Below are 44,393 nucleotides of genomic sequence, written 5' to 3'. Positions count from 1 at the left end.
CCCCGCCGCCCCCCCCCCCCCCCCCCCCACTGGCGGTGCGGTGACGTTTGGCGGCGGCGGCGGCGGTGGCTATGGGGCCATCGTGACGGGCGGCGGCTTGCAAAACACCAACAGCGGGACGATCAGCGGCGGCGGCGGCGGTGGCGGCCCTGGCAGCAAGGCCGGCGCAGGAAATGGTGGTGATGGAGGCGTTGGCATCATCTTCGCCAATGGCGGAGAAACCTTCACCAACAGCGGCACCGTTGCGGCCGGCGGCGGCGGTGGCGGCGGCGCCAGCTACAGCTTCAGCGACAGTATTCGAACCGCGGGGCCCGGAGGCAATGGCGGCGTTGGCGTGATCTTTACCGGCGACGGCGCCACCTTGATCAACAACGGCCTGATTCAAGGTGGCAATGGCGGCGGCGGTGGCGCTTCCTCGGCAGGAAATGGCAGCGGCGGCGCCGGTGGCGCTGGAATCGTCGGCTCCGGCCTCGCCATCACCAATACCGGCACGATCAGTGGCGGGGTCGCCGATGGCGGAGCCGGCGCCAGGGCAAACGCGGTCACCTTCACCGGCGGCGTGAACAGCTTCACCATCACCCAGTCCTCTGTCGTCAACGGTGTCGTGAAGGCGTTCAGCACGGCCGACACGTTCGGTCTTGGCGGTTCGGCCGGCGGTTCCTTCGACCTTTCACAATTGGGCGCGGCGGGCTCTTCCGCCCAGTACCAGGGCTTCGGCATCCTGGAAAAGTCCGGCACCGGCACCTGGACGGTTTCCGGCGCACCGGGTACGGTCATGGCCTGGTCCGTCACGCAAGGCATCCTCGATCTCGGCGCCACGACGCAGACCGCCAGCGGCTTCACGCTGACGGGCGGGGAATTGCGCAACGGCACTCTGAGCACCGCCGGCAGCTTCACCTTGAGCAACGGCATCGTGTCGGCGGTCGTCGGCGGGACCGGCTCCCTGGTCAAATCCGGCACCGGCACGGTCATCCTCACCGGCCTCAACACCTATTCGGGCGGCACCGTCGTCAACGGCGGCACGCTGAGGATCGGCGGCGACTGGGCGCTGGGCGATGTCTCGGGCGCCTGACCTTGAACGGCGGCGCGCTGCAGGTGACGGGCAGTCCCCTCAATTTCACGCTGGAGCGCCAGGTAATCCTCGGCGCCAATGGCGGTACCTTCGATGTCGGCGCCGGCAAGAACCTGATCCTCGACGGCGTGGTTTCGGGCGACGGGCAACTCGCCAAGACCAGTTCCGGCACGCTGACGCTGAACAGCGCCAACAGCTATTCGGGCGGCACGGCGGTGCGCGGCGGCGGCCTTGTCGTGGCGGCGACAGGTGCGCTCGGCGACGGGCCGGTCACGATAAACTCGAACGGAAGCGGGGGATGGGCCAAGCTCTATTTCTCGGGCAACGACGCCGCCAATCCGGTCAGCGCCCAGGATCTCTCGATCACCGTCGGGTCAGGCGACCTCAACTTCCAGCGCAATGCGACGGCGGGCGCGGCCACCATCGTCCTGGCGAAGGACGGCTACGGCGGGCTCAATTTCAGCACCGGAACCGATGCCGGCACGGCCAGCATCACCAATCAGGGCGGCGGCTTCGTCGCCTTCACGGGGGCAAGCGCCGCCAACGCGACCATCGTCAATGACGGCCTGGGCATACCGTATTATTTCAGCCGGACAACCTTCGACGGCGATTATTCGAGCAATGTGTCTTCCTCCGCCGGAGAGGCCACGATAACCAACCGGAATGGCGGCTCGACCGTTTTTTACGGACATTCGGACGGCGGAACCGCGACGCTGGTCAACGAGGCCGGCGGCACGCTCGATTTCCAGGGATCGTCGCAGGCGCAGGACGCTACCGTCGTCAACGGCGCCGGCGGCAGCGTGCTGGTGCGCTTCCCGGACCAGGACTCGGTGCTCGATGTCGGCTCGCTGTCGGGCGACGGAGCCATACAAATCGACGATTCACAGCTTTCGCTCGGCGCGCTCGGTCATGACGACGTCATCGGCGGCGTGATTTCCGGAAACGGCTCCCTGACCAAGACCGGCACGGGCAAGCTGACGCTCAACGGACAGAACAGCTATGCGGGCCCGACCACCGTCGGCACGGGAACGCTGGTGGTGGGCGACGCCAGCCATGGCGACGCGAGCCTCGCCGGCGATGTCACGGTGGATTCCGGCGCGCGCCTTGGCGGCATCGGCACCATAGGCGGCAATGTCACCATCCTTGGCACGCATGGCGTCGGCAATTCCATCGGCGTCCAGACGGTCGGCGGCAACTATGTCAATCACGGCATATTCGAAGTCGAGACGACCCCATCCGGCGCCGACAAGCTGATCGTCGGCGGCACGGTCGACATATCAGGCGCGACGCTCAACCTGGTCCTGACGCCGGCGACAGCCGAGAGCTGGAACCTGCGCAACGGGCCGTACACGATCATCCAGAACAATGGCGCGGCCGATGTCGCCGGCACCTTCGCCTCCGTCGGCAACCTCAACGACCTTCTCTTCCTCGACCATCTCATCAACTACAAGGGCGGCGACGGCAACGACATCACCCTTACCTTGGCGCGCAACGACGTTGCGGTCGCCAACGTCGCCACCACCGGCAACCAAATCGCGACCGCCGGAGCCCTCGACCGGCTGGGCGAAGGCAATGCGCTTGCATCGGCCATGCTGCTCATGACCGACGAGGATGCCGCGCGCCTGGCGCTCGATGCCGCGTCGGGCGAGGTTCATGCCTCGGCCAAGGGGATGCTTATCGAGGACAGCCGCTTCGTCGCCGATGCCGCAACCGCCCGCGTCCGGGCGGCCATGGGCGACGTCGCCGCTCCCGCCATGCCAGTGATGGCTTATGGCGAGGGCGGCCCGGAGCTGGTCGAGGCCGACACCAGTCGTTTCGTCGTGTGGGGGCAGGCTTTCGGCTCCTGGGGCACGGCGAGCGGCGACGGCAATGCCGCCGGCCTCGACCGCTCCACCGGCGGCTTCCTCGCCGGTGGCGACACCGCGATCGGCGAAGCCTGGCGGGTCGGCCTGCTGACCGGCTACAGCCACGCCAGTTTCGACGTCGACGATCGTGCCTCTTCCGGCTCCAGCGACACCTATCACATCGGCCTTTATGGCGGTGGACAGTGGGATGGCCTGGGCCTGCGCGGCGGCGTCGCCTACAGCTGGAATCGGATCGACACCAGCCGCAACGTCGTCGTTCCAGGCTTCGCCGATGCGCTGACGGCGAAGTACGATGCCGGCACCGCGCAGGTCTTCGGCGAGGCCGGCTATCGCGTCGAGACGCGCATGGCTGCCTTCGAGCCCTTCGCCAGTCTCGCCTATATCAACCTGCACACCGACGGCTTCACGGAAAAGGGTGGCGCCGCGGCGCTCACATCCGCGGCCTCGACCACCGAGACCACCTTCACCACGCTCAGCTTGCGTGCCTCGGCGGGCTTCGACCTCGGCGGGGTGCAGGCAACCGCGCAGGGTACGCTAGGCTGACGTCATGCCTTCGGCGACACCACGCCGACTACGGACATGGCCTTCGCCGGTGGCGACCTCTTCACCATTGCCGGCGTGCCGATCGCCAAGGATACAGCCATTGTCGGGGCCGGGCTCGATTTCCGGATCGCCGACAGAACCACGCTGGGGATCAGCTACTCCGGCCAGTTCGGGACGAAAGCGGCCGATCAGGGCGTTCGCGCCACGATGGAAGTGCGGTTCTGATTTTACGGCTTGCGCGTCAGCCTTCGGCAGGAACCGCTTTCGGCTTGCCCTCGCCATCCAGCGCCACCATGACGAAATCGGCATGGGTGACCTTTTCCATCAGGTCGGAGAGGTAGCGCTGCGCCCAGGCCTCGACCTTGAGCGTCATCGACGTGCGGCCGACACGCTCGACATGGGTGTAGATGCACAGCGTGTCGCCGATCTTCATCGCCTTGGCGAAGGACATCTCTTTCACCGCAGCCGTCACCACGCGGCCCTTGGCGCGCTCGGCGGCACGGATGCCGCAGGCCAGGTCCATCTGCGCCATCACCCAGCCGCCGAAAATGTCGCCGGCCGCATTGGCATCCGAAGGCATGGCCAGGGTGCGCAGCGTCAGATCGCCAAGCGGCCGTCCTTCAGCGTAGTGCACCATGGGAGAATTCCTTCGAGACCGGCCGCCCTCGATCCCGTATCGTCACGGCGCCCGAAGGTCAACGCGCCACGACATGGCCACAGGCTCCGAACTGACAAAAGACCTGCGACTGCCGGGTCGCGGTGTCGGCAGCTTTTTTGCCGGCAGCTTTTCACGATAGGAATTTTTTCTTGACTCAGTGACCGCAGCTATGGTACATTTTTGCCTATGGTGCTGATTTGCGCCAGTGACCCGCCGTACAGGCGGGTTTTTCGTTTGATGCACCGTCAGCCAACACCCGGCAAGGCTCCGTTAACCCGAGTTGGTGGGCTCTGGCATGGCGATGGGTGGAAGACGGCAGTTCGCATCACCCGGCGAAGGTCGATCAGAAATAGCGCCTGAGGTTGGTGCGAATACGATCGAGCACGCTGTCCCCGGAAAGGTCTGGAGAAAATTCCTTGCCGGTGATCGCCTCATAGGCCTGCGCATAGACCCGCGAAGCCTGTTCGACGATCTCGTCGGGTATCTCAGGGATAGGGTCGCTGTAAGGATCGCACCGCGCCGAGACCCACGAGCGGATGAAATCCTTGTCGAAGCTCTCCGGCCGGCTGCCGCTGGCGAGCGCCTGTTCGTAGCTCGCCGCAATCCAGTACCGGCTGCTGTCCGGCGTGTGGATTTCGTCGGCGAGAATGATGGTCCCGTTCTTGTCGGTGCCGAATTCGTATTTGGTATCGGCGAGGATGAGGCCGCGCTCGGCGGCGCGCTGCTGGCCGCGGGCGAACAGCCGCAAGGCGTAGTCCGATACGGTATCCCACTGCGCCTGCGTGAGAAGACCCTGCTCGAGGATCTCCGCTTTGGACAGCGGTTCGTCATGGCCGCCATGCGCGGCCTTGCTGGTCGGCGTGATGATCGGCTCCGCCAGCTTTTCATTGTCGCGCAGGCCGTCCGGCAGGTGGATGCCATACATGTCGCGGTCACCGCGCTTGTAGCGCGTCAGGATCGAGGTGCTGGTGGTGCCCGCCAGATAGCCGCGCACGACGATCTCGACCGGCAGGATGTCGAGCCTCGTGCCGACGACGACGTTCGGGTCGGGGTATTCGAGAACATGGTTCGGGCAGATGTCGGCGGTTTCCTCGAACCAGTAGCGCGCCGTCTGCGTCAGGATCTCTCCTTTGTACGGGATCGAAGTCAGGATGGTGTCGAAGGCACTGAGGCGGTCGGTGGCGATGATGATGCGCCGGCCATCCGCAAGGTCGTAGTTCTCGCGGACCTTGCCGCTGTAGTGGCCCGGCAGTTCGGGGATGAACGCGTCAGGGAGGGTTCGCATATGATTTCCTGCCTTCCGCAGAGTGGCCAGAGCATGATTCCGAAAAGTTGCAGACTTTCGGAGAAAATCATGCGCCAAAATAATGCCATCGCATAGGCTGTCGAGAAGGTAGATATCAAGCGCGATTGTCGGGCATCCCCGCAAACCCGGCCAGTTCGACGGTCGCTTTTTTCACAACTGATGCCGGATGGCGCGGCGACTTCGGAATGCCGTCGCGTCTAGGCTGCAGCCAATCTTTCGGAGCCTCCCATTTCCATCATGCAGACCTATGATTTCATCATCGTCGGCTCCGGCTCGGCCGGCTCGGTCCTGGCCGAAAAACTCTCGGCCTCGGGGCGCTTCTCGGTGTTAATGCTGGAAGCCGGCGGCAGCGACCGCCGCTTCTACGTGCAGATGCCGCTCGGCTACGGCAAGACCTTCTTCGATCCTGCCGTCAACTGGAACTACAAGGCCGAGCCGGATCCGGGCCTCGCCGGCAATACCGACCACTGGCCGCGCGGCATGCTGCTCGGCGGTTCAAGCTCGATCAACGCCATGGTCTGGATCAGGGGCGCCCGCGAGGATTTCGATGCCTGGGCCGCCGCCGGCAATCCCGGCTGGGGCTATGACGATCTGCTTCCCGCCTTCAAGGCGCTCGAGGACAACCAGGCCGGTGCCGACCGATGGCGCGGCACGGGCGGCCCGCTGCATGTCACCGACTGTTCGGACGCAGTCCATCCGCTGACCAAACGCTATCTCGCCGCCGGCCAGCAGGCCGGCCTGCCGCTCAACCCGGATTTCAACGGCGCCGCCCAGGAAGGCGTCGGCATCTACCAGATCTCGACCCGCAACGGCCGCCGCATGTCGGCGGCGCGCGCTTTCCTGCGCCCGGCGATGAAGCGCGGGAATGTCCGCGTCGAGATGAAGGCGCTGGCGACAAAAATCCTGTTCGAGGGCAAGCGTGCCGTCGGCGTCGAATACCAGCAGAACGGCGGGATGAAGACGGCGCGTGCCGGCCGCGAAATCATCCTGTCGGGCGGTTCGATCAACTCGCCGCAATTGCTGCAACTGTCCGGCGTCGGCCCTTCCGCCCTGCTTGGGAGCCTGGGCATTCCCGTCGTCCATGCCAACGAAAATGTCGGTGCGCATCTGCAGGACCATGTCGGCATCAACTACACCTTCAAGGGCCGGCTGCCGACGCTCAACCAGACGCTGCGTCCCTGGTGGGGCAAGCTGCTGGTCGGTATGCAATACATCCTGACCCGCTCCGGCCCACTGTCGCTGTCGATGAACAATGCCGGTGGCTTCTTCCGCACCGACCCGGCGGCGACGCGGCCAAACATGCAGCTCTATTTCCAGGCCTTCTCGACCGTCATTCCCAAGAGCGGCGAGCGCCCCATCCTGACGCCCGACCCATGGCCGGGCTTTTCCATCGGCCTATCCAACTGCCGCCCGTCGAGCCGTGGAGAGATCATGATCCGCTCGGCCAACCCACGCGACTACCCCAGGATAACGGCCAATGCCTACTCCACCAATGCCGATGTCGAGGAGATGCTGTCAGCGGTGAAATTCGTGCGCAAGATCGCCTCGATGCCCGCCATGGCCGAGATCATCGAGGAAGAGGTGTTGCCCGGCCCGTCGATCACCTCGGACGCCGATCTGGTCCAGGATTTCAGGAAGCGCTCGGGCACCGTCTATCACCCGGTCTCGACCTGCCGCATGGGGCCGGATCCCGCGCGCGCCGTCGTCGACCCCCGCCTCAAGGTGCATGGTCTGGAAGGTTTGCGCGTCATCGATGCCTCGATCTTTCCCGACAACATCACTGGCAACACCAACGCCGCCTCGATCATGACCGGTTGGAAAGGCGCCGAATTGGTTCTGGAGGACCAAGAATGAGGATCACCGACGTCAAGACCTGGGTTGTCGGCAATCCGCCGCCCGGCATCGGCGGCAAGTATTTCATCTTCGTCAAGCTGACCACCGATGGTGGCGTGGTCGGCTATGGCGAGGCCTACAACGCCACCTTCTCGGCCCATGTTACCGCCCGGATGGTCGAGGACATGGCCGAGCGCTATCTCGTCGGCCGCGATCCGCACGACATCGAGAACTTCTTCCGCCGCGCCTATTCCTCCGGCTTCACCCAGCGCCCCGATGTGTCCGGCATGGGCTGCTTCTCGGCGCTGGAAATAGCCTGCTGGGACATTATCGGCAAGGAAGCCGACAAGCCGGTCTACAAACTGCTCGGCGGACAGGTGCACGAGACGCTGCGCTCCTACACCTATCTCTATCCGCACAGCGGCAGCGTCCACTCCGAGGACGCGCACGGCAAGAACGTCTACAACGATCCAGATCTCGCCGCTGCCTGTGCGCTCGAATATGTCGAGCAGGGTTTCAATGCCGTCAAGCTCGACCCGGCCGGCCCCTACACCGCCTTCGACGGCCACCAGCCGCGCCTCGTCGATATCGACCTGTCCACCCGCATGATCAAGGCGATCCGCGAGGCGGTAGGCACCCGCGCCGACATCCTGTTCGGCACGCACGGCCAGTTCACGGCGTCCGGCGCGCTGCGCATGGCGCGCGCCATCGAGCCCTACGATCCCTTGTGGTTCGAGGAGCCGGTGCCGCCTGATATGCCTGAGGTCATGGCCCAAGTGGCCCGCGCGACCTCGATCCCGATCGCCACCGGCGAGCGGCTGACGACCAAATTCGAGTTCGCCCGCGTCATCGAGAACCGCGCCGCGACCATCCTTCAGCCGGACCTCGGCCGCTCCGGCGGCATTCTCGAAACCAAGAAGATCGCCGCCATGGCCGAGGCCTACCACATCCAGATCGCGCCGCATTGCTATTGCGGACCGATCGTCGGTGCCGCCAACATCCAGCTGGCGGTAACGCTGCCCAACTTCCTCATCCTCGAATCGCTGAAGCAGTGGGACGGTTTCCACGCCACGCTGCTGAAGAAGAAGATCGAGTGGCAGGACGGCAAAATCATCCCGTCGAAGGAGCCCGGCCTCGGCGTCGAGCTCAACGAAGCGGTCTGCGACGCACATCCCTATACGGGCAAGGAATTGCATCTGCAGATGATGCAGACGCCGTTGATGCCGTGAGCGAAAGCTACGCCTTCATCGGTCTTGGCCATCTCGGCGGCAACCTTGCCGCCAGCCTGATCCGCAACGGCTTTGCCGTCACCGTCTTCGACCGTGATCCCACCGCCGTCGGGCGCCGGGGGGCGCGCGGGGCCACAGCGGCAAGCAGCCCCGCCGAGGCCGCCGCACGGGCCGGCAACGCCATCTCCTGCCTGCCCTCTCCGAAGGTCAGCGAAGCCGTGCTGGCGGGCGCCGATGGTCTGCTGGAGGGCCTGCCCACAGGCGGCACCTGGATCGAGATGTCGACCAACGGCCGCGACGAGATTCTCCGCCTCGCGGCCCTCGCCTCGGCCAAAGGCATCGAGACGCTGGAATGCCCGGTCACCGGCGGCGTGCATCTGGCGGCGGCCGGAAAGATCACCGCGCTGGTCGGCGGCGATCCAGCGCTCTATGCGCGCCATCGCCCGGCAATCGAAGCGATGTGCGCGAAATCGTTCTTGATGGGGCCGGTCGGCTCGGCGGCGGTGATCAAGGTGATCACCAACATGCTCGCCTTCGTTCACCTCGTCGCCGCCGGCGAGGCGCTGATGCTGGCCAAGCGAGGCGGGCTCGACCTCGCCCAAGCTTATCACGCCATCGTCGCCTCCTCCGGCAACAGCTTCGTCCACGATACCGAAAGCCAGCTCATTCTCAACGGCTCCTACGATATCGGCTTCACCATGGATCTGGCGCTGAAGGACCTCAGCTTCGCGCTCGCCATGGGCGAACAGTCAGGCGTGCCGCTTGAGCTGGCGTCGCGCGTCAACGCGATTTTTCAGCAAGGCAAGGCCGCCTATGGCGGCGGCGCCTGGTCGACCCAGATCGTCAAACTGTTGGAAGATGCCGTCGGCACCGACCTGCGCGCACCTGGTTTCCCGGCCAAGCTCGAACTCTAACGCCGGCTGGATATTAAGCGATTTCAGCGAGTTGGCTGGATCGGCGGATTCATCTGAATCAATCCGTCAACGGCTTGATTCAGTATCTGAGCGTCAACGCACCCGGCAGGATCTCGAAGGTCGCGGGTATGCGTCCCGGCGACTCGCCGTCTATGTCGACCAGCGCGCCGTTCTTCTCGACATCGCCGAGCGGTTCGACCACCACTTTCCTGCCGCGCAAGATGGTGATCGCTGGATGGTTGCGGTGCCGGCCGCCATAGAGCAGCCGGATGTCCCAGATCAGCTTCAGCTTGCCGGCGGCGCGCAGGATGACGATGTCGAACTGCCCGTCGGTCAGTTCCGCATCCGGCGCGATCATCATGCCGCCGCCGAAGAATTTTCCGTTGGCGACCGCCACCAGCGCCATGCGCGCTTCGACGGGCGCGCCGTCGTCGACCGTGATCCTGACGTCCTGGAAGCGGTAGCGGATGAACTCGACCACGGTGCGCCACAGGAAAAGCGCCTTGGCCGACATCCTGCCCTTGCGCTTGTCGGCATTGACGGCGCGGTCAGTGGCGCCGGAAAGCCCCAGGCTGGCGATGTTGATGAAATGCCGGCTGGCCAGCGCGCCATGATCATCGATGTAGCAGATGCGCCCGGCATCGACCTTGCGACCCTTGGCTTCGGCCAACCGCTTCAGCACGGCATCCACCTCTTTCGGCAGGCCGAGCCCGCGCGCGAAGTCAATGCCGGTGCCGCACGGCAAGAGGCCGAGCTCGGTGGTCCGGCCGCTTTCCTGGAACGCCTGCAGCAGTCCATCGGCCACTTCGCTGGCGGTGCCGTCGCCACCGGCCGCGATCACCAGGTCGAAGCCAATCATCGCGAGATCGATTGCCAGCCTTTCGGCGTCACCTTCCGCCTGCGTTTCGCGCAGCTCGAATTCGCCGAAGTGCTTTTTCAGCGACGCGGCGACCTCAGGCCAGTGCCGTTTCAGCCGGCCCCCACCGGCAATCGGGTTGAGAACCACTCCGACTTTCAAGCAACCCTCCCGCAAGGACATCGAGCCGCTCGGCACCTCGAATCCTTTGCCGGCATTGAAGCCCGCACCGGCCGGCAGGGCAAGGGCCGAATGTCCACCGCTGCCGCCCATCATGGCGGATCGGAAAATCGCATTCCCTGGTTGATCCCCGATAATCCCGCTATCCACAGGCCTCAGGCCATTCCCCAGGCCCCTTACCCGGCGTAGGTTAAACCCATCTCAGGCGGCTACCGATCATCCAGCCGAAAGGCGAAGTGAAAGGCGGATTTCCTGAGGCCCGGACGGCCCGAAGCGAGAGCAGGCTTGCCTGTTTCGAGGGACGGAGCCGAGACCTACGGGGCCGCGGAAAGCGTGCCAACGCCGACGGCGGACCGATGCTGCCATGAAGGACGGCAAAAACCTTCGATGGTGCGCAGGGCAAAGCCCGCAAGGGTGGAAACCAGCGTGGTCCCGAACGGACGCTGCTCTCGGGCGGCGGACTGGCAGGACCGTCAAAATCAAGGCCGGCAAGGCGCGACGACTTTACGGAAGTTGCTGCCGCGACCGTGTCCTGATCTGACAGGGAGGCGCTGGGAGAAATCCCGGCGCCGACTGTCTTTTTGCCCCTCGATATCCTTCGCCGGCGATCTCGCGGGCGCCGCTTCACCGCGCGCTAAAATCGGTTAGTATCGCTGCGTCGTCAGAGTCTGTTTGCAAAGCGGACTCGTAGAGGGGGGATACTTCATGACGCTGATCCAGAAGCTTGCCGTCGCCTATGCTTTCCTGTTTTTCGGCGTCGTCGCCATTGGCTACATACCCGCGTTCAATGACGCTGGCGGCAATCTGTTCGGTCTGTTTTCGCTGCAATGGTATGACGACCTGCTGCACGCCTTCTCCGGCGTCTGGGCGCTGGCCGCCGCCTTCATCTCGCACCGCCAGGCGGTGTTCTATTTCAAGTTGTTCGGTTCGGTCTACCTGTTCGACGGCGTGCTCGGTCTGGTCACCGGTTCCGGCTGCCTCGATGCCGGCATCTTCATCAACGGCTTCCGCTCCCTCAACGATATCGAATTCCCGGCCCGCTTCTTCGCCAACCTGCCGCACCTGGTCATCGGTGGCTTCGCCGTCTATGTCGGTTTCCGGCTGGCCAGGCGCATACACGAACACTTCGCCACGGCCTGATCTGGCATGTTCCTGTTCCGCTGGCTGAAGCGCATCATCAAGACGATCCTGTGGGTGATCGTCCTCGTCATCCTCATCCCGATCGCCGGGCTGAGCTACGGCTTTCTGACGACGTCGTCGCTCGACAAGACGCCGCTGCCCGGAATTGCCGATGGCGCGCCGCCCAAGGCGCTGGCCGACAAGGTCCGCGCCGAGATCCCCTTCTACCAGCGGCCGGAGGAATCGACCTTCCTCACCTATCCGGAATGGGCGATCGTCTACGCCGCGCGCGAATATGCCGGCTTCGTCGACAAGGACCAGCCGAGCGGCTTTCCCTACTGGTCCTATGTCGGCCGCTTCTGGCAGGACTACGCCATGGTCATCCGCGCCAGTTCTGCCTACAAGTTCAACTACGCCAACCACCAGATGCTGGTCATCATCGGCACCAGCCACTCGATCGAGCATATATTGCAGTGGGCCTATGAGAACACGGTCGGCCGCATCACCGAGGCGACGACGGCCAAGCGCACCGCCGCCGACATCTATCAGGCCAAGCTGGCGGCGGACTATGCAGGGTTTCTCGACCAGGTGCCCTGGTATCAGTTCCCCTATGCCGAGAAGCGCGCCGGCCTGTTTGCCGTGCAGCCGGCGCCGGGAGACAGCTCGATCCGGACCAGCGAACGCAAGCTGGCGTTCGGCCTCGCCGACACCATCAAGCAGGGCTATGCCGACCTGATCACCAAGGCGCTCGCCGCGACGATGGACCCTGCCTTGCTCGACGTCCATGTCTGGGCCAAGGGACCCGTCGGCGAAGCCACCCGCAACGAGCCCGACACCTTGCTCGAACGCGACATGGGCGCTGACGGCACCATCTTCGTCACCAGGCGCTATCAGGTCTTCACCGAAATGATCCCGCGCCTGATCGACAAGGGCGTCTCCTTCGTCGAGATCGGCGGCAATGACGAGATCATGGTCACGGTGCTCTCCACCGATACGATCGCCATCCCTGAAGGCATGCGCATCCTGTTCAGCTATCCGCTCCCGGCCGATCAATCCACGCGCCGCACCGGGCTGACCGTCGCCGTGCGCAAGCTGCATCTCGTGCTGCCGGCGCTGATCAAGGCTGGCGCCAGGCTTGAACACGTCTACGACTACTGAGGCCTTTCGGCCACGCCCGGCCAGGATTATGCATTTCCTGGGCTCCGCCACGCCCATTCCACAATCGCGGCCAAATCCCGCCTTGTTCGCGCGCGAAGGAATGGGAAGAAATGGATGGGTTGCCGGGGGCATCTCGAAGGGACAAGACCGTGATCAAGACCGCCCTTGTCGCTATGACCATTGTCGGCTGCGACTGCGACGCCAAGCTTTGCGAATATATCGGCGAGACGCCGGCCAAGTGGTCGACCGTCGCCGAGTGCGAAGCGGCGATGAAGAGCCAGATGCTGCACGAGCGCAATTTCAACTATCCGCTCGTCTCCGGCATTTGCCGCACGAAGGGTTCGTCGTCCTCCTCGCAGCTGGCCGCGACCGCATCGCGCCCGGAACTGAAGCCCGCCAGCCGCGTTGTCAGGACCGAAAGCCCGCTACCGCCTGAATTGAGCCACCGGCCGAGCGTTTCGGTCGGTTCACCGACGACCGCCATGGAAGCGGATGCCGCCCGGCCGGTCGCCTATGAACAGGTGGTCGATGGCGGAACCGGCGTGCTCTATCGCACCAAAAACGGCTACGCAGTGGTCAAGACCGATCTCGGCCGCGCCGCCTCGGCGACCGCCGATGCCGCGAAACGCTCCGTGAACTGGCTGGCCGGCTTGGTGCCGAAGGGGCTGTAGTCCTGCTGGCGTCTCGGTTTGACGACCGCTTAATCAGGCAGGAACATAGGTCAACCTGATTACGTCGTCACCGATCAAATCGCTGGCCACAAAGCGAAGCGGCGGCCGGGGGCCGGCGAAAAATGGCTTGCCCTGACCGAGCACGAACGGATGGAGGTAAAGTTGATATTCATCGATAAGACCAAGATCGGTCAGGCTTCGTGCCAGGTTTGGTCCGGAAACTGAAATCTCCCCGACGAGCTCAGCCTTAAGCCCACCTATCACCGCCTCGACGTCGTCCCCGACAAGTGTGGCGTTGGGGCCGACCGACTTCAGCGAGCGCTACACAACCCACTTCGGTTGGCTCCGCCACGCCGCCGCGAATTCGTGCGCCTCCGCGCTCCATTCAGGACTGTCTTCGTCCCAATAACGCATGACCTCGTACATGCCGCGACCGTAAACACTGCCGCTCAAATTGCGCACTTGCTCCATCCAGTGACGAAAGATTGTCGGGCCTGACGGCATTTTCTGGTGGTCGACATAGCCGTCGAGTGACTGGTTCATTCTGAAAATGAGCTTCGCCATGCTGCAGGACCTCCAATTCAGGGTCGTCAGAATAACTTGAGCCGCCGTTATGCAAAAGTATGGATTCCCCCCCGAAACCCAACTGAGACACGACCCTAGTCCGGCCTGAACTTGACCTTCAGGCTCTGCCAGAACTTGTCGATAAGCGGCTGTTCGGTCGCTGCATCCTCGCCGGCAACGCGGGTGATGAACAGCAGCCCCCGATCGGCCAGGCCGAAGCCGACGATCTCGAAATCGGCGGTGTCGGTGCGTGTCTTCACCTCGGCGCGGATACCGGTCAATTCCTTGCCGTCGGCGAGCTTGCGCGTCATCGGCTCCTGCGTCAGCTTGGCGCCGGCCTGCACCGATTCCTTGGTCATCTCCTGCAGCATCAACTGGTTGAGCGACACCGGGTTCATCTTGCCATATTCCTGCACGACGACGATCGTGCCCAGCGCCGACGCCATTAGATACTGCGTGATATCATCGCCGAGATCGGTCTTGGTCACCGAAATATTGCTCGGATGGACGAAGGAGAAATCGCTGCCGGAGAAGGTCGCGAAGTCGTTGCGCTCGAGCGTCACCTTGCTGTGCTTACCGCCGGGTAGCGTCACATCAGTGCTCTCGCCGGGATCGATATCGACCGTCACCGTCGATGGTCAGCTTGAAGGCCTTGAGATCCTCGGCTCCGGCGGGGCCAGCGCACAGCGCGATGAGGATGAGTGCCGCGGCTGATACCTTGCGCATGAAGTCTCCTAACGTCTACGCCACCCCGCTCAGCGCCTTGATGGCACGGTAGAAGGTCGAGGAAAACAGTTCCGTCGGGTCATACTGCCGCTTCGCCGCCAGGAAGGCCGGCAGTTCGGGATAGGAGGCGAGCAATTCCCTGGCCGTATAATGCAGCTGGTAAGGCAGGAAGAAGCGCCCGCCATGCTTGATCGTCACGTCGATCAGCGCCCGCGTCAGCGCGCGCATCCTGGCATTGCCGTCGGCATCGGTCGGCTGGTTGATGTAGAGCACCAGCGAATAGGCTGGCTCCGGCGCGTAGGTCAGCGCCACATCCTCCTTGTGGACGATGCGCACCGAAGCATTGAGCACCGGCAGCGTCTGGTTGCGCAGGATCTCGCGCGTTTCCGCGATGAATTCGACATAGGCGGCACGTGGAATAAAATATTCGTGCAGGATGTCGGTCTCTTCTATTTGATCGTTGAAGAGATAGGGCACCGAATCGTGCATCGGGTTGTTGCGGGTGACGAGACAGGCCTCGCCCTCGGCCATGGCCGAAGTACGCGCCACCGTGCAGCTTTCGAATTTCGGCTCCAGCGTCTTTTCGGTGAACCACTTCAACTCCTGGAACAGGCTGCCCCATTTCGCCAGGTTGATGATCACCCGTTTCAGCCCGACTGAACCCGGCTCGCCGATCTCAGGCTGATCCGCCGGCGGCTGCTCCGCCACCTTGTCGTAACGGTAGACGATCATATCCTCGAGGAAATTGCCGGGCGCCGTCGACAGATGGCCGTAGAACAGGCCGATATTCTTGTTCGGCTCCAGCACCTCGGCGAAGAATTTCGGAAAATCGTCCGATCTGATGATTTCGCGCGAGGTCCGGTAGACGGCGTTTTCGACGATATCGAGCGTCGCCTCCAGCACCACGCCGAACAGGCCATAGCCGCCGACGACGTGGCGGAACAGATCGGTGTTCTCGGTGGGCGAGCAGGTCGTCACCGAGCCGTCGGCCAGCATCACTCGCATCGAGCGGATCGAGCCCGCCACCGACCCTGCCTGGTGGTCCATACCGTGCGCATTGACCGACAGCGAGCCGCCGACCGAGAAGATGTCGGTCGACTGCATCGCCTTCACCGCAAAGCGCGGATGCAGAAGGTTCTGGATGTCGTGCCAGCGCGCGCCCGGCTGCAAGGTCATGGTCTTCGCCGCCGCATCCACGGTCACCTTGTTGAACTTTCTGAGGTCGAGTACCAGCGCGTTGTCGTCGAAGGCATGCCCGCCCATCGAATGGCGGATGGCGGCCAGTGAGACTTTCAGGCCATTGGCACGCGCGAAGGCCAGCGCATTGGCGATGTGCTCGTCCTCGCTGACCTCGACGACGCCGTAGACCGGCGTCATCGACAGGCCGCTGGCATCGTTGATGTCGCCGCCTTTTGCCGACCAGGGCAGCGACGCATCGAAGGCCGGCGCATTGTCCAGCGGCTTCAAAGGCAACGCGAAGCCGTCGATATCGGCTATCCGTCCGGCGTTCTTCGGCCCCGAAGGCGCGCGCGCCAGCCGCGCCACGGTGTTGCCGCCCCACAGCACCGCGCCACCTAGGACAGCCGCACCCAGCAGCAATCGCCGCGACAGGCGAAACCCTTTTTGTTCGTCGGCCATGAATATCCCCCGTTGGCCAAGGGATAGCGCGGCTTTTTGGCAAAAACCATAGCGATGCCGCCGGACAGCGTTCCGCCGGCCGGCCCTGGGGTCCAGCCGGAAGACCTCATCCAGGTCGCCCGGCATCGAGGGGCGAGGCATGAAAATGGCCGATCCCCGGAGGGACCGGCCATGAGTGGAACAGGGTTTGAAAAATCCGGTCAGCAGGTCTGCCGACGCACGATGCTCTCGCGTTACGAGGCCTTCTTGATCGACGTCACGATGCCGGTCTTGTCATCGACAGTCACCGCCACCTTGGCGCCGACCTTCAATTTCCCGATCGTCGCTTCCGGTGACAGCTGGTAGATCTTGCCGTCGTCGAGGGTGATCGACTTGGTCGTCGGGTCGACGGCCTGGATCGTGCCCTGAACGGTCGCGGCATAGGCCGTGCCGAGGAAGGCGAGCAGAGCGGCGGTGGTTGCGAGGGTCTTCTTCATGGGGTGCACTCCGTGCTGTTTCACTTTTCCGGGCCGCCTTGGGAAACGACAGCACCGGACGGCCTTAAACTGGAACGGAAGCGCTCGCTCCGCAAATCACGTTGGGTGAATTTTTGCAAACAATATCATAGGCTTAATTCCGACACATTGTCTGCGACCGAGATCATTTCAGGCCGCTTCGGCTCCCCCAATGAGCGGACTTCTGTCCGCGAAAAGAGTCGTTTAGCCGGATTGTGGCGGGCGGTTTCGATCACGGCGCGGCCGCCGCAATCCGTCTCAAGCTGCATCACGAAACAGACTGCCGACCGGTCATCGATACACATTTTGTTTCATGGATCAGCTCAACTCGCCGCTCCGAAGTGGATGAAACTCGCGCTCCGGTTGCAAATCGGGAACGGATGCAGGATGGTGCGCCGTTACGATGAAAGGGGGCCTTCCTGAAACTTGCAGTCCGGACCGCGATGTCCCTGATGCTGGCGCTTGCGCCGGGGTCCGCCTGTGCGCAAGGCGCGGATCCGGGCGATGACAAGACGATTATGTTTACCGAGGACGATCCCGAGATGGCGGCAGCGACAGCGCAGGCGCTCGCCAGCCTGGATGAATTCCTGGCACTGTCCGAGGCTCCTTCCTCCGACACCGACAGGTTCAAATTGAAGGTCAAGGTGCGCGACGGCAACGTCAGCGAGCACTTCTGGGTCATCCCGTTCCGCCGCACTGAAACAGGCTTTGTCGGCATATTGGCGAACCAGCCGGAGCAAGTGCGTAATGTGGTCCTCGGGCAGAATATAGAATTCACCCGAAACGATATTTCCGACTGGGGCTATATGCGCGCCGGCCATCAGGTCGGCAGCTTCACCGTCTGCGTTATGTTCAACAAAATGTCGAAAGAGGAGGCGGACACCATGCGCGACCAATACGGCTTTGACTGCTGACAGCGAGGCCCAACTAATCGATCTCGTCCTTCGCGCCGATCTTGCGCACAAGTGCCGCCGTCGCCAGCATCGCGCCCATGTCCGATATCATCGGCGCGACATGCGTGGTGTAATCGAGCGGCACCGAAATATCCGGCAGCTCGAAGAAGTTCTTCGTCTGCGGCAGCAGCAGGAACCCATCGCTGCCATTGAGCGCGACACGGGCCGGATCGTCCGGCCAGGTTTCGCCAAGCCATTTCAGCGCCTGCGCCAGCCGGCCGCTCACCAGTGGCTGTGCCGCCCCGAGATTGTCGGTGCGGAACTCGTACGCGGCGTCGAGCGCCACGTCGCCACTGGACAGCTCTTGCAGCTTGCTGGCGAAGATGCCGCGAAAGAAGCTGATGACCGCGTTGGTCCGGCGCGTCGCCACCAATATGCCGGGGAACGGCGCGATGGTCTCGAAGGCGACGATGACGCCCTGAAAGGCGGTCGACGAGCCCTTGCCCGACCCTTCCCGCAGATGCGCCTCGTAGAGCTCGAACGGAAACCCTTCGTAGCGGCCCGCGACGATATCATCGAACGCCTGCCGGTTGAACGGACCAACCGCCGTGCGCGGCAACCGGTCGAAGGAATTCGGCATCACGCCATGCTGGTAGCGCATGTCGGCGATGAAGCCGAAGATGATCGGCAACAGCGTCTCGCGGAACGATTGCTGCAGCCGCGTCGCCGGTTTCCTGGCCTGGAAATAGAGCAGGATCGAAGCCGCGAAGCCGATGACATACAGGAACACATGCGGCGTCGAGACCCATTGCTCGTTGGGGTCGGCGACCTTGTTGAACAGCCAGGCGACCAGCACCACGGCCACCAGCACCAGGCCGACGAACACCGGCACCCGCCAGCGCACCTGCCTGACCGCCGACGCCCTCGCCGCTTCATAGGCCGCGATGTCTTTCCGGATGCCGGCGATGACCGTTTCGCTCGGCATGAAATCCGCTGTTTCCACCGCTATCCCCCGCAATCCTGCCTCTGCGGGAGCATGATAGTCGGTTTTGCAGGGGCCGCCAGACGTTTAAGCGGGGACGCCTTGATCGGTTGGTGGAGAAGGGAAGATCGCTTTCAGTCGCCCCTCGACCTTGTCACGCACTCGGCCCTCCAAAGCCTCCACCAACACCAGCCGCTCATGGTCGCCGGCGCGCAGGCGCATGAAGGGATGCAGCCGGTAAGACGCGATCGTCCCGCGCGTACCGGCATCGGCACTGACATCGACAGTGAGGATAGAACCGATGCGACCCGGCCATGGCTGGCGGGCGAAGGCGGTGCCGAGGAAATCGCCAAGTCCATAAGCGACCACCGTCTTGTCGATCCTTTCCACCGGCTGCACGACATGGGCGTGATGGCCGGCGATCAGTCCGACGCCCTGCCCAGCCAGCCGCCTGGCCAGCGCCCGCGTCTCGGCACGCGGAAAATGCCGGAACTCCCAGTCCCAATGCGGCACGGCGCAGAGAAGATCCAAGCCAGCGCGCGGCCAGCCCGTCGGATCGCTGTCCATCGAAACGCGCCCCGCAAACAGTTTTTCATCGGCGTTGCGCCACAGCGTGAATGCGGCGAAGCCGATATCAAGCGGTCCGACCTGGACAGGCACCACCGGGCCATTGGCGGCCAGGCCGACCGTGCGGATGCCGAGCCGCTGCAACGCCGCCACCGTCTCGTCGAAACCGGCGACGCCCTGATCCAGCACATGGTTGTTGGCCAGCGACAGCACGAGCCTTTCTCGCGCAATACCAACCGCCGCCAGAGCCTCGGCCAGAAACAACTCGCTCATCGCATGATGCGTGCCGAGCCTTGTGCCCAGCGCCGCGCTTGGTCTGTCCACCACGGGGCTTTCGCAATTGCCGATCACCAGATCGGCAGCGCCGAGCAGCGCCTTGATCGCCGGATCGCAATCCGGCGCGCTGCGGTTGGCCACCGCCGAGATGTCCCCGACAAAGGCAAGCCGCATTGTCTGCCTCGGCGGCGGATCCATAAGCGTCCCAGCCATCAGCGCAAAGTCTTGCACGTCGCCGGCCAGAGACGGCTTCAAGAAACGCGGCAGCCAGGACAGTTTGTAGGAAAACGGATAATTCGACACGCGATGCCCAATTGTTTGCCCTGTGTAGACCGTCCGGCGGGCGGGTTGAAGCGCAGCGCTGCAAATGGTGTATATCTGCGCTGCGCGACAAATATTGGGGGAAAAGATGACACGACTGGCAGGCCTGCTGACCGCTTTCATTTTGCTCCTGCCGCTGTCTTCCGCGTCGGCGGCAATGCCCGAAGCGGCTACCCGACTGTTCGAGGCGAAGAGCGTGGCCGCGCGCGACGCTGCCCTGTCGATGCTGGAGGCCGCCGCGCCAAACGACCCGGCATCCGCCTATGCGGCCGGGGCGGGCGAGTTCTTCACCGCATTGGAGATCCTGGCCACCGGCCTGCACCGCCATGGTTTCGAAAGCCCGCAGTCCTTCATGCTGCCACTGATGCGGTTGCCGGTGCCCGACAATCCCAATCCCGAGCCGCTGAGTTACGAGCAGTTCCGCGCCATCCTGGTCGGCTTCCGCGACCGGCTGGAGAAATCCGCGGCGACGTTTGCGTCGGTGCCGCCCGATGCCGATATCGGCATGGTGATCGATCTCACCCATGCCGGCATAGACCTCAACGAGGACGGCACCATCGCGCCGGACGAGAGCATGGCGGCGATCATCGCCGCGTTGTCACGCGGCGGCATTACATCGGACGACGCCGTTCCCACGCTCACCTTCCGTTTCGACCGCGCCGACGGATACTGGCTGCAGGGCTATGCCGAGTTCCTGATGGCGCAGGCCGATTTCTGGCTTGCGCATGATTTCAGGAGCACCTTCGACGGCTCGTTCCACATGCTGTTCCCGCGCGCCAAGCTGCCGTTGCAGGATATTCTCGTGCCGCCGGCAGGCGACATGGGCTCGAGCATCTTCTCCTCGGAATGGCGCATCGCCGATTTCATCTCGATGGTGCATCTCATCAACTGGCCGGTGGTCGAAGCGGAGCGCCGGGAAGCGGCGCGCCGCCACCTGCTGGAAATGATCCGGCTGTCGCGCGAGGACTGGAAGGCGATCCGCGCCGAGACCGACAATGACCGCGAATGGCTGCCTGGACCGCAGCAGAAGGGCGAGAACCCGCTCACCGGCCTCGAAGTCGGCGAGGAGCAGGTTCAGGCCTGGCTCGCCGCCCTGACCATGGCCGAAGATCTCCTGGAGGGCCGCAAGTTGCTGCCGCATTTCCGCGTCACCGCCGGCACGGGCCTGGGCATCAACATGAAGCGCTTCTTCGATGACCCGAAAAACTTCGATCTGGTGCTGTCGATTACCGGCCCGGCCATCGCGCCCTACCTCGAAAGCGGCGAGCTCGTCACCAGCAGCGATTTCGACCAGATCCAGCGCCAGTTCGGCGGCGGCGGGTTTTTGACATTTGCGCTGTGGTTCAACTGAGGGTGGGCTGTTTGAGACCGCCCTCCCGCGGGAATCGCAGCATGGCAGGCAACAATTTTACCGGAACACGCGCCTTTTGTAGGCAGTTTCTGCCGGTAGCCGGTTCGCTGCATATACCGCGGAAAGGCGCTGCGTAGAAATTAGCAGTGGCTGTTTTGCTTGACTCGGCCGCCAAAAACAGGCAGCAAAACCAGGTCGGAAGGGCGACAACACCACTTTCCTGGCCGTGGACGAAGCCAAATTTGGGCCAAATCCGCATCTCGTCGTTGGTTTTGAGAGGAATTGATTAACCAACTTTGTCCATATTTTGAAGCAATTGGCAACCAACTACAGACGCGGCAAACGCGTCGGGGACCACCTGGGATCACTCACAGAATGGTCGTCGCGGCTCTCAAGGCCACGTACGGGGAAACCGATTGAAGCGAGATTGGTTGCATGGCGTTGTTGAGTACACATAAAAAAAACCGGGGACAGCGTGAGGGCGGCGAGTTCGTCGATGCTCCGCGTTCCTCTTCCTTCAACGCTGGCCGGGTGGCCCGCTGGGTCGCACTGCCCTGCGTCAGCACTGCCATCGGCCTTTGGCTGATCGGCACCATGGCCGGCCTCAGTTCCGTCGGCGCCTCGCTGTCGGCGACTTCGGTTGGCCTGCCCCAGACGCTGTCCATGCCGGGATCGCTCGCATTTACCGATCCGCTGAAACAGCACTTCTTGAAAGCACCCTTCGTGCTGGCCAATGCCAATGGCGGCACTCAGGCCCTGCATGATCATTCGGTGCAGTGCGGTGCCAGCTGTTTCAAGCTGGCCAGGGTAAGCTCACGGGCGGAAAAGTCCGAACGCCTTGTAGCGCAGGCAAAGCCGATGCCAGCCGCCGTGAAGTCGAAGGCGCAGGAGCGCTTCGAACGCATGGAAGCGTCGCTTTCGCCGATGAAGCTGGCCGCTGCCTTTGCCGACGCCGGAAAGCCTGCCGCCACTGCCAACACGCGCCCGGTGATCTCCACCGTCGCACCGCGAATTGCCGAGGCGTCGCTGGTGCCGTCCGTCCAGGTCACGGCCAGCCTGTCCGATAACATGCCAGTTCCGGCGGCCGAACGTTTCGCCCGGCTGGATACCGGCTCGGTGGTCGTGCAGACCGCACCGCAGCCGATGGGCTTTGCCCAATCCGATACGCCGGACAATTCGCAGTTGGCGCTTGCCCTCGTGCAGTCGCTGCCGGCCGACGACGAGGCGTTCGCCTCACCGCTGCCGATCGAGGAATCGTCAGCCGATGTCGCGGTTTCACCCGTCGAAACCCAGCAGGATCAACCCGGCGATGCCGCCTCGCTGCCGGACGCGCTGACCGACGACGTGCCGTTGCCGACCCGCCGCCCGCAATTCGACCCGCCGCAGCCCAAAATCGTCCAGCAGCAGCCTAAGCCCGTTCAGCAGCCCAAATCTGTTCAGCAGCTCAAGCCCGCCCAGCAATCGAAGCCGGCACGCGAGACGGTCCAGCAGGCCCAGCCGGCGAAACCGACGCGGCAAGGCCGGCCAGCCGATGGCGGCGATGTGCTGGCCTATGCTAAGCCCGACACGCCTTCGGGCGGCCTTGGCAAGGCGTTCAGAAATCTGTTCAACTCGCCGGGATCCAGAAGCGGAGCCGGAAATGGCGTCGCCGTCTACGATATCAGCGCCGGCACCGTCTACATGCCTGACGGCTCAAGGCTCGAGGCTCATTCTGGCATCGGCGCCATGACGGACCAGCCGCGTTATGCCGACCAGAAGAACCGCGGACCGACACCGCCCAACACCTACAATCTGTCGCTGCGCGAGACGCGCTTCCACGGAGTGGAGGCCTTGCGCCTGACACCGGCCGATGGCCGCAACAAATACAATCGCGACGGCTTTCTGGCCCATACCTACCTGCTTCGAGGCCGCTACGGCCAGTCGAGCGGTTGCGTCGCCTTCAAGGACTATGCGCGCTTCCTCGCCGCCTACAAGAAGGGCAAGATCAAACGCCTTGTCGTGGTGCCGCGCCTGAACGGGTCGGCGACGCAGGTCGCATCAGCCGCCAGGGGCGTGTAGCGACAAGAGGCTTTCGGCCGCACCTTCCCGCCTGCTCCTGACAGCCTGCTGTCAGGAGCAGCGCTGTTCGGCACGCCTCTCCCCACCGCGCTCTTTCCATTTTGGCCAGGAAATCCCATATTCGGGACATGGCCAAATCCCCCGATAAGAAAACGCCGCCGACGGCGAACGACGACCGCGCCGCGCCGAAGCGGCGCAGCCCGCTGACCGATTTCCTCGACGCCTCCGAGCCGCTGCACAAAGGCGGTTTCGCCGAGATGCCGCAGCCGGAGCTCTCTGGCACGCCGCTGACCGGTTCGATCGCGGATTGGGCCGAGCAGATCGAGCAGGAAGCCGAAAACGAAGGACGTCTTGTCGGCAAGGGCGACGGCGGCAAATCGCCGAAGCCGTCGAAGAAGATACCCGAGCGCTCAAGCTCGCCGGGACGCAGTTCGCGCGGCACCTCGATGGGTGGCGCGGCGTCAGCCAGGGAGCGCACGGCAGCCGGCCTCAACCCGGTCGCCGGTCTCGACATCTCGCTGGAAGACGCCGAGACGATGGCCTCGGGCAGCGTCACCGCTACCGTCGCCGCGCTGTCGGCGCTGATCGAATCCGGCAATCCGCTGCACAAGGACGGCGTGCTGTGGACGCCGCACCGCCCTGCCCGCCCCGAAAAATCCGAAGGCGGCATTGCCATCAAGATGGTTTCGGATTTTGAGCCGGCCGGCGATCAGCCGACCGCGATCAAGGATCTGGTCGAAGGCGTCGACAACAACGACCGGACCCAAGTGCTGCTCGGCGTCACCGGCTCCGGAAAAACCTTCACCATGGCCAAGGTGATCGAGGAGACGCAGCGCCCTGCCTTGATCCTGGCGCCGAACAAGACGCTGGCGGCGCAGCTCTATTCCGAGTTCAAGAAATTCTTCCCGGAAAACGCCGTCGAGTATTTCGTCTCCTACTACGACTACTACCAGCCGGAAGCCTACGTCCCGCGCACCGACACCTTCATCGAGAAGGAATCCTCGATCAACGAGCAGATCGACCGCATGCGCCATTCGGCGACGCGTTCGCTGCTCGAGCGTGACGACGTCATCATCGTCGCCTCGGTGTCCTGCATCTACGGTATCGGCTCGGTCGAGACCTATACGGCGATGACCTTCCAGATGCAGATCGGCGATCGGCTCGACCAGCGCGCGCTGCTCGCCGATCTCGTCGCCCAGCAGTACAAACGGCAGGACATCAATTTCGTTCGCGGCTCGTTCCGCGTGCGCGGCGACACGATCGAGATCTTCCCGGCCCACTTGGAGGATCGCGCCTGGCGCATTTCAATGTTCGGCGACGAGATCGAGCAGATCACCGAATTCGACCCGCTGACCGGCCAGAAGACCGGCGAGCTGAAAAGCGTCAAGATCTACGCCAATTCGCACTATGTGACGCCGCGCCCGACGCTGAACCAGGCGATCAAGTCGATCAAGGAAGAGCTCAAGCACCGGCTGGTCGAACTCGAGCGCGCAGGCCGCCTGCTCGAGGCGCAGCGGCTGGAACAGCGCTGCCGCTTCGACCTCGAGATGCTGGAAGCCACCGGTTCCTGCGCCGGCATCGAGAACTATTCGCGCTATCTCACCGGCCGCCAGCCGGGTGATCCGCCGCCGACGCTGTTCGAGTACATTCCCGACAACGCGCTGGTCTTCATCGATGAAAGCCATGTCACCGTGCCGCAGATCGGCGGCATGTATCGCGGCGACTTTCGCCGCAAGGCGACACTGGCCGAATACGGCTTCCGTCTGCCGTCCTGCATGGACAACCGGCCGCTGCGCTTCGAGGAATGGGATGCCATGCGTCCGCTTTCGGTCGCCGTCTCGGCGACCCCTGGCGGCTGGGAAATGGAGCAGGCCGGCGGCGTCTTCGCCGAACAGGTCATCCGCCCGACCGGCCTGATCGATCCGCCGGTCGAGGTTCGCCCGGCCAAGACCCAGGTCGACGATGTCGTCGGCGAAATCCGCGACACCACCAAGGCCGGCTATCGCACGCTGGTCACGGTGCTGACCAAGCGCATGGCCGAGGATTTGACCGAATATCTACATGAGCAAGGCATCCGCGTCCGCTACATGCACTCCGACATCGACACGCTGGAGCGCATCGAGATCCTGCGCGATCTGCGCCTCGGCGCCTTCGACGTGCTGGTCGGCATCAACCTGCTGCGCGAAGGCCTCGACATTCCTGAATGCGGCTTCGTCGCCATTCTCGACGCCGACAAGGAAGGGTTTCTGCGCTCGGAAACCTCGCTGATCCAGACCATCGGCCGCGCCGCCAGAAACGTCGACGGCAAGGTCATCCTCTATGCCGACCAGGTGACCGGCTCGATGGAACGGGCGATGGCCGAAACCAACCGCCGCCGCGAAAAGCAGGTGGAATGGAACGAGGCCAACGGCATCACGCCGGAATCGGTCAAGTCGCGCATCTCCGACATTCTGGATTCGGTCTACGAGAAGGACCACGTCCGCGCCGACATTTCGCAGTTCACCGACAATGCCGGCGCCATGATGGGCAACAACCTCAAGGCCCATCTCGACGCGATGGAAAAGCAGATGCGCGATGCCGCGGCCAATCTCGACTTCGAGAAGGCGGCTCGTATCCGCGACGAGATCAAGCGTCTGCGAGAGATGGAACTGTCCATCTCCGAAGACCCACTGGCCAAATACGCCGATATGGAAAGCCCGGCCTCAGGTCGCGAAAAGGGCAAGCACAACAAGGGCGTGGCCAAACATCGGACAGCAGAGGAACAGGAGCGTTTCCGCAAGCTCGACGCGGCACAGGCCGCAGAGGAAGCCGCCAGGGCCGCCCGGCCCAACCTCTTCCGCAAACCAGCGCTCGACGAAATGGGCGCCGATGGCGCCGTACCGATAAAGAAGCCGCTGTTTGCCAAGCCTTCGATCGACGATATGGGCCCTGGCACCGACATGACGACACCGGCCGGCGCCGTGTCGCGCTCGCTGTTCAAGAAACAGTCGGCCGAAGAGGCACATGGCTCCGACTTCGGCATTCCCGGCGAGCCGGTCAAGCCGCTGTTCAAGAAGAACTCGCTTGATGAGATGACCGTGCGGCGGACCGAAAAGCCGGTAGAAGGAAAGATGCCGGCCAAGCCGCAGCCGATCTCCCCCCCTGTGGGGGAGATGTCCGGCAGGACAGAGGGGGGCGCGAAGGAACACGACGGCAAACCAATCGTTCGCCAGCGCGCCGGCATCGGCTCGTATGAAGACGCGGGAGATGCCCGCCGCGAAAAGCGCAGGCCCGGCAAGACCGGACGGCCAGGGAAGTAGTTCATTCAAATGCCGGCAGGACAGCGCCCCCCTCTGTCCTGCCGGACATCTCCCCCACGAGTGGGGAGATTGGCAGCTTCAGCGCTTCGCTCCCTCCTGGACCGCCCACTTGCCACCAGCCTCGCCTTTGGTGTAATCGCTCCGCACACTCGAACGTCTTGAAAGGAGGGCTCACGTGTTTACGTTTCATCGTCACCATCGTCAGCGTGGCCCGATTTCTGCCCTGCGAGCTTGCTTGCAGGGCTGACCAGGGACGGTCCGGGTTTTTCCCGCTTCGATTTTTTGGTCTGCCCTTCGTGGTGTTGCAACGCCGAGCCTGATGGCCAGCCTGCGCACCGTCAAAGTGCATTGAACCGGACTTTTCCTCCGGCAAGACCAGAGAAATCAAAATGGCCCTGATCAGCCTCAAATCCCTCGGCGTCACCATGAGTGCGCCGCTGTTTGCCAATCTCGACCTCACCATCGGCTCCGGCGACCGGCTCGGCATTGTCGCCGCCAATGGCCGCGGCAAGTCGACCTTGCTGAAATGCCTGACCGGCGAGATGGAGCCGACCTCCGGTGACATCACCCGCACGCGCGGCCTGCGCGTCGGTCATGTCGAGCAATCCGTCGCCCCTGCCCTTCTCAGCCGTACGTTCCACCAGGTGGTGGCCGACGCCTTGCCGGCCGAGCAGGCCGAAAGCGAGCTGTGGCGCGTCGATGTGGTTCTGGATTCGCTCGATGTGCCGGAGCCGATGCGCGAGCGGCAAATGCAGGCGCTGAGCGGCGGCTGGCAGCGGCTGGCGCTGATCGCCCGCGTCTGGGTCACCGATCCGGATGTGCTGCTGCTCGACGAGCCGACCAACCATCTCGACCTTGCCCGCATCAGCCAGCTCGAAACCTGGCTGAACACGCTGCCGCGCGAGGTGCCGGTCGTCATTGCCAGCCACGACCGCGCCTTTCTCGACGCCGCCACCAACCGGACGCTGTTCCTGCGCCCGGAACAGTCGCCGGTGTTTGCCCTGCCCTACTCCCGCGCCAGGCTGGCGCTCGACGAGGTCGATGCTTCGACGGAGCGCAAGTTCCAGCGCGACATGAAGGTGGCGCAGCAATTGCGCCGACAGGCGGCCAAGCTCAACAACATCGGCATCAATTCGGGCAGCGATCTGCTGACGGTCAAGACCAAGCAACTCAACCAGCGGGCCGAAAAACTGGAGGAAGCGGCGAACCCGGCGCATCGCGAGAAGTCGGCGGGTGCCATCAAACTGGCCAATCGCGGTACCCACGCCAAAGTGTTGATCACGCTCGACGACGCGGCTGTCGAAACACCCGATGGCACGCTGCTGTTTCGGACCGGCAAGCGCCACATCTGCCAGGGCGACCGCATCGTGCTGCTCGGCCGCAACGGCGTCGGCAAGTCGCGCTTCGTCACCCTGATCCGCAATGCCATTGTCGAACCGGACACGGTGCGGAATGTGAAGGTGACGCCGTCGACGGTGCTCGGCTACAGCGATCAGGCGTTGTCGGGCATCAGCGGCGACGACACGCCGCTGGCGATGGTCTCGCGCCGCTACGATGTCGGCGAGCAGCGCGCACGGTCCTTGCTGGCCGGCGCCGGCGTGGTCATCGAGATGCAGGAGAAAAAGATCGGCGTGCTGTCCGGCGGCCAGAAGGCGCGGCTGATGATGCTGGCGCTGAGGCTCGCCGATCCCAACTTCTATCTGCTCGACGAGCCGACCAACCATCTCGACATTGACGGCCAGGAAGCACTGGAAGCGGAACTGCTGGCACATCAGGCCAGCTGCGTGCTCGCCTCGCACGACCGCTCCTTCATCCGCGCCATCGGCAACCGCTTCTGGCTGATCGAGAAGCGGAAGCTCACCGAAGTCGAAGACCCGGAGGATTTCTTCCGCTCGGTGGTTGAAACGGCAGGATGAGGCCAACGGAGTCGACTGGCATGTAAATTATTTGCTTACAGACCTTGTTTTTTGTAAGCAATCTGTTTACATATACCGATGGTCAAGTCCTTCAAGAACAAGGCGCTGTCGGACCTCTTTCAAACTGGAAAGACCGGCAAGATCGACGCCAAGATGCACAAGCGCATTCTTGTCCGGCTTGACCGCCTGGAAGCTTCGGAGAAGCCGGAGGAAATGAACCTTCCCGGCTTCGATTTCCACCCGCTGAAAGGCTTCGATCCAATCCGCTACACGGTCCACGTCAACGGTCCGTGGTGCATCACATTCGAGTTCGACGGCAAGGACGCCGCCCGCGTCGATTTCGAGCAATATCACTGAGGCGGCCAGACTGGAGAAGTTCGACTTATGACCGTGCACGAGCCGACGCGTCCTATTGAGCGTTGTCCCTCCCACCCGGGAGCGCTGCTTGAGGACATTATCCCGGCAACTGGAAAGACCAAGGTGGAAATTGCAAATCTGCTCGGGATCTCCCGGCAGCAGCTCTATGACATCATCCGCGAAAAGAAGCCGGTTTCGCCGGCTGTGGCCGCTCGCCTTGGCAAGCTGTTCGGCGACGGCGCCGCGATTTGGCTTCGAATGCAAGCGGCTTTCGATGCTTGGCACGCAGAGCGTGAAGTTGATGTTTCAGCGATCCCTACGCTCAGGGTTGCGTAGGTCCGCACGGCAGCATTCGGACAGACCATCAGACGCCGCGATAAAAAATCTCGACGGTCTGTCGGATAGCCTCAGCCCGTCGCGTCCTTGGGATGCCGACACGATGATGCCGGCGCCAACCCAGGGAGAATTATCATGTCGGTTCTTTCATCCATCGGTCGCGTCGCAACCCGATATGCGGCAGCGCGCGCTCGTCACCGCAGCGAGCGCATCCTGCTTTCACTGCCAGCCTCGCTGCGCAAGGATATCGGCTTTCCGGACGTCTTCGACGCGCAAAACAACCGTCGCTATTGACGCCGAATGTCACGAGGTGCTGGTCAGTCATGCGTATCGCCTGAAAGCGGCGTCGCCTGCATCGATACGCGCTTCTCGAAAGCGTCGAACCAGCGCGTCAGCCGCGCCCGTGAGCGAAAAGGCGGAAGGTGGCGGAACGCCATCCAGGACAGCGTGGTGGCCAAGGCGATGTGGCCGACATGGAGCGGTGCCTCGTCGTCCAGCGTGCTTTCGATCCAGTCGTAGCTCGCCTCGATCTTTTCCCGGTATCCGTCGGCGAGAGCGCTATAACGCAGCTGTTCGGGTCTTCTTTCCGTCTCCCAGCGCAAGGCTATACCCGTCTGAGCCAGGCCTTGGGCAACCGACTGCAGCCGCAACGCCTGCCAGCGCGCCTCGCCGCCATGCGGCAGCAGCTTGCGGCCGTCATGCAGTGTGTCGAGATAGGCGCAGATGACATCGGAATCGAACATCGGCGACGCGTCGGGCCGCAATAGCACCGGCACTTTGCCGAGCGGATTTTCGGCGTAGACGCGAGCATTGCGCAAGGTCGGACTGGTCTCGTGATGAATGACCTCGAGCCGATCGGCAATGCCGACCTCATGAGCGAAGACGAGCGCCTTGCGCGCGAAGGGCGAGTGAGTCTGATAATAGAGGATCATTGTCGTCCCGGGGTTGAAGAGGCGTTCGCGTGATCCATCTGTTCTAGCCCGCGAGCAGCGAGAATTGCGCTCTGATTGGGGGCGGTCGACGCAAGTTCGTTTCACGTCTCTCGTTCAGCTGCCGGCTGCCTGGCCAGTCCAGGGCCGGTCGGCCAAAAAAAATCTCCCGGCCATGTAGGATCGCCGCCGCCTCATCCGTCCTTTGGCTCGCAAGGCCAAACGCAAAGAGGAACAACAAATGACTGACCAGACCCCCGTTCAGCCCGCGGCCAAAGTGCTCGGCGGATTGACCCCCTATCTGCAGTTGGATGGCGCCTTCAAGGCTGCCGAATTCTACAAGAAGGCCTTCGGCGCGGAGCAGGTCTTTGCCTATCCGGCGGACGAAAAAGGCCGCACCATGCACATTCACCTCTACATCAACGGCTCGACGCTCATGCTCTCCGATTTCTATCCGGAAAACGGAATGCCCGCCGTCAAGCCGCAGGGTTACACAATGCAGCTTCACCTCGGCAGCGACGATATCGAAGCCTGGTGGAAGCGCGCCGTCGATGCCGGCTGCGAAGTCGCCGTGCCGCTCCAGGTCATGTTCTGGGGTGATCAATGGGGCAATATGCGCGACCCGTTCGGCGTCGAATGGGCGATGAACGCGCCGGTGAAGAAAGCCTGATCTGCCGCCGATGGCCCGAGCCCCTCACCGGCCAGCGCCGGTGAGGCCCCGTGAACTTCCAGGAGGAGATCCAAAATGTCCTATGTCGATGGTTTCGTACTTGCCGTATCCAAGGCAAAACTCGATGACTACAAGAAGCTGGCCAACCTCGCAGGGCCTTATCTGGAGGGAACATGGCGCGCTCGCCTATGTCGAATGCATCGGCGACGACGTGCCCTATGGCGAGGTCACGTCCTTCCCGCGTGCCGTGCAGGCCAAGGACGACGAGATCGTCGTCTTCGCCTGGGCCGTCTATGAGTCGCGGGAGAGCCGCGATGCCGTCATGGCCAAGGTGATGGCCGACCCGCGCTTGAAGGCCGATTGGGCGGACATGCCGTTCGACGGCAAGCGCATGATCTTCGGTGGCTTCAAGCCATTCATTGAGCTTTGAGCAGCCGGTAGCGATTAGAAGAAGCCTCAGCTTCGTCATCCTAGGGCGAAGCAGGAGCGAAGCTCCGTCGCGAAGCCCCTAGGATGACGACGCGGGTGCTTAGGCCAATCTCTAAGGCCACGCGATCAGCTAGATAGCGTTGCACTAATCCAGCTTGTCCAGCAACGGCTTGAGCCGGTCTCCATAGCGCTTCCACAGATCGACCGACCCCTGATACATCGGCTGGCGCACCTGTGCGGCTGAAGCCGTGCGAACCGGTCGGTCGGTTTCGTGGAACGATAGTGCCGCATCGTCCCAAGGCAGGCCGAGATGAGCGATCAATGCCCGCGTCTGTCCGTCCTGGTCGGCGACAAAATCCTCGTAGCGTACATCATGCACGACGCCCGGCAGCACCGTGTGCCAATGCTTCATGATGTCGGTGTAGAGATTGTGGAAGTCGGCGAGCTCGCCGAGATCGTAGCCATAGCGATGGCTGTCGCCGCGGAAATGCACCTTGTAGATCGACAGGCAGGTGGCCGCTGCATCGCGCGCGCAGTGGATGATCCTGGCCTTCGGCATCATCATGTGGATGAAGCCGACAAGCAGGAAGTTGCCTGGCATTTTGTCGGTGACGTGACGCATGTTCGTATAGCGGGCATGCAGCATGTCGAGATAGGCTTGGCCTGCCTCGGCAAAATCCGCATCGCCGGTATCCGATACGCCCCATGGGAAGCCACCCGGCATGGTCGCCGGGAACTGCCTGCCGACCGCCTTCTTCAAGATGCTGAGCTCGCCTGCGCCATAGACCTGCGGATGGCTGGCAATGATCTGCTCGACCAGCGTCGTGCCCGAACGCGGCATGCCGACGACGAAGATCGGCGTGTCGTCGCTGATTGAGCTGGGCCTGTGCTTCTCGAAGAAGCCGGCATCGAAGGTGGCCTTCATCGCCTCGAACTCGGCCCGCGTCCTGGCCTGATCGTAGTCGATGCCTTTGCGGCGGATCGCATTGCCTTCGGCGAAATAGTCGAAGGCCCGGCCATAATCCCTGAGATCGTCATTCGCCTTGCCGAGTCCGAAAGACAGCTGCATGCGTGCCAGGCTGTCCTGCGGCGCCTTGGCATGCTGGGCCTCCATGCCCCCAAGCTCGCTGTCGCGCTCCTTCTGGCGCTTGACCTGCGTCAGCATCAGCCAGGCTGTGGCCATGGCGGGATTGATCGCCAACGCCTGCCGGAACAGGTCGGCCGCCTCGTCAAGCTTGCCCTTTTCCATCAACCCGACGCCGAGCCCGTGCAGCAGGTCGGCATCCTTGGGCCGGATCGTCAGCGCTTCGCGGAAGACGGCGAGCGCCTCATCCAGCCGCCCGGCTTCCTGCAGGGTTTCGGCAAGCCCGATGCGGGCGCGCACATGAAATGGGTTGCGTGCAACCGTGCCGCGATAAATCTCTTCGGCCTCTTCGAACTGGCCGACCTGCTTCAGCGATGAGCCTAGATTGTCGCGCGCCGCGAGCTGGTCCGGCCGCAGATCCACCGCCCCGCGGAAGAAATCGATGGCCGCAGCAGGGCGGCCGAGGTCGCGCATCACCGTCCCGAAATTGTTGAGGAAATCGGGATTCGTCGGCTGCAGGCTCACCGACCGTTCGATGAGATCCAGCCCTTCTTCGCTGCGCCCGGTCTGGTGCAGCAGCAGTCCCAGGAAATGCGCGGCGGCGGCGTGCTTGGGCTGACGCGCCAGCACCTGCCGGTAGATCGTCTCAGCCTCTTGCCGGCGCCCGGCCTGATGCAGTTGCAACGCCTGCTGCACATACTGGTCGAGGCCCAGCGGCGGCTGTCCGCCTGCGCCAGACCTGGCTCCCGCACCCGCCGCTCGTCTTTGATCTCTGTTGATGGGAAACCTGCCGTGTTTTGTCCGCCTGTGGCGATCTAAGCCATCGGCGCCGCAGGTTCAAGGCTTCGCCTGCTGTCTCGTCCTTTCGTCGGTGCGGAAAGATCAAATCAGGCGATTGGTCTCGGCAACCTGCCTGGCACGCCGGACCGTTCCATCGGTGTCGGCGATCCTTCGCTTTGCCGCCTCGTCACTTCTGACAGTCAGCCGCGGCGACAGGACAACCATCGGCTTTGCCATTACCGGCTTTGCGACCGGCGTGATCGTTACGGGGGTGCCTATTGGCGTCTTTACGGACATCACGAGGTCTCCTTCTTCAATTCACAAGAAAAATGAAAATACCGGGAGAATTATTCCCGCTAATCTTCAAACAGTTTTTGAATTGTATGAATTTGTATCATCATTTTTCTGATAGTTACAGCGCGCAATTTTTTGAATGAAACCCAATTTTATTTTAAAACGCCTTGATTAAATTACAAAAAAGGCTTATCTGTACAGGATCGCTTTGGGCCAGAATTGGCATCTCGCGGCGTCAGAGGTTCTCGACCCGCCAATCTCATTCCAAATCATCGATACCGGGCGCGCGGCATATTCGCTCCGCGCGACCAATCTCATTCTTCGAAAGACCGACATGAACACCGGAACCGTGAAGTTCTACAATGGCCAGAAGGGCTTCGGCTTCATTCAGCCGACCGAGGGCGGCAAGGACGTCTTTGTCCATGTCAGCGCACTGGAGCGCGCCGGCTTCCCCGGCCTCGCCGAAGGCCAGAAGCTGCAGTTCGAGTTGGAGCGTGACACCAAGGGCCGCGAGTCGGCCGCCAATTTGCAATTGATCTGATCCGGCCGAATTCGATGAACGCTGACCACGGATGTACTGGCAGCTCTCGAAAGCGGCTTATTTCCAGCGACTGCCGGAAATAGGAAAGCGGGGCTCGTCCCCGCTTTTTTGTTTTCAGGACCGCTGCTTTGCATAGGTAAACAATGCCGGACCGCACCACCCACTCCATCGCGCACTTCACCGCACCTTTCGTGCTCGGCGGACTGGAAGGGCAGCTGCCGGCCGGCGACTACGACATCGACCACGACGAAGAGCTGATCGAGGGCATGTCGCGGCTTGCCTGGCGCCGCGTCGCCACTTTCATCCATCTGCCGGCAAGGGCAGCGAAAAACCCGCCCACCAGCCAGCTTGTCGCCATCGATTACCTCGAACTCGAAACAGCGCTGAAGCGCGACAGGGAGAATGCAGCATGATCCGTTTCCAGCAGAATGCGCGCCCGCGCACCGACACGCCCGCGCACCAGTTTTCGATCGGTCAGACCGTGCGCATGAAGAGCCGCACCGGCCTCGTTCAGAAGACCGCCGAACTGTTCCAGATCAAGAGCAGGCTGCCGGTCAAGGATGGTTCGCCGCAATACCGCATCCGCAGCGAGCAGGAGACCTATGAGCGGGTCACCACCGAAGACAATCTCGAACCGGCAGATCCGGTTGTTGCCGACAACCCCGTTGTTGCCAGCAACCCGCTCATCTGAGACCCCACCGCCAAGCCAACACTGAAGCAGGAGCACGACATGTCCAAAGGTCAACAGCGAAGCAACCGCGAGACACGCAAGCCGAAGAAGGACAAGGTCGTGGCAAAGCCCGCCTCCCCGTTCGGCTCCTCGGTCAAGCAGGCGGAGAGCAGCTTGAAGCCGAAGTCGAAAGGCTGACAAACTGGAGGGCGCCTCGTGCGTCCTCTCCGTCGTCCCTCTGTGAGGGGACGAATTGACTGAACAGGCCCGCGCAATGCTCTGCCCCGGAGGCGCGCTTGAATTTCATCATCGAGTTCTACCGGTCGCGCGACGCCGACGAAGCCACTCTCGACAAGGTATCGCTGGAGGCGCCGAATCTGCGCGCCGCGCTGCAGGGCGCCACCGCGCTGTTCCACACGCTGGCCATGCCGCAAATCCCCGATCGCCTGCGCATCTGCGACGACAATGGCTGCGAGCTTTACGCCGGCCCGGCCGACGGCGCCTATCCGGTTTAGAGCGGCGGTGCTGCCCCACGACTCCATTAAAGTTCACGTAAGATCGAGGCCCTAAGATCCGCCTGAACCGGGCCGCTGCCACGATTGGTGGCCGAGACGTTGCGGGCGACCACCCACGATCGCCGCTCATACCCGGAGGCAGGAGGCGCATGGACAGGTCGCGCATCATCGTGACGGCGGTGGTGTTGGCCATGCTGGGCGCCATCGTGCCAATCGCGGCTATGTTTCATCTCGCTTGGATTCAGGCCGTCCAAAAGGAACATGAGCGGCTGCAGCTGTTCGCCAGCCGCGCCATCGCCAGGGCCGACATCTCGCTCGACGATGCCACCGCCGCTTTGCGGCAGATCGACCAGTTCACCGGCATCCGCTGTTCGGCGGACCATATAGCCCGTATGCGGCAACTCACCATCAACACGCGCCCGATCGAAGAAATGGGCTATTTCGAAAACGGCCTGCTCAAATGCTCTTCCTGGGGACCGACCGAAGGGCGCGTTGCGCAATCCACCCCGGACTTCACCACCAGGGACGGCATTGCCGTCACCGCCCGCATGCAGCCGGTGATGAGCGAGGGCCATTCGCTGATGGCGCTGCAATACAGGGACCACAATGTCCTTGTCGATCCGGTACGCTTTGTCGACATCATCGTCGATCCCGGTGTCCAGCTCGCCTTGACGACGCAAACGGGCATCCTGCTTGGCGCGCTGAACGGCCCTGATCCCGCCCGCGTCGAGAAGATCATCGCCGGCCCCAGCAAAGGCATCGATGACGATCTCCTGTTTGCCACCGCGCGCGAGACGGGCTGGATCGCTGTCGCCACCGAACCGACAAGCCAGATCCTGGGCAGCGTTCGCCAGCAGCAATTTCTGCTGCTCCCGCTCGGCGCCTTCATGGCCGCCTTCATCATCGGCATGGTTGTGTGGCTGTCGCGAAGGCGGCTTTCACCCTTGGGAGAATTGCAGATCGCCGTACGCAAGCGCGAATTCATCGTCCACTATCAGCCGATCGTCGAACTCAGGACCGGCAAATGCATCGGGGCGGAAGCGCTGGTGCGTTGGAAGCGGTCGAACGGTTCCCTCGTCCGGCCCGATCTCTTCATTCCGCTGGCGGAAGAGAGCGGCCTGATCACAGCGATCACCGATCAGGTCATTGCGATGGTTGTGTTCGACCTGAACAGGCTCCTGGCCGCCGATCGCTCTCTTCACATCGCCATCAATCTCAGCGCAACCGATGTCGGCACCGCGCGGGTCCTGCCTATCATCGAAAAGGCGTTGCAGCACACCGGGATCCGGCCCCAGCAAATCTGGCTCGAGGCGACGGAGCGAGGTTTCGTCGATATCAACTCGGCCCGCTCGACGCTCGTTCGCGCCCGCGAACTTGGCCACGCAGTGGCAATCGACGACTTCGGCACCGGCTATTCCAGCCTGTCCTATCTCGAGGGGCTGCCGCTCGATGCGCTCAAGATCGACAAATCGTTCATCGATACGATCAGCACGAATTCCGCCACCAGTTCCGTCACCCCGCATATCATCGACATGGCCAAGACACTAAAGCTGAAGATCGTTGCCGAGGGCGTGGAAACGCAGGCGCAAGCCGACTATCTCGCGGCGCGCGACGTCGACTACGCCCAGGGCTGGCTTTTCGCCAAACCCATGCCCGCGTCCGAGTTCATCGCCTACTGTCGCGAGGTGAAGCCGACGGCTTGACGCCTGTCGTCCTCAACAAGGCGCAGCGTCCTCAGCACGGCCCGTCGCCAACGACGCGATAGTCCGCGGCGCGGGCTTCGCAGGAATTGGGGAAGGTGCGCATCTCGCCATGACGGCGGCCGCAGACCGGAGCATATTCGCGGGTGCAGAACGTCTGCTCTTCACCGCCACCGCCACCGCCACCGCCGCCGTCGCGGCACGGGCCGTCGCGCACGATGCGGTAGCCGGCCCGGTCGGCAAGACAGGCATTGGCGAAGGTCTGGCGGTCGCCGCCGCGGCGGGCACAGACCGGCTCGTACTGCTTGCTGCAATATTGCGGTTCGGGCCGTGGCGGACGCGGGCGCGGCCCTGGTCCCTCATCGACGACGACGGTGCAGGCGGCAAGAATTGCCGACAGCAACAGGATGGCAAAACCCTGCCGCGAAAAGATTGCCGCCAGAAATTTCATGATGATCTCCCACGATCGCGTCCCCGGTTATCGATCCTCGCCATTCCCTTGCCAAATGCAACCCCCCGTTTGGGCCCCGCAACGACGACGGCGCCTGGCCCGCAAGGGGGGGTAGCGCGCCGCCGATGTCTGGCCCATTCGTGGGCTGGCTCTGGCCGATGACCCGACCGGCAAGCAAGCCTATGCCGAGCCCATCGATGCCCAAGTCAGTCGATCCTTGCGTCGGGATGCGCCCAGTGTGGCGGCCCGCGGCGGTATCTTGCAACCATCACGTTTCCGTGCGATAAATTCCGTGTTCGGGCATTTGCGACCCGGAGAGCGGAACGTTTTGGACGACCTTTCCCCGATACTGTGAATCTCTGACGGCCCCGTTTTCGGCGGGGGGTTTGACCATGCGCCAATGCATGACTGCCGAAGCAACCACCGGGAACTGCCCTTTGCGCCAGGCGGCGGGCGGGACCACCAAAGACTGAACGGGTGAAGGAGTTTCCCCAATGGCCCAGACCGGCACCGTTAAATTCTTCAACGCGACCAAAGGCTTCGGTTTCATCACGCCCGATGGTGGCGCCAAGGATGTGTTCGTCCATATCTCCGCGATCGAAGCCTCCGGCTTGCGCACGCTCGTCGACGGCCAGAAGGTCACCTTCGACGTCGAGCCGGACCGCATGGGCAAGGGCCCCAAGGCCGTCAACCTCCGCGCAGCCTGAGCCATCGGCGCGCCGCATGTCACTCGGACGTGCGACGGAGGCTCCATGCCTGCACCTGGCCTGGAGAGGGATCTGAATTTTGAAAGGCGCGGCGATCTTCGTCGCGCCTTTTCCTTATCGAAGGCGCGGGCCGGTGATGTCGCCCAAGCCGCCAGGTTCTGGGCAACGACTTGCATAAAAACAAAGACCCAAAGCGCGCCGCAACGTGCTTTAGACGCCCGCAAAACTTTCCCTTGCCGATGACGCTAAAATAAAGGACAAATTTCCACTCGGGCATTTGCCGGCCCGAGACTGGAGTTTATGGGACAAAGGAGCTTCCCATGCCGCAGACCGGCACCGTCAAATTCTTCAACCATGCCAAGGGCTTCGGCTTCATCACGCCCGATGATGGAGCGAAGGATGTTTTCGTCCATATTTCAGCCGTGCAGGCGTCCGGTCTTCCCGGTCTCGAGGATGGCCAGAAAGTGTCGTTCGACACCGAGCCGGACAAGCGCGGCAAGGGTCCCAAGGCCGTCAACCTGTCGGTCGGCTGAGCCGGCTTCAAACCGGCGATCCCAGGCAGATCGCTCCCTTGAGAGCCTATGATTTTTGACGTCTGTTTTGAATAGACACGTAAAAATCCGTTCAGCCCCCGTTCAGCCACGGTCGCATATTAGTCTTCGGTAAAGCCGGACCGCATCCCCGAAACTACACGGGCCGGCACGAAGGAGATCGACATGAACCGAATTTTCAAAACCGCCGTCCTGGCCGCTGCCGTGGTCGCTACCACGCTCACGGCCTTGCCCGCCGCCAATGCGCGCGACTGGCGCCGTCATCATGGCCATCATGGCAACGGCGATGCCATTGCCGCCGGCGTGCTCGGCCTCGCGGCCGGCGCGCTGATCGGTGGTGCATTGGCCAATGACCGGCCGCCGCCCGGCGCTGACCGCTACTACGATGACGGTTACGATCGTGACGTGGTGATACGCCCGGCCCCGGTGCGCCGCTACTATGCGGAGCCGCGGGTGGTCTACGCCGATCGTTATGCCGAGCCATGGACGCGTGACTGGTACGAATACTGCTCGGACCGCTACCGCAGCTTCAATTCCCGTACCGGGACGTTCACCGGCAATGACGGCGAACAGCATTTCTGCACTGCCAATTAAACCAAGGGCTTCCCTGCCCCCAAAACAGAAAAGCGCTGACCGCAAGGCCAGCGCTTTTTTGTTGTGGTCCCTACAATGTCAACGGTCGCTTGAGGCTGATGAAAACAGCTACGGTTCCGAGCCTGGTTCAAGTCAAAAAAGGGTTGATCCGCCTCTCCTCGCCAAAACGTCCGCCGGGACCGTGGCCACAGATGAAGCCGATGTCGTCGCCGAGCGGCAGGAGCTTGTCCTTGATCGAAGCGATCAGCGCCGCGTGGTCGCCGCCCGGCAGGTCGGTGCGGCCGACCGAGCCGCGGAACAGCACGTCGCCGACATGGGCGAACTTGGCCGCGCGGTTGTAATAAACAACGTGACCTGGTGCATGGCCGGGGCAGTGCAGCACCTCGAACACATGGCCGCCGAACGACACGGTCTCGCCTTCGGCCAGGAACCGGTCGGGCACGCAGTTACGCGCTCCGGCGATGCCGTAGCGCTTGCCCTGGTTTTCCAGATTGTCGAGCAGCGACTTGTCGGCCTCATGCGGACCGATGATCTCGACGCCGAGCGCCTCCTTCAACTCCATTGCGCCGCCGGCATGGTCGATGTGGCCATGCGTTATCCAGATAGCCCCGGCTGAGATCGCATTGTCCTTCAGCACCGCCAGCACCTTGTCGATATCGCCGCCAGGATCGACGACGACGCCATGCTTGTCATCCATGTCGAACAGGATGGTGCAATTCTGCTGGAACGGTGTGACCGGCACGATGCCGGCATTGAGCTGACCCATGATCGTCCTTTCGATGTTCACGGGTGATGTAGAGGCGCGGACAAAGGGCGTCCACCCTCGAAAGACGAACATCGGTAGCTCCGAAAACGGAAATGGGCGGCCGAAGCCGCCCATTTGAAAAGACCGAAACGGCCTGCCTACTTCTTCATGGCGCCCATGACCGCGCCGAGAATGGCGGTCAAGATCGCGCCGCCGCCGGCGCCGCCGACGATGTTCTGCAGGTTCAGCGCGCTGCCGAGACCGCTCGTTGCTGCTGCCGCAGCCGCCGGATCGACCGCACCGCCACCCAGCAGGCTGCCGAGGATCGCCGCACCGCCGACGCCGCCAATGGCTCCGCCCAGGATTTTGGGAAGCTGACCCATCGCCGCCGTCTTGAGCGCCGCACCGACCGCCTGACCACCGATGACGCCAGTAATCACCTGTATGATGATCGGAAGAAGCGTGTTCATGTCCATATGATTAGTCCCTCCATAGCTGTCAGCCTCCCGGGCCGACACCATCATGAGACGCCGAATTGGACGAAAGTCAAATGCAGAAACGCTGAAATAAAAGGGGCGGCCCGAAAACCGCCCCTACTTCCTAAAAAAGCTGTGACTTTCGTTATTCTGCGGCGATCGCGTGCTTGGGCTGAACGGCCGCAGAATAGTCATTCATAAGATTCTTGGCTATTTCGCCGACCTCGAATCGGTAAGGCCCGATCTCGGAAACCGGCGTCACTTCCGCTGCCGTCCCGGTCAGGAAGCACTGCTCGAAGCTTTCCAGCTCTTCCGGCAGGATGGCGCGTTCAATCACCTCCAAGGCGCGATCCTTGGCCAGCCCAATGACCGTGCGGCGGGTGATGCCGTCGAGGAAGCAGTCGGGCTTGGGTGTGTGAATCTTGCCCTCCTTGACGAAGAAGATGTTGGCTCCGGTCGCTTCGGCGACCTGGCCACGCCAGTCGAGCATCATGGCGTCGGCATAGCCCTTGGCCTCGGCGGCGTGCTTGGACATGGTGCAGATCATGTAGAGGCCGGCTGCCTTCGACTTGGAAGGCGCGGTGCGCGGGTCGGGCCGGCGCCATTCCGCCACATCGAGACGGATGCCTTTCAGCTTCTGCGCAGGATCGAAATAGCTCGGCCATTGCCAGATGGCGATGGCGCAGTTGATGCGGTTGTTCTGCGCCGAGACGCCCATCTGCTCACTGCCGCGCCAGGCAATCGGCCGGACATAGGCGTCCTGGAAACCCTGCTTCTTGAGAAGCGTGGAAGAGGCGTCGTTGAGCTCGGCCACCGAATAGGGGATATTGAAACCGAGCAGGCGTGCCGATTCATGCAGGCGCTCGGTGTGTTCGTTGAGCTTGAAGATCTCGCCGCCATAGGCGCGCTCTCCCTCGAAAACGGCGCTGGCGTAATGCAGCCCGTGCGTCAGCACATGGATCTTGGCGTCACCCCATTGGGCGAATTCGCCGTTCATCCAGATGAAGCCATCGAGTTGATCGAAGGGAACGGATGCCATGTTAACCTCCCACGGGCGGCAGCCCGGATAGTTGTATCGTTGTGTGTTTCGTGTCGGCCGCCCAAAGCGGCTTTTATGGTGGAGCGTAGGCGGATAATTGCGCTCTGGCAAACTTAGGAAATTCCGGAAAAACCGGCCTCCTTTGCCTTTTCGTTCGCAATCCGCCCAAAAGCTTGTCAAAAATTACCATTGCAGGGAAATTACGTCAATAGTACTGACATAATCTCTCTTTCCCACGGAGAAATAATGACGGATCGAAGCCCAGCCGCCGGAAAACCGATCAGGACCGCCATGTCGGTCGAGGACGGCATCGACTTCGCCATCATCGAGCTGCTCTTCTTCGCCTATCGTGACTTCACCTCCGATCCGGACCAGATCCTGGCCGACTACGGCTTCGGCCGGGCCCACCACCGGGTGCTGCATTTCGTCAACCGCAGGCCGGGCCTGACGGTCGCCGAACTGCTCGACGTGCTGAAGATCACCAAACAGAGCCTGGCCCGTGTGCTCAAGCAGTTGATTGACACCGACCATGTCGTGCAGTTGCAAGGTCCGCGCGACCGCCGCCAGCGCGAACTTTATCCGACGGCCAAGGGCCGTGCGCTGGCGCTGGCGCTGGCGCGGCCACAGTCGCGCCGCATCCATGCTGCATTGGGGGATTCCGGAGTAACCGAACGGACCTTGGTGGAACGGTTCCTCGAAGCGATGGTCAATCCGGAACTGAGGGCGCAGATCGACGTTGGGTCCGCAAAAATGTCAGGGAAAAGCCATGGAGAGCACTGAACGGGTCGATCATGCGGCCGCGCCGGACGACGACGCGCCGCATCTGCTTGTCGTCGACGACGACACCCGCATCCGCAATCTTCTCAAGCAGTATCTGACCGAAAACGGCTTTCGCGTCACCGTCGCCGGCAATGCCGGCGAAGCCAGGCGCAAGCTTGCCGGCCTCGACTTCGACCTTCTGGTGCTGGACGTCATGATGCCGGGTGAGACGGGCGTCGACCTGACCAAGTCGCTGCGGGCCGAAAAGAACGTACCGATCCTGATGCTGACGGCCCTGTCGGAGACCGACAGCCGCATCTCAGGGCTTGAGGCCGGCGCCGACGACTACCTGCCGAAGCCGTTCGATCCGCGCGAGCTGATCCTGCGCATCAACAACATCCTTCGCCGTGGTGGCCCGGCGACCACGCCCAAGGTCGAGCAGTTGGTCTTCGGCCCCTACACCTTCCAGATCGCCCGGCGCGAATTGAAGCGTGGCGGCGAGGCGCTGAAGCTGACCGACCGCGAACAGGAGATCCTGGCGATCTTCGCGGCAAGGGCCGGCGAGACGATACCCCGCCACGAGCTTGTCGGTGACGATTCGGAGGTCGGCGAGCGCACCATCGACGTCCAGATCAACCGGCTGCGCCGCAAGATCGAGCGCGATCCGTCCAACCCGGTCTGGCTGCAGACCGTGCGCGGTATTGGGTATCGGCTCAGCGTGGAATAGAATGCCGCCTGCGGCCTGCTGAGCGGCTGCGGGCAAGCGAAATGAGCGAATGGCAACCACGGAACTGGAACAGCCGGGCAATGGCGGCTTGAGCGCACGCGCCGCGCGGACGCTGAAGGCGGTGCCGCGCGCCTGGAACCGCTTCTGGCGCCTCGTCTCGCTCTATATGCCCAAGCGGCTCTATGCCCGCTCGCTGATCATCGTCATCGCGCCGATGATCCTGCTGCAATCGGTCGTCGCCTTCGTCTTCATGGAACGTCATTGGGCAACCGTGACGCAGCGCCTGTCGCAGGCCACCGTGCGCGACATTGCCGCCATCATCGACCTGATCGAGACCTATCCGCGCGATGCCGACTACACCAACATCATCCGCATCGCCCAGGACCGCATGCAGCTGAAGGTCGACCTCTTGCCGCCCGACCCACTGCCCGCGCCCGGTCCAAAGCCGTTTTTCTCGATTTTGGATGATGTTCTCTCGTCCGAGATCACCCGCCAGATCAACCGCCCGTTCTGGATCGACACGGTCGGCAACTCCAACATCGTCGAGGTGCGCGTGCAGCTCGAGGGCAAGGTGCTGCGCGTCTTCGTGCGCCGCAGCCAGGCCTATGCCTCCAACACCCACATCTTCCTGATCTGGATGGTCGGCACCTCGCTGGTGCTCCTGATGATCGCCATCCCCTTCCTGCGCAACCAGATCCGGCCGATCCTGATGCTCGCCGAAGCCGCCGAAAGCTTCGGCAAGGGCCGGCCGATGCCGCGCGACTTCCGGCCGCGCGGCGCCGAGGAGGTTCGCCGCGCCGGCTTTGCCTTCATGCAGATGCGCGAGCGCATCGAGCGCCAGATCGAGCAACGCACCGCCATGCTGACCGGCGTCAGCCATGACCTGCGAACCATCCTCACCCGCTTCAAGCTGCAGTTGGCGCTTTCCGGCGGCAAGGCCGAGACCAAGGCCGCGCTCGACCAGGACATCGACGACATGCAGTCGATGCTCGAAGGCTATCTCGCCTTTGCCCGTGGCGAGGCTTCGGAAGACGCCGGACGGTTCGATCTCGAGGCCTATTTCGAGAAGCTCGACGAGGAGGCCAGGCTGCGCAAGCGCAAGCTGTCAACGACGCTTGCCGGAGACCCCGACGTGCATGTGCGGCCGAACGCCTTTGCCCGGCTGATGTCCAACGTCATCGGCAACGCCTTCCGCTATGCCAAGACGGTGGAAGTCAACGCCACCCATGGCCGCGGCTCGCTGCTGGTCACCATCGACGACGATGGTCCGGGCATCCCCGCTGACCGGCGCGAAGACGTGTTCAAACCCTTCGTGCGGCTCGACGAGGCCCGCAACCTCGATGCCAGCGGCACCGGGCTCGGCCTGTCGATCGCCCGCGACATCGCCCGTTCCCATGGCGGCGACATCACCCTTGAAGACAGCCCGCTCGGCGGACTGCGCGCCATCATCAAGGTTCCCGCATAACGGGGCACGATTCCGAAAAGTGGAAACCGGCTTCATCGGCCCGTCATGAAACCATGATCAAGAGCGTGCATGAAGCGCGCGACCT

The 44,393-nt window shown here is 63.0% G+C and carries 44 protein-coding genes and 3 pseudogenes; 31 read left to right on the top strand and 16 right to left on the bottom strand.

The window, feature by feature from the left end:
- Positions 1–1,072: autotransporter-associated beta strand repeat-containing protein (locus NKH06_RS13000; protein ID WP_352893250.1), on the top strand; the 1,072-nt coding region annotated here is incomplete at its 5' end.
- Positions 1,073–1,095: 23 nt separating this feature from the next.
- Positions 1,096–3,705, top strand: a pseudogene (locus tag NKH06_RS12995) (autotransporter outer membrane beta-barrel domain-containing protein).
- Between the two features lie 16 nt (positions 3,706–3,721).
- Here NKH06_RS12995 and NKH06_RS12990 read toward each other — a convergent pair.
- Both NKH06_RS12990 and NKH06_RS12985 read right to left on the bottom strand, forming a co-directional pair.
- On the bottom strand, positions 3,722–4,117 hold the full coding sequence (locus tag NKH06_RS12990) for an acyl-CoA thioesterase (RefSeq protein WP_024504171.1): 396 nt from the start codon (positions 4,115–4,117) through the stop codon (positions 3,722–3,724).
- Between the two features lie 364 nt (positions 4,118–4,481).
- Entirely contained in the window at positions 4,482–5,423 is a 942-nt protein-coding gene (locus NKH06_RS12985) for a phosphoribosylaminoimidazolesuccinocarboxamide synthase (RefSeq protein ID WP_352440394.1), read from the bottom strand.
- A 258-nt stretch (positions 5,424–5,681) separates the two neighbouring features.
- Between NKH06_RS12985 and NKH06_RS12980 the strand changes: the two genes are divergently transcribed.
- Genes NKH06_RS12980 through NKH06_RS12970 form a run of 3 tightly spaced genes read left to right on the top strand, consistent with a single transcriptional unit; the run spans position 5,682 to position 9,420 of the window.
- Positions 5,682–7,298 (top strand): GMC family oxidoreductase, encoded by a 1,617-nt coding sequence (locus tag NKH06_RS12980; RefSeq protein WP_352440393.1) that lies wholly within the window; start codon positions 5,682–5,684, stop codon positions 7,296–7,298.
- Positions 7,295–8,506: a mandelate racemase/muconate lactonizing enzyme family protein gene (locus NKH06_RS12975; RefSeq protein ID WP_352440392.1), complete on the top strand. Its 1,212-nt coding sequence runs from the start codon at positions 7,295–7,297 to the stop codon at positions 8,504–8,506. Before NKH06_RS12980 ends, NKH06_RS12975 begins: the two co-directional genes overlap by 4 nt.
- Positions 8,503–9,420, top strand: a complete 918-nt coding sequence (locus tag NKH06_RS12970; protein WP_352893248.1) for an NAD(P)-dependent oxidoreductase — start codon at positions 8,503–8,505, stop codon at positions 9,418–9,420. The genes NKH06_RS12975 and NKH06_RS12970 overlap by 4 nt, the downstream gene beginning before the upstream one ends.
- A gap of 79 nt (positions 9,421–9,499) precedes the next feature.
- On the opposite strand, the gene NKH06_RS12965 is transcribed toward NKH06_RS12970, so the two are convergent.
- Entirely contained in the window at positions 9,500–10,438 is a 939-nt protein-coding gene (locus tag NKH06_RS12965; RefSeq protein ID WP_352630010.1) for a diacylglycerol/lipid kinase family protein, read from the bottom strand.
- A gap of 723 nt (positions 10,439–11,161) precedes the next feature.
- On the opposite strand from NKH06_RS12965, the gene NKH06_RS12960 reads away from it, so the two are divergent.
- The 3 genes from NKH06_RS12960 (at position 11,162) to NKH06_RS12950 (ending at position 13,404) form a co-directional block, all read left to right on the top strand.
- Positions 11,162–11,596 (top strand): hypothetical protein, encoded by a 435-nt coding sequence (locus NKH06_RS12960; RefSeq protein WP_127294990.1) that lies wholly within the window; start codon positions 11,162–11,164, stop codon positions 11,594–11,596.
- Between the two features lie 6 nt (positions 11,597–11,602).
- Positions 11,603–12,733, top strand: coding sequence for a hypothetical protein (locus NKH06_RS12955; RefSeq protein WP_352440389.1), 1,131 nt, complete (start codon positions 11,603–11,605; stop codon positions 12,731–12,733).
- Between the two features lie 149 nt (positions 12,734–12,882).
- Positions 12,883–13,404: a hypothetical protein gene (locus tag NKH06_RS12950; protein WP_023809774.1), complete on the top strand. Its 522-nt coding sequence runs from the start codon at positions 12,883–12,885 to the stop codon at positions 13,402–13,404.
- A gap of 33 nt (positions 13,405–13,437) precedes the next feature.
- Here the strand turns inward: NKH06_RS12950 and NKH06_RS12945 are convergent.
- The 5 genes and pseudogenes from NKH06_RS12945 to NKH06_RS12925 form a co-directional block, all read right to left on the bottom strand.
- Positions 13,438–13,968, bottom strand: a pseudogene (locus tag NKH06_RS12945) (dihydrofolate reductase family protein).
- Between the two features lie 95 nt (positions 13,969–14,063).
- Complete coding sequence (locus NKH06_RS12940) at positions 14,064–14,597, bottom strand: hypothetical protein (protein ID WP_352893247.1); 534 nt, start codon at positions 14,595–14,597, stop codon at positions 14,064–14,066.
- On the bottom strand, positions 14,563–14,694 hold the full coding sequence (locus NKH06_RS12935) for a hypothetical protein (protein WP_352893246.1): 132 nt from the start codon (positions 14,692–14,694) through the stop codon (positions 14,563–14,565). The genes NKH06_RS12940 and NKH06_RS12935 overlap by 35 nt, the downstream gene beginning before the upstream one ends.
- Positions 14,695–14,709: 15 nt before the next feature.
- Complete coding sequence (locus NKH06_RS12930; RefSeq protein ID WP_023809777.1) at positions 14,710–16,332, bottom strand: FAD-binding oxidoreductase; 1,623 nt, start codon at positions 16,330–16,332, stop codon at positions 14,710–14,712.
- Positions 16,333–16,565: 233 nt separating this feature from the next.
- Positions 16,566–16,808, bottom strand: a complete 243-nt coding sequence (locus NKH06_RS12925) for a DUF1344 domain-containing protein (RefSeq protein WP_013530037.1) — start codon at positions 16,806–16,808, stop codon at positions 16,566–16,568.
- A gap of 461 nt (positions 16,809–17,269) precedes the next feature.
- On the opposite strand from NKH06_RS12925, the gene NKH06_RS12920 reads away from it, so the two are divergent.
- Entirely contained in the window at positions 17,270–17,740 is a 471-nt protein-coding gene (locus tag NKH06_RS12920) for a YegJ family protein (RefSeq protein ID WP_502914466.1), read from the top strand.
- A gap of 13 nt (positions 17,741–17,753) precedes the next feature.
- On the opposite strand, the gene NKH06_RS12915 is transcribed toward NKH06_RS12920, so the two are convergent.
- Positions 17,754–18,704 carry a hypothetical protein gene (locus NKH06_RS12915; protein WP_352893245.1) on the bottom strand — a complete coding sequence of 317 codons (951 nt, stop codon included), beginning with the start codon at positions 18,702–18,704 and terminating at the stop codon, positions 17,754–17,756.
- A gap of 84 nt (positions 18,705–18,788) precedes the next feature.
- Entirely contained in the window at positions 18,789–19,847 is a 1,059-nt protein-coding gene (locus NKH06_RS12910; protein WP_023809780.1) for a CapA family protein, read from the bottom strand.
- 106 nt (positions 19,848–19,953) lie between these two features.
- On the opposite strand from NKH06_RS12910, the gene NKH06_RS12905 reads away from it, so the two are divergent.
- From NKH06_RS12905 to NKH06_RS12875, 7 genes are all read left to right on the top strand, one after another.
- Positions 19,954–21,216, top strand: a complete 1,263-nt coding sequence (locus tag NKH06_RS12905; protein WP_352893244.1) for a hypothetical protein — start codon at positions 19,954–19,956, stop codon at positions 21,214–21,216.
- Positions 21,217–21,651: 435 nt separating this feature from the next.
- A complete protein-coding gene (locus NKH06_RS12900) occupies positions 21,652–23,274 on the top strand; it encodes a DUF2778 domain-containing protein (RefSeq protein WP_352610463.1) in 1,623 nt (540 codons plus the stop codon).
- A 128-nt stretch (positions 23,275–23,402) separates the two neighbouring features.
- A complete protein-coding gene (uvrB, locus tag NKH06_RS12895; RefSeq protein ID WP_352893242.1) occupies positions 23,403–26,573 on the top strand; it encodes an excinuclease ABC subunit UvrB in 3,171 nt (1,056 codons plus the stop codon).
- Between the two features lie 389 nt (positions 26,574–26,962).
- Positions 26,963–28,489, top strand: a complete 1,527-nt coding sequence (locus tag NKH06_RS12890; RefSeq protein WP_352893240.1) for an ABC-F family ATP-binding cassette domain-containing protein — start codon at positions 26,963–26,965, stop codon at positions 28,487–28,489.
- A gap of 78 nt (positions 28,490–28,567) precedes the next feature.
- On the top strand, positions 28,568–28,846 hold the full coding sequence (locus NKH06_RS12885; protein WP_352893238.1) for a type II toxin-antitoxin system RelE/ParE family toxin: 279 nt from the start codon (positions 28,568–28,570) through the stop codon (positions 28,844–28,846).
- Between the two features lie 27 nt (positions 28,847–28,873).
- Complete coding sequence (locus tag NKH06_RS12880; protein ID WP_127268663.1) at positions 28,874–29,182, top strand: HigA family addiction module antitoxin; 309 nt, start codon at positions 28,874–28,876, stop codon at positions 29,180–29,182.
- Between the two features lie 135 nt (positions 29,183–29,317).
- A complete protein-coding gene (locus tag NKH06_RS12875; RefSeq protein WP_352553483.1) occupies positions 29,318–29,476 on the top strand; it encodes a hypothetical protein in 159 nt (52 codons plus the stop codon).
- A gap of 23 nt (positions 29,477–29,499) precedes the next feature.
- On the opposite strand, the gene NKH06_RS12870 is transcribed toward NKH06_RS12875, so the two are convergent.
- Positions 29,500–30,114, bottom strand: a complete 615-nt coding sequence (locus NKH06_RS12870) for a glutathione S-transferase family protein (RefSeq protein ID WP_352893235.1) — start codon at positions 30,112–30,114, stop codon at positions 29,500–29,502.
- Positions 30,115–30,352: 238 nt separating this feature from the next.
- On the opposite strand from NKH06_RS12870, the gene NKH06_RS12865 reads away from it, so the two are divergent.
- Positions 30,353–30,781 carry a VOC family protein gene (locus NKH06_RS12865; RefSeq protein WP_023809793.1) on the top strand — a complete coding sequence of 143 codons (429 nt, stop codon included), beginning with the start codon at positions 30,353–30,355 and terminating at the stop codon, positions 30,779–30,781.
- 75 nt (positions 30,782–30,856) lie between these two features.
- Positions 30,857–31,211, top strand: a pseudogene (locus NKH06_RS12860) (DUF1428 domain-containing protein).
- A gap of 144 nt (positions 31,212–31,355) precedes the next feature.
- On the opposite strand, the gene NKH06_RS12855 reads toward NKH06_RS12860, so the two are convergent.
- Positions 31,356–32,978 (bottom strand): tetratricopeptide repeat-containing sulfotransferase family protein, encoded by a 1,623-nt coding sequence (locus NKH06_RS12855; protein ID WP_245273128.1) that lies wholly within the window; start codon positions 32,976–32,978, stop codon positions 31,356–31,358.
- Between the two features lie 94 nt (positions 32,979–33,072).
- Between NKH06_RS12855 and NKH06_RS12850 the strand changes: the two genes are divergently transcribed.
- The 7 genes from NKH06_RS12850 (at position 33,073) to NKH06_RS12820 (ending at position 36,797) form a co-directional block, all read left to right on the top strand.
- Complete coding sequence (locus NKH06_RS12850) at positions 33,073–33,483, top strand: hypothetical protein (protein ID WP_352893233.1); 411 nt, start codon at positions 33,073–33,075, stop codon at positions 33,481–33,483.
- Positions 33,484–33,702: 219 nt separating this feature from the next.
- Positions 33,703–33,909, top strand: coding sequence for a cold-shock protein (locus NKH06_RS12845; protein WP_352679666.1), 207 nt, complete (start codon positions 33,703–33,705; stop codon positions 33,907–33,909).
- A gap of 143 nt (positions 33,910–34,052) precedes the next feature.
- Positions 34,053–34,322 (top strand): hypothetical protein, encoded by a 270-nt coding sequence (locus NKH06_RS12840; protein ID WP_023809798.1) that lies wholly within the window; start codon positions 34,053–34,055, stop codon positions 34,320–34,322.
- Positions 34,319–34,600: a hypothetical protein gene (locus NKH06_RS12835; protein WP_127294951.1), complete on the top strand. Its 282-nt coding sequence runs from the start codon at positions 34,319–34,321 to the stop codon at positions 34,598–34,600. Before NKH06_RS12840 ends, NKH06_RS12835 begins: the two co-directional genes overlap by 4 nt.
- A 39-nt stretch (positions 34,601–34,639) precedes the next feature.
- Complete coding sequence (locus tag NKH06_RS12830) at positions 34,640–34,777, top strand: hypothetical protein (RefSeq protein WP_164482279.1); 138 nt, start codon at positions 34,640–34,642, stop codon at positions 34,775–34,777.
- A gap of 98 nt (positions 34,778–34,875) precedes the next feature.
- On the top strand, positions 34,876–35,094 hold the full coding sequence (locus NKH06_RS12825) for a hypothetical protein (RefSeq protein ID WP_352679663.1): 219 nt from the start codon (positions 34,876–34,878) through the stop codon (positions 35,092–35,094).
- Between the two features lie 149 nt (positions 35,095–35,243).
- A complete protein-coding gene (locus tag NKH06_RS12820) occupies positions 35,244–36,797 on the top strand; it encodes an EAL domain-containing protein (protein ID WP_352893230.1) in 1,554 nt (517 codons plus the stop codon).
- A 31-nt stretch (positions 36,798–36,828) separates the two neighbouring features.
- Here the strand turns inward: NKH06_RS12820 and NKH06_RS12815 are convergent, their stop codons facing one another.
- Complete coding sequence (locus NKH06_RS12815; RefSeq protein ID WP_031212712.1) at positions 36,829–37,245, bottom strand: Kazal-type serine protease inhibitor domain-containing protein; 417 nt, start codon at positions 37,243–37,245, stop codon at positions 36,829–36,831.
- Between the two features lie 494 nt (positions 37,246–37,739).
- On the opposite strand from NKH06_RS12815, the gene NKH06_RS12810 reads away from it, so the two are divergent.
- The 3 genes from NKH06_RS12810 (at position 37,740) to NKH06_RS12800 (ending at position 39,097) form a co-directional block, all read left to right on the top strand.
- Positions 37,740–37,952, top strand: a complete 213-nt coding sequence (locus tag NKH06_RS12810; protein ID WP_006202520.1) for a cold-shock protein — start codon at positions 37,740–37,742, stop codon at positions 37,950–37,952.
- Positions 37,953–38,272: 320 nt separating this feature from the next.
- Positions 38,273–38,485, top strand: a complete 213-nt coding sequence (locus tag NKH06_RS12805) for a cold-shock protein (RefSeq protein WP_013530020.1) — start codon at positions 38,273–38,275, stop codon at positions 38,483–38,485.
- A gap of 183 nt (positions 38,486–38,668) precedes the next feature.
- Positions 38,669–39,097: a BA14K family protein gene (locus tag NKH06_RS12800; RefSeq protein WP_023809802.1), complete on the top strand. Its 429-nt coding sequence runs from the start codon at positions 38,669–38,671 to the stop codon at positions 39,095–39,097.
- A 127-nt stretch (positions 39,098–39,224) separates the two neighbouring features.
- Here NKH06_RS12800 and NKH06_RS12795 read toward each other — a convergent pair whose 3' ends face one another.
- The 3 genes from NKH06_RS12795 to NKH06_RS12785 all read right to left on the bottom strand — a co-directional run bounded on the left by NKH06_RS12795 (position 39,225) and on the right by NKH06_RS12785 (position 41,357).
- Positions 39,225–39,863: an MBL fold metallo-hydrolase gene (locus NKH06_RS12795; RefSeq protein WP_352440472.1), complete on the bottom strand. Its 639-nt coding sequence runs from the start codon at positions 39,861–39,863 to the stop codon at positions 39,225–39,227.
- A 137-nt stretch (positions 39,864–40,000) separates the two neighbouring features.
- Positions 40,001–40,318, bottom strand: coding sequence for a hypothetical protein (locus tag NKH06_RS12790; protein ID WP_023809804.1), 318 nt, complete (start codon positions 40,316–40,318; stop codon positions 40,001–40,003).
- A 145-nt stretch (positions 40,319–40,463) separates the two neighbouring features.
- Positions 40,464–41,357 (bottom strand): branched-chain amino acid aminotransferase, encoded by an 894-nt coding sequence (locus NKH06_RS12785; RefSeq protein WP_352796052.1) that lies wholly within the window; start codon positions 41,355–41,357, stop codon positions 40,464–40,466.
- 246 nt (positions 41,358–41,603) lie between these two features.
- Between NKH06_RS12785 and NKH06_RS12780 the strand changes: the two genes are divergently transcribed.
- Genes NKH06_RS12780 through NKH06_RS12770 form a run of 3 tightly spaced genes read left to right on the top strand, consistent with a single transcriptional unit; the run spans position 41,604 to position 44,308 of the window.
- Positions 41,604–42,137: a MarR family winged helix-turn-helix transcriptional regulator gene (locus tag NKH06_RS12780; RefSeq protein WP_027039379.1), complete on the top strand. Its 534-nt coding sequence runs from the start codon at positions 41,604–41,606 to the stop codon at positions 42,135–42,137.
- Positions 42,124–42,843 carry a response regulator gene (locus NKH06_RS12775; protein ID WP_013530014.1) on the top strand — a complete coding sequence of 240 codons (720 nt, stop codon included), beginning with the start codon at positions 42,124–42,126 and terminating at the stop codon, positions 42,841–42,843. Before NKH06_RS12780 ends, NKH06_RS12775 begins: the two co-directional genes overlap by 14 nt.
- A gap of 49 nt (positions 42,844–42,892) precedes the next feature.
- Positions 42,893–44,308: an ATP-binding protein gene (locus NKH06_RS12770; protein WP_127416366.1), complete on the top strand. Its 1,416-nt coding sequence runs from the start codon at positions 42,893–42,895 to the stop codon at positions 44,306–44,308.
- The last annotated feature ends 85 nt before the right edge of the window (positions 44,309–44,393 follow it).

It is taken from the genome of Mesorhizobium sp. M1342, assembly GCF_040317955.1.
In the GTDB taxonomy this organism is placed as follows: Bacteria; Pseudomonadota; Alphaproteobacteria; order Rhizobiales; family Rhizobiaceae; genus Mesorhizobium.
Note: the sequence above shows the minus strand (reverse complement) of the source record. Positions and strands in the feature narration are given on the sequence as shown.

Bases quoted from the DNA above. Each gene is read 5' to 3' on its own strand.
- NKH06_RS12990 (WP_024504171.1), bottom strand. From the start codon at position 4,117: ATGGTGCACTACGCTGAAGGACGGCCGCTTGGCGATCTGACGCTGCGC.
- NKH06_RS12985 (WP_352440394.1), bottom strand. From the start codon at position 5,423: ATGCGAACCCTCCCTGACGCGTTCATCCCCGAACTGCCGGGCCACTAC.
- NKH06_RS12980 (WP_352440393.1), top strand. From the start codon at position 5,682: ATGCAGACCTATGATTTCATCATCGTCGGCTCCGGCTCGGCCGGCTCG.
- NKH06_RS12975 (WP_352440392.1), top strand. From the start codon at position 7,295: ATGAGGATCACCGACGTCAAGACCTGGGTTGTCGGCAATCCGCCGCCC.
- NKH06_RS12960 (WP_127294990.1), top strand. From the start codon at position 11,162: ATGACGCTGATCCAGAAGCTTGCCGTCGCCTATGCTTTCCTGTTTTTC.
- NKH06_RS12955 (WP_352440389.1), top strand. From the start codon at position 11,603: ATGTTCCTGTTCCGCTGGCTGAAGCGCATCATCAAGACGATCCTGTGG.
- NKH06_RS12935 (WP_352893246.1), bottom strand. From the start codon at position 14,694: ATGCGCAAGGTATCAGCCGCGGCACTCATCCTCATCGCGCTGTGCGCT.
- NKH06_RS12930 (WP_023809777.1), bottom strand. From the start codon at position 16,332: ATGGCCGACGAACAAAAAGGGTTTCGCCTGTCGCGGCGATTGCTGCTG.
- NKH06_RS12925 (WP_013530037.1), bottom strand. From the start codon at position 16,808: ATGAAGAAGACCCTCGCAACCACCGCCGCTCTGCTCGCCTTCCTCGGC.
- NKH06_RS12920 (WP_502914466.1), top strand. From the start codon at position 17,270: ATGTCCCTGATGCTGGCGCTTGCGCCGGGGTCCGCCTGTGCGCAAGGC.
- NKH06_RS12915 (WP_352893245.1), bottom strand. From the start codon at position 18,704: ATGCCGAGCGAAACGGTCATCGCCGGCATCCGGAAAGACATCGCGGCC.
- NKH06_RS12905 (WP_352893244.1), top strand. From the start codon at position 19,954: ATGACACGACTGGCAGGCCTGCTGACCGCTTTCATTTTGCTCCTGCCG.
- NKH06_RS12900 (WP_352610463.1), top strand. From the start codon at position 21,652: ATGGCGTTGTTGAGTACACATAAAAAAAACCGGGGACAGCGTGAGGGC.
- uvrB (WP_352893242.1), top strand. From the start codon at position 23,403: ATGGCCAAATCCCCCGATAAGAAAACGCCGCCGACGGCGAACGACGAC.
- NKH06_RS12890 (WP_352893240.1), top strand. From the start codon at position 26,963: ATGGCCCTGATCAGCCTCAAATCCCTCGGCGTCACCATGAGTGCGCCG.
- NKH06_RS12885 (WP_352893238.1), top strand. From the start codon at position 28,568: ATGGTCAAGTCCTTCAAGAACAAGGCGCTGTCGGACCTCTTTCAAACT.
- NKH06_RS12880 (WP_127268663.1), top strand. From the start codon at position 28,874: ATGACCGTGCACGAGCCGACGCGTCCTATTGAGCGTTGTCCCTCCCAC.
- NKH06_RS12875 (WP_352553483.1), top strand. From the start codon at position 29,318: ATGTCGGTTCTTTCATCCATCGGTCGCGTCGCAACCCGATATGCGGCA.
- NKH06_RS12870 (WP_352893235.1), bottom strand. From the start codon at position 30,114: ATGATCCTCTATTATCAGACTCACTCGCCCTTCGCGCGCAAGGCGCTC.
- NKH06_RS12865 (WP_023809793.1), top strand. From the start codon at position 30,353: ATGACTGACCAGACCCCCGTTCAGCCCGCGGCCAAAGTGCTCGGCGGA.
- NKH06_RS12850 (WP_352893233.1), top strand. From the start codon at position 33,073: ATGGGAAACCTGCCGTGTTTTGTCCGCCTGTGGCGATCTAAGCCATCG.
- NKH06_RS12845 (WP_352679666.1), top strand. From the start codon at position 33,703: ATGAACACCGGAACCGTGAAGTTCTACAATGGCCAGAAGGGCTTCGGC.
- NKH06_RS12840 (WP_023809798.1), top strand. From the start codon at position 34,053: ATGCCGGACCGCACCACCCACTCCATCGCGCACTTCACCGCACCTTTC.
- NKH06_RS12835 (WP_127294951.1), top strand. From the start codon at position 34,319: ATGATCCGTTTCCAGCAGAATGCGCGCCCGCGCACCGACACGCCCGCG.
- NKH06_RS12830 (WP_164482279.1), top strand. From the start codon at position 34,640: ATGTCCAAAGGTCAACAGCGAAGCAACCGCGAGACACGCAAGCCGAAG.
- NKH06_RS12820 (WP_352893230.1), top strand. From the start codon at position 35,244: ATGGACAGGTCGCGCATCATCGTGACGGCGGTGGTGTTGGCCATGCTG.
- NKH06_RS12815 (WP_031212712.1), bottom strand. From the start codon at position 37,245: ATGAAATTTCTGGCGGCAATCTTTTCGCGGCAGGGTTTTGCCATCCTG.
- NKH06_RS12810 (WP_006202520.1), top strand. From the start codon at position 37,740: ATGGCCCAGACCGGCACCGTTAAATTCTTCAACGCGACCAAAGGCTTC.
- NKH06_RS12805 (WP_013530020.1), top strand. From the start codon at position 38,273: ATGCCGCAGACCGGCACCGTCAAATTCTTCAACCATGCCAAGGGCTTC.
- NKH06_RS12800 (WP_023809802.1), top strand. From the start codon at position 38,669: ATGAACCGAATTTTCAAAACCGCCGTCCTGGCCGCTGCCGTGGTCGCT.
- NKH06_RS12795 (WP_352440472.1), bottom strand. From the start codon at position 39,863: ATGGGTCAGCTCAATGCCGGCATCGTGCCGGTCACACCGTTCCAGCAG.
- NKH06_RS12790 (WP_023809804.1), bottom strand. From the start codon at position 40,318: ATGGACATGAACACGCTTCTTCCGATCATCATACAGGTGATTACTGGC.
- NKH06_RS12785 (WP_352796052.1), bottom strand. From the start codon at position 41,357: ATGGCATCCGTTCCCTTCGATCAACTCGATGGCTTCATCTGGATGAAC.
- NKH06_RS12780 (WP_027039379.1), top strand. From the start codon at position 41,604: ATGACGGATCGAAGCCCAGCCGCCGGAAAACCGATCAGGACCGCCATG.
- NKH06_RS12775 (WP_013530014.1), top strand. From the start codon at position 42,124: ATGGAGAGCACTGAACGGGTCGATCATGCGGCCGCGCCGGACGACGAC.
- NKH06_RS12770 (WP_127416366.1), top strand. From the start codon at position 42,893: ATGGCAACCACGGAACTGGAACAGCCGGGCAATGGCGGCTTGAGCGCA.